56 protein-coding genes and 1 riboswitch (2 of these 57 only partly in view) are annotated in these 54,890 nt (G+C 65.6%); of the genes, 27 read left to right on the forward strand and 29 right to left on the reverse strand.

All coding sequences use genetic code 11. The annotated features are described in order from the left end of the window. Positions 1-343 carry the 3' portion of an asparaginase gene (locus ASE52_RS03365; protein ID WP_057223791.1) on the forward strand. Its footprint begins 665 nt before the window's first position, so 343 of the gene's 1,008 nt are visible here — the last part of the coding sequence; its start codon lies beyond the left edge, outside the window; its stop codon occupies positions 341-343. A gap of 71 nt (positions 344-414) precedes the next feature. Here the strand turns inward: ASE52_RS03365 and ASE52_RS03370 are convergent, their stop codons facing one another. Next, positions 415-1,041, reverse strand: a complete 627-nt coding sequence (locus tag ASE52_RS03370) for a hypothetical protein (RefSeq protein ID WP_057225159.1) — start codon at positions 1,039-1,041, stop codon at positions 415-417. Positions 1,042-1,262: 221 nt separating this feature from the next. On the opposite strand from ASE52_RS03370, the gene ASE52_RS03375 reads away from it, so the two are divergent. Then, positions 1,263-1,994 (forward strand): hypothetical protein, encoded by a 732-nt coding sequence (locus tag ASE52_RS03375; RefSeq protein WP_057223793.1) that lies wholly within the window; start codon positions 1,263-1,265, stop codon positions 1,992-1,994. 219 nt (positions 1,995-2,213) lie between these two features. Here the strand turns inward: ASE52_RS03375 and ASE52_RS03380 are convergent, their stop codons facing one another. The 5 genes from ASE52_RS03380 to ASE52_RS03400 all read right to left on the reverse strand — a co-directional run bounded on the left by ASE52_RS03380 (position 2,214) and on the right by ASE52_RS03400 (position 7,894). Further along, on the reverse strand, positions 2,214-3,488 hold the full coding sequence (locus ASE52_RS03380) for an acyl-CoA dehydrogenase family protein (RefSeq protein WP_010461224.1): 1,275 nt from the start codon (positions 3,486-3,488) through the stop codon (positions 2,214-2,216). A gap of 50 nt (positions 3,489-3,538) precedes the next feature. Next, positions 3,539-4,624, reverse strand: coding sequence for a phosphotransferase (locus ASE52_RS03385; RefSeq protein ID WP_010461225.1), 1,086 nt, complete (start codon positions 4,622-4,624; stop codon positions 3,539-3,541). A gap of 25 nt (positions 4,625-4,649) precedes the next feature. After that, the gene (locus ASE52_RS03390) at positions 4,650-5,369 is read right to left on the reverse strand and encodes a Crp/Fnr family transcriptional regulator (RefSeq protein WP_010461226.1); all 720 of its coding nucleotides are present in this window, start codon (positions 5,367-5,369) and stop codon (positions 4,650-4,652) included. Positions 5,370-5,554: 185 nt separating this feature from the next. After that, a complete protein-coding gene (locus ASE52_RS03395; protein ID WP_057223795.1) occupies positions 5,555-6,334 on the reverse strand; it encodes an enoyl-CoA hydratase in 780 nt (259 codons plus the stop codon). Between the two features lie 36 nt (positions 6,335-6,370). Next, positions 6,371-7,894 carry a 3-hydroxyacyl-CoA dehydrogenase gene (locus tag ASE52_RS03400; RefSeq protein ID WP_057223796.1) on the reverse strand — a complete coding sequence of 508 codons (1,524 nt, stop codon included), beginning with the start codon at positions 7,892-7,894 and terminating at the stop codon, positions 6,371-6,373. 71 nt (positions 7,895-7,965) lie between these two features. On the opposite strand from ASE52_RS03400, the gene ASE52_RS03405 reads away from it, so the two are divergent. Continuing rightward, complete coding sequence (locus tag ASE52_RS03405; protein ID WP_241776907.1) at positions 7,966-10,188, forward strand: hypothetical protein; 2,223 nt, start codon at positions 7,966-7,968, stop codon at positions 10,186-10,188. 43 nt (positions 10,189-10,231) lie between these two features. On the opposite strand, the gene thiE is transcribed toward ASE52_RS03405, so the two are convergent. The 4 genes from thiE to ASE52_RS03425 form a co-directional block, all read right to left on the reverse strand. Then, positions 10,232-11,134, reverse strand: a complete 903-nt coding sequence (gene thiE / locus ASE52_RS03410; RefSeq protein ID WP_057225163.1) for a thiamine phosphate synthase — start codon at positions 11,132-11,134, stop codon at positions 10,232-10,234. Beyond that, entirely contained in the window at positions 11,127-11,939 is an 813-nt protein-coding gene (locus ASE52_RS03415) for a thiazole synthase (RefSeq protein ID WP_057223798.1), read from the reverse strand. The genes thiE and ASE52_RS03415 overlap by 8 nt, the downstream gene beginning before the upstream one ends. An 83-nt stretch (positions 11,940-12,022) precedes the next feature. Continuing rightward, positions 12,023-12,220, reverse strand: coding sequence for a sulfur carrier protein ThiS (gene thiS, locus ASE52_RS03420; RefSeq protein ID WP_057223801.1), 198 nt, complete (start codon positions 12,218-12,220; stop codon positions 12,023-12,025). Beyond that, positions 12,217-13,347, reverse strand: a complete 1,131-nt coding sequence (locus ASE52_RS03425) for an FAD-dependent oxidoreductase (RefSeq protein ID WP_057223802.1) — start codon at positions 13,345-13,347, stop codon at positions 12,217-12,219. The genes thiS and ASE52_RS03425 overlap by 4 nt, the downstream gene beginning before the upstream one ends. 274 nt (positions 13,348-13,621) lie before the next feature. Between ASE52_RS03425 and thiD the strand changes: the two genes are divergently transcribed. Continuing rightward, complete coding sequence (gene thiD / locus ASE52_RS03430; RefSeq protein ID WP_057223804.1) at positions 13,622-14,485, forward strand: bifunctional hydroxymethylpyrimidine kinase/phosphomethylpyrimidine kinase; 864 nt, start codon at positions 13,622-13,624, stop codon at positions 14,483-14,485. A 68-nt stretch (positions 14,486-14,553) separates the two neighbouring features. Here thiD and ASE52_RS03435 read toward each other — a convergent pair whose 3' ends face one another. From ASE52_RS03435 to ASE52_RS03495, 13 genes are all read right to left on the reverse strand, one after another. Then, the gene (locus tag ASE52_RS03435) at positions 14,554-15,834 is read right to left on the reverse strand and encodes a cytosine permease (protein WP_057223806.1); all 1,281 of its coding nucleotides are present in this window, start codon (positions 15,832-15,834) and stop codon (positions 14,554-14,556) included. Between the two features lie 72 nt (positions 15,835-15,906). Then, positions 15,907-16,010, reverse strand: a riboswitch (TPP riboswitch). Positions 16,011-16,046: 36 nt separating this feature from the next. Then, positions 16,047-16,928, reverse strand: coding sequence for a helix-turn-helix domain-containing protein (locus ASE52_RS03440; protein WP_057223808.1), 882 nt, complete (start codon positions 16,926-16,928; stop codon positions 16,047-16,049). 12 nt (positions 16,929-16,940) lie between these two features. Then, positions 16,941-17,300, reverse strand: a complete 360-nt coding sequence (locus tag ASE52_RS03445) for a nuclear transport factor 2 family protein (protein WP_010461256.1) — start codon at positions 17,298-17,300, stop codon at positions 16,941-16,943. A 127-nt stretch (positions 17,301-17,427) separates the two neighbouring features. After that, positions 17,428-18,483 (reverse strand): NAD(P)/FAD-dependent oxidoreductase, encoded by a 1,056-nt coding sequence (locus tag ASE52_RS03450; protein ID WP_057223812.1) that lies wholly within the window; start codon positions 18,481-18,483, stop codon positions 17,428-17,430. A 124-nt stretch (positions 18,484-18,607) separates the two neighbouring features. Then, positions 18,608-18,937 (reverse strand): ferredoxin FdxA, encoded by a 330-nt coding sequence (gene fdxA / locus ASE52_RS03455; protein WP_056744243.1) that lies wholly within the window; start codon positions 18,935-18,937, stop codon positions 18,608-18,610. A gap of 114 nt (positions 18,938-19,051) precedes the next feature. Then, complete coding sequence (locus ASE52_RS03460; RefSeq protein ID WP_057223813.1) at positions 19,052-20,419, reverse strand: GTP-binding protein; 1,368 nt, start codon at positions 20,417-20,419, stop codon at positions 19,052-19,054. Continuing rightward, positions 20,419-21,381 (reverse strand): sulfate adenylyltransferase subunit CysD, encoded by a 963-nt coding sequence (gene cysD / locus ASE52_RS03465; RefSeq protein ID WP_010461263.1) that lies wholly within the window; start codon positions 21,379-21,381, stop codon positions 20,419-20,421. The genes ASE52_RS03460 and cysD overlap by 1 nt, the downstream gene beginning before the upstream one ends. Positions 21,382-21,400: 19 nt before the next feature. After that, positions 21,401-22,024, reverse strand: a complete 624-nt coding sequence (locus tag ASE52_RS03470; RefSeq protein ID WP_010461266.1) for a phosphoadenosine phosphosulfate reductase family protein — start codon at positions 22,022-22,024, stop codon at positions 21,401-21,403. Between the two features lie 40 nt (positions 22,025-22,064). After that, the gene (locus tag ASE52_RS03475) at positions 22,065-22,454 is read right to left on the reverse strand and encodes a DUF934 domain-containing protein (RefSeq protein WP_029413763.1); all 390 of its coding nucleotides are present in this window, start codon (positions 22,452-22,454) and stop codon (positions 22,065-22,067) included. A gap of 41 nt (positions 22,455-22,495) precedes the next feature. Continuing rightward, positions 22,496-24,280 carry a nitrite/sulfite reductase gene (locus ASE52_RS03480; protein WP_057223815.1) on the reverse strand — a complete coding sequence of 595 codons (1,785 nt, stop codon included), beginning with the start codon at positions 24,278-24,280 and terminating at the stop codon, positions 22,496-22,498. 11 nt (positions 24,281-24,291) lie between these two features. After that, complete coding sequence (locus tag ASE52_RS03485; protein WP_010461277.1) at positions 24,292-25,095, reverse strand: sulfite exporter TauE/SafE family protein; 804 nt, start codon at positions 25,093-25,095, stop codon at positions 24,292-24,294. A gap of 115 nt (positions 25,096-25,210) precedes the next feature. After that, entirely contained in the window at positions 25,211-27,172 is a 1,962-nt protein-coding gene (gene mnmC, locus ASE52_RS03490; RefSeq protein WP_057223817.1) for an FAD-dependent 5-carboxymethylaminomethyl-2-thiouridine(34) oxidoreductase MnmC, read from the reverse strand. Positions 27,173-27,261: 89 nt separating this feature from the next. Further along, a complete protein-coding gene (locus ASE52_RS03495; protein ID WP_010461281.1) occupies positions 27,262-27,534 on the reverse strand; it encodes an oxidative damage protection protein in 273 nt (90 codons plus the stop codon). 158 nt (positions 27,535-27,692) lie between these two features. Here ASE52_RS03495 and ASE52_RS03500 point away from each other — a divergent pair, with 158 nt between their 5' ends. From ASE52_RS03500 to ASE52_RS03550, 12 genes are all read left to right on the forward strand, one after another. Further along, complete coding sequence (locus ASE52_RS03500; RefSeq protein WP_057223819.1) at positions 27,693-28,715, forward strand: sulfate ABC transporter substrate-binding protein; 1,023 nt, start codon at positions 27,693-27,695, stop codon at positions 28,713-28,715. Positions 28,716-28,828: 113 nt separating this feature from the next. Next, on the forward strand, positions 28,829-29,419 hold the full coding sequence (gene ssuE / locus ASE52_RS03505; RefSeq protein WP_010461285.1) for an NADPH-dependent FMN reductase: 591 nt from the start codon (positions 28,829-28,831) through the stop codon (positions 29,417-29,419). Between the two features lie 172 nt (positions 29,420-29,591). Further along, positions 29,592-30,575, forward strand: coding sequence for a sulfonate ABC transporter substrate-binding protein (locus ASE52_RS03510; RefSeq protein ID WP_057223822.1), 984 nt, complete (start codon positions 29,592-29,594; stop codon positions 30,573-30,575). 24 nt (positions 30,576-30,599) lie between these two features. Continuing rightward, positions 30,600-30,740 (forward strand): hypothetical protein, encoded by a 141-nt coding sequence (locus tag ASE52_RS25995; protein ID WP_010461289.1) that lies wholly within the window; start codon positions 30,600-30,602, stop codon positions 30,738-30,740. A 40-nt stretch (positions 30,741-30,780) separates the two neighbouring features. Then, entirely contained in the window at positions 30,781-32,028 is a 1,248-nt protein-coding gene (locus ASE52_RS03515) for an FMNH2-dependent alkanesulfonate monooxygenase (RefSeq protein WP_057223823.1), read from the forward strand. Positions 32,029-32,051: 23 nt separating this feature from the next. Then, positions 32,052-32,444 (forward strand): VOC family protein, encoded by a 393-nt coding sequence (locus tag ASE52_RS03520; RefSeq protein WP_057223825.1) that lies wholly within the window; start codon positions 32,052-32,054, stop codon positions 32,442-32,444. Beyond that, the gene (ssuC, locus tag ASE52_RS03525) at positions 32,441-33,316 is read left to right on the forward strand and encodes an aliphatic sulfonate ABC transporter permease SsuC (RefSeq protein WP_057223828.1); all 876 of its coding nucleotides are present in this window, start codon (positions 32,441-32,443) and stop codon (positions 33,314-33,316) included. The genes ASE52_RS03520 and ssuC overlap by 4 nt, the downstream gene beginning before the upstream one ends. A gap of 205 nt (positions 33,317-33,521) precedes the next feature. Further along, positions 33,522-34,337, forward strand: a complete 816-nt coding sequence (locus ASE52_RS03530; RefSeq protein WP_085940264.1) for an ATP-binding cassette domain-containing protein — start codon at positions 33,522-33,524, stop codon at positions 34,335-34,337. A gap of 189 nt (positions 34,338-34,526) precedes the next feature. Further along, positions 34,527-34,742, forward strand: coding sequence for a molybdopterin-binding protein (locus tag ASE52_RS03535; protein ID WP_010461298.1), 216 nt, complete (start codon positions 34,527-34,529; stop codon positions 34,740-34,742). Between the two features lie 133 nt (positions 34,743-34,875). Beyond that, positions 34,876-35,307 carry a GNAT family N-acetyltransferase gene (locus tag ASE52_RS03540; protein WP_057223830.1) on the forward strand — a complete coding sequence of 144 codons (432 nt, stop codon included), beginning with the start codon at positions 34,876-34,878 and terminating at the stop codon, positions 35,305-35,307. A gap of 566 nt (positions 35,308-35,873) precedes the next feature. After that, complete coding sequence (locus ASE52_RS03545) at positions 35,874-36,284, forward strand: GreA/GreB family elongation factor (RefSeq protein ID WP_010461303.1); 411 nt, start codon at positions 35,874-35,876, stop codon at positions 36,282-36,284. Between the two features lie 126 nt (positions 36,285-36,410). Then, on the forward strand, positions 36,411-37,403 hold the full coding sequence (locus ASE52_RS03550; protein WP_057223833.1) for a universal stress protein: 993 nt from the start codon (positions 36,411-36,413) through the stop codon (positions 37,401-37,403). Here ASE52_RS03550 and ASE52_RS03555 read toward each other — a convergent pair. Continuing rightward, entirely contained in the window at positions 37,372-38,706 is a 1,335-nt protein-coding gene (locus ASE52_RS03555; RefSeq protein WP_057223835.1) for a PLP-dependent aminotransferase family protein, read from the reverse strand. The genes ASE52_RS03550 and ASE52_RS03555 overlap by 32 nt on opposite strands. Positions 38,707-38,839: 133 nt before the next feature. Between ASE52_RS03555 and ASE52_RS03560 the strand changes: the two genes are divergently transcribed. After that, a complete protein-coding gene (locus ASE52_RS03560) occupies positions 38,840-39,454 on the forward strand; it encodes a DJ-1/PfpI family protein (protein WP_057223837.1) in 615 nt (204 codons plus the stop codon). A gap of 101 nt (positions 39,455-39,555) precedes the next feature. On the opposite strand, the gene ASE52_RS03565 is transcribed toward ASE52_RS03560, so the two are convergent. The 3 genes from ASE52_RS03565 to ASE52_RS03575 all read right to left on the reverse strand — a co-directional run bounded on the left by ASE52_RS03565 (position 39,556) and on the right by ASE52_RS03575 (position 43,797). Beyond that, positions 39,556-41,163, reverse strand: a complete 1,608-nt coding sequence (locus tag ASE52_RS03565; protein ID WP_057223839.1) for a methyl-accepting chemotaxis protein — start codon at positions 41,161-41,163, stop codon at positions 39,556-39,558. Positions 41,164-41,420: 257 nt separating this feature from the next. After that, positions 41,421-42,785: an LLM class flavin-dependent oxidoreductase gene (locus ASE52_RS03570; RefSeq protein WP_057223841.1), complete on the reverse strand. Its 1,365-nt coding sequence runs from the start codon at positions 42,783-42,785 to the stop codon at positions 41,421-41,423. A gap of 154 nt (positions 42,786-42,939) precedes the next feature. After that, positions 42,940-43,797, reverse strand: a complete 858-nt coding sequence (locus tag ASE52_RS03575) for a TauD/TfdA family dioxygenase (RefSeq protein ID WP_057223843.1) — start codon at positions 43,795-43,797, stop codon at positions 42,940-42,942. 238 nt (positions 43,798-44,035) lie between these two features. Here ASE52_RS03575 and ASE52_RS03580 point away from each other — a divergent pair, with 238 nt between their 5' ends. From ASE52_RS03580 to ASE52_RS03610, 7 genes are all read left to right on the forward strand, one after another. After that, positions 44,036-45,139: an ABC transporter substrate-binding protein gene (locus tag ASE52_RS03580; protein ID WP_057223845.1), complete on the forward strand. Its 1,104-nt coding sequence runs from the start codon at positions 44,036-44,038 to the stop codon at positions 45,137-45,139. A 284-nt stretch (positions 45,140-45,423) separates the two neighbouring features. After that, on the forward strand, positions 45,424-46,311 hold the full coding sequence (locus ASE52_RS03585; RefSeq protein WP_241776908.1) for an ABC transporter permease: 888 nt from the start codon (positions 45,424-45,426) through the stop codon (positions 46,309-46,311). A gap of 13 nt (positions 46,312-46,324) precedes the next feature. Beyond that, on the forward strand, positions 46,325-47,128 hold the full coding sequence (locus ASE52_RS03590; RefSeq protein WP_057223850.1) for an ABC transporter permease: 804 nt from the start codon (positions 46,325-46,327) through the stop codon (positions 47,126-47,128). Positions 47,129-47,272: 144 nt separating this feature from the next. Next, complete coding sequence (locus ASE52_RS03595) at positions 47,273-48,106, forward strand: ABC transporter ATP-binding protein (protein WP_057223852.1); 834 nt, start codon at positions 47,273-47,275, stop codon at positions 48,104-48,106. A gap of 39 nt (positions 48,107-48,145) precedes the next feature. Then, positions 48,146-49,240, forward strand: coding sequence for an ABC transporter substrate-binding protein (locus ASE52_RS03600; protein ID WP_057223853.1), 1,095 nt, complete (start codon positions 48,146-48,148; stop codon positions 49,238-49,240). Beyond that, positions 49,237-50,574: a sulfatase-like hydrolase/transferase gene (locus ASE52_RS03605; protein WP_057223856.1), complete on the forward strand. Its 1,338-nt coding sequence runs from the start codon at positions 49,237-49,239 to the stop codon at positions 50,572-50,574. Before ASE52_RS03600 ends, ASE52_RS03605 begins: the two co-directional genes overlap by 4 nt. A 185-nt stretch (positions 50,575-50,759) precedes the next feature. After that, positions 50,760-51,725, forward strand: coding sequence for a CysB family HTH-type transcriptional regulator (locus tag ASE52_RS03610; RefSeq protein ID WP_050816597.1), 966 nt, complete (start codon positions 50,760-50,762; stop codon positions 51,723-51,725). Positions 51,726-51,840: 115 nt separating this feature from the next. Here ASE52_RS03610 and ASE52_RS03615 read toward each other — a convergent pair whose 3' ends face one another. Beyond that, entirely contained in the window at positions 51,841-52,137 is a 297-nt protein-coding gene (locus ASE52_RS03615; protein WP_057223858.1) for a hypothetical protein, read from the reverse strand. An 84-nt stretch (positions 52,138-52,221) separates the two neighbouring features. Between ASE52_RS03615 and ASE52_RS03620 the strand changes: the two genes are divergently transcribed. The 3 genes from ASE52_RS03620 to ASE52_RS03630 all read left to right on the forward strand — a co-directional run bounded on the left by ASE52_RS03620 (position 52,222) and on the right by ASE52_RS03630 (position 53,965). Beyond that, complete coding sequence (locus tag ASE52_RS03620; RefSeq protein WP_082606746.1) at positions 52,222-53,100, forward strand: IPTL-CTERM sorting domain-containing protein; 879 nt, start codon at positions 52,222-52,224, stop codon at positions 53,098-53,100. A gap of 255 nt (positions 53,101-53,355) precedes the next feature. Beyond that, entirely contained in the window at positions 53,356-53,604 is a 249-nt protein-coding gene (locus ASE52_RS03625) for a hypothetical protein (RefSeq protein ID WP_057223863.1), read from the forward strand. A 130-nt stretch (positions 53,605-53,734) separates the two neighbouring features. After that, positions 53,735-53,965: a hypothetical protein gene (locus tag ASE52_RS03630; RefSeq protein ID WP_057223865.1), complete on the forward strand. Its 231-nt coding sequence runs from the start codon at positions 53,735-53,737 to the stop codon at positions 53,963-53,965. Between the two features lie 84 nt (positions 53,966-54,049). Here ASE52_RS03630 and ASE52_RS03635 read toward each other — a convergent pair whose 3' ends face one another. Next, a protein-coding gene (locus tag ASE52_RS03635; RefSeq protein WP_057223867.1) for a hypothetical protein crosses the window boundary here: on the reverse strand, positions 54,050-54,890 show its 3' portion. It continues 242 nt past the right edge of the window; the window shows 841 of its 1,083 coding nt (coding positions 243-1,083); its start codon lies beyond the right edge, outside the window; its stop codon occupies positions 54,050-54,052.

The following is a 54,890-nucleotide window of genomic DNA, read 5'->3' on the forward strand; positions in this document are numbered from 1 at the left end:
GCTCGCCGATGCCATGGTCGCGCGGCCTGAGCTGGGCTCGGGCACTGGCCGGCACGACCTCGACTTCATGCAGGTGGGGCAGGGCGACTGGGTGTCCAAGACCGGCGCCGATGGCGTGCAGGTGGTGGGCAGCCGCAGCCGGGGCGAGGCCTTTGCGCTCAAGGTCATGGACGGCAGCATGGTGGCGCAGGTGGCCGCTGCCGTGGAGGTGATGGACCAGCTCGGCTGGCTTGACGCCGGGCAGCGCGAGGCGCTGGCGCCGCGCCGGTCGGGCCGCATCGCCAATGCCCGGGGCCTGGAGGTGGGTGGGCGCAGGGCGGTGTTCCGGCTGCAGCCCGCCTGAATCTGGCAGCCTGCCACCGCACCACGGCAGGCTGAATTCGGGAAAATCAAGTAAAAAATGCCTCTGGCGCTTTAAGGGTAAGCGCTGGCAGCTATAAAAATAGTAGCGAACGGCTCCGTGTCGGGCAACACGTAGATCACGCCGCGCGCCTGGCCGAACAAAGGTGCGATGAACTGGTTGTAGAACGCCTCGGGTGCGTTCACGCAGCCGTAGCTGATGCGCTTGTCCTGCGCGCCTTTGCTGGCCAAGCGCTGCTGGCGACGCTCGGCCGCATTGACGCTGCGCACCCGGTGCAGCGATACGGCTGCTTCGTAATCGATCCAGATGATGTCATCGCCTTTCAGATTGCGCCCAGGCTCGGTGACGAACCGGCCGGCGGGTGTGGTGCGTTCTTCGGGGCGGATCTGTGACAGGGGCCGCTGCCCAATGTCGGGCGCAGACCGGTCGCCCAGTGCTGCGCCCAGCAGCACTGGCGCGCTGCCCAGCCATTGCCCGCGGGCCGAGAACACATGGATGCGGGCAGCGGGCTTGTCGATCACGGCAAAAGGCAGGCCCTGGTGGTCGCCCGTTTCGGTGGCCCAGCGTACGAGCTGGCGGGCCGTGGCCGAGGCGTCCTTGGGCAATTCCGCAGCGGCCGCAGGCAAGGTCCCCTGCACACCCGCAGCCGCCATGGCGATCAGGGCAAAACGGCGGTTCATGGTCAAAAGTGGCATGTCATTCATTCAAGCGCCGTACCAGGCCCCCACCTGCCGAAACTGGCGCGCCCCAGGCCAGTGCACCCGTGGATCTGGCTTTGCCAGTCCACCGGGTGCGTCCCCCTCAGGGGGAAGGCGCCGCAGGCGACTCAGGGGGAATTTCAATTTTCGCCCAATAATGCCTGCACCCGCGACTTTTGCGAAGCCTTGCGCTTCGGCCTCCCATGTTTGACCGACTCCGCAGAGCATTCAGCACATCCGGCAATTCGGGGGCGGCCCCTGGCCGGCCCGTGACCAACCGGGACGTGGCCCGCTGGGCTGCGAACCAGCAGCTGGCCATCGTGACCCACGCCACCGAGGGGCATTTCGACCTGGGGGGCGACATCCATGGCCACCCGTGGCGGCTGGAGTGTGCGGCCCCCACCCGCGACTATGTGCAGGGTCTGGAGCTGCGCGGGCGTGCCGATGTGGGGGCCGACCCCGATGCCGCAGTGATGGTGATCAATCGTCCTTTGCAGGAAATTCTTGAAGGTACGGCCTACACCGCCATCACCGACACGCTGCAGACCGCCGTGAGCAGCAGCCTGCCCGAGGAAATGCGCTGGCTTTCCATGTACGAGGAAATGGCCTGGCCGGGCCTGCCAGCGTCCTTCCGCGAGCATTTCACGGTGGTGGCAGAGCGCATTGAGCTGGCCCAGCGCTGGATCCATGCGCCCGTGGTTTCGCAGCTGCTCAATGCCGTGGAGGGCGAAGGGGGTACCGAACGGGCGCGGTCGCCTCTGGTGTTGATGCTGGCGCGTGGCAAGGTTTACCTGCGCATGGAGCACACGCAGCGCAGCCTGGCCGAGATTGCGCATGCCAAGCAGTTGCTGCTGGTGGCAGGGCAGGCCGCCTTGCAGAACCTGCCGCCCATGTCGGTGGCAGGGCCGGACGATGTGCCGAACATTCCCCGGTAGCGTTGCAGCCAGCGCTTGCCCCAGAGAAAACGCACAACGGGGCCTGGGGCCCCGTTGTGCGTGCTGCAGTATGTTCCCGCAGGTTATGAAACTGGCACGCCCAAGGCCAGTGCACCCGTGGAACTGGCTTGGCCAGGCCACCGGGTGCGTCCTCCTCCCGCGCGTAGTGCGAGAGAGCAGGAGGGGAAGGGTCCAAAGGGCCTCAGGGGGAGCCTGAGGTCACCCACCGCGCGTCACGGGCACGCTTGCATCGCGGCCATAGGTGCCGTACTTGCCCAGCTCCCACTTGGCGATCGCGTTGCGGTGCACCTCGTCCGGGCCGTCTGCAAAGCGCAGCGTGCGTGCACCAGCGTAGGCATAGGCGAGCGGGAAGTCGTCGCTCATGCCGCCGCCGCCGTGCACCTGCATGGCCCAGTCGATCACCTGGCAGGCCATGCTCGGGGCCACGACCTTGATCATCGCAATCTCTGTCTTGGCGACCTTGTTGCCAGCCACATCCATCAGCCAAGCGGCCTTGAGCGTGAGCAGGCGCGCCATGTCGATCTTGCAGCGGGCCTCGGCAATGCGCTCCTGCGTCACGGTCTGCTGGGCCACGGTTTTGCCAAAGGCGGTGCGCGAGGATGCGCGCTTGCACATCAGCTCCAGCGCGCGTTCTGCCAGGCCGATCAGGCGCATGCAGTGGTGGATGCGCCCGGGGCCAAGGCGCCCTTGCGCGATTTCGAAGCCGCGGCCTTCGCCCAGCAGAATGTTGGAGACGGGCACGCGCACGTTCTCGAAGGTCATCTCGACATGGCCGTGGGGGGCGTCGTCATAACCAAACACGTTCAGCGGGCGGATGATGGTGATGCCCTTGGCGTCGGCGGGCACCAACACCATGCTTTGCTGCGAGTGGCGGGGTGCGTCGGGGTCGGTCTTGCCCATGGTGATGAACACGGCGCAGCGCGGGTCGGCCGCGCCGGAGATCCACCACTTGCGGCCGTTGATCACGTACTCGTCGCCATCGCGCTCGATGCGCGTCTCGATGTTGGTGGCATCGCTCGACGCCACGTCGGGTTCGGTCATGGCGAATGCGGAGCGGATCTTGCCTTCGAGCAGCGGCTTGAGCCAGCGGGCCTTGTTGGCATCGTCGCCGTAGCGCGCGATGGTCTCCATGTTGCCGGTGTCGGGCGCCGAGCAGTTGAATACCTCACTGGCCCATGGCACGCGGCCCATGATCTCGGCCAGGGGCGCGTATTCCTGGTTGGTCAGGCCCGCACCGTCGTAGCCCGACGCTGCGGCGCTGTCCACCGGCAGGAACAGGTTCCACAAGCCCGCAGCCTGGGCCTTGGGCTTGAGGTTTTCAATGGTGTCCAGGGCTGTCCAGCGCTTGCCAGCCGCCGTGTGGGCTGCCAGTTCGGCCTTGTAGTCAGCCTCGGCCGGGTAGATGTGGTCGTCCATGAACTGGAGCAGCTTGGCCTGCAGTTCCTTGGTCTTGGGGGAGTAATCAAAGTCCATGGGGGTCTCCGTCTAAAAATCAGTGGGTCGGGGCGCCGCGCGGTACCGGTTCAGCCGCGCTGCGCAAACGACCAGGCAAGCTGGGCCATGGGCCGTGCGGTGTCGCCCGATGCCTTGGCCTGGGCGCTGGATGCCGTGCCAGCCTCCACCCGCTTGGCAATGCCTTGCAGGATGGCCGCGATGCGGAACATGTTGTAGGCCAGGTAGAAGTTCCAGTCGGCGCGCAACGCCTCGGGTGTGGTGATGCCCGTGCGCTCGCAGTAGCGGCGGATGTAGCTGTCTTCGTCGGGGATACCGAGGGCGGCAAGGTCCTGTCCCGCAATGCCACGGCCCATGGCGGCCGGGATGTGCCAGCTCATGCAGTGGTAGCTGAAGTCCGCCAGCGGATGGCCCAGGGTGGACAGTTCCCAGTCGAGCACAGCGATCACGCGGGGCTCGGTGGGGTGGAACATGAGGTTGTCGAGCCGGTAGTCGCCATGCACGATGGAGACGTGGCCCTCGTCGCGCGCGCTGGCGGGCATGTTGGCGGGCAACCATTCCATGAGGCGGTCCATCTCTTCGATGGGCTGCGTGATCGAGGCCACGTATTGCTTGCTCCAGCGGCCGATCTGGCGGTCAAAGTAGTTGCCGGGTTTGCCATAGCTGGCCAGGCCCCGGTCTGCAAACTTCACGGTGTGCAGCGCGGCAATCACGCGGTTCATCTCGTTGTAGATGTCACCGCGTTCAGCTGGCGTCATGCCGGGCAGGGACTGGTCCCACAGCACGCGGCCCTGCATGCACTCCATCACGTAGAAGGCGCGGCCGATCACCGACTCGTCTTCGCACAGGACAAACATGCGGGGCACGGGCACGTCGGTGCCATACAGGCCGCTCATCACCGCGAACTCGCGCTCGATGGCGTGGGCCGATGGCAGCAGCTTGGCCACGGGGCCGGGCTTGGCCCGCATCACATAGCTTGCGCCGGGGGTGATGAGCTTGTAGGTGGGGTTGGACTGCCCACCTTTGAACATTTCCACGGTCAGAGGACCTGCAAAGCCTTCCATGTTCCGCGCAAGCCATGCGGTCAACGCTTCGATGTCAAAGGCGTGCTGATCCGAAACAGGACGGGTGCCGACGAAATGGTCAAAGTTGCTCATGGAGGAATGGGGTGGGTTCGGTCAGTCAGTTGTCGGTTTCAGCAATGCGCATCAGGGCTTCGCGGTCACGCACCACCAGGCCGCCCGGCTCGATGCGGATGGCGTCCTCGCGCTCCATGGCCTTGAGTTCCTGGTTCACGCGTTGGCGCGATGCGCCCAGCAGTTGCGCCAGTTCTTCCTGCGCCAGTTGCAGTCCGATGCGCATCTCGCTGCCGTCCGACAAGCTGGGCACGCCGTAGCTGCGCACCAAGTGCACCAATTGCTTGGCCAAGCGCGAGCGCAAGGGCAGGGTGTTGAGGTCTTCCACCAGCCCGAACAGCTGGCGAATGCGCCGTGCATGCAGTCGCAGCATGGCTTCGTACAGCTCGGTGTGCACCGCCAGGATCTTGCGGAAATCGGCCTTGGCCACACACAGGATCGTGGTGTCGCCATGCGCGTAGGCATCGTGCGTGCGCCGGTCCCCGTCGAAGATCGCCACGTCGCCGAACCAGATGCCCGGCTCCACGTACGTCAGCGTGATCTGCTTGCCCGAGATGGAGGTCGAGCTCACCCGCACCGCACCACGCGCGCACGCAATCCACTCTTCGGGCGGATCTCCGCGTGCGGCGATGAGGCCGCCGTCCTTGAAGCGTTTGACGTATGCACATCGGAGGATGTCGTGGCGTAGAGAAGGTGAAAGAGATGAAAACCAGCGACCTGAGTTGATCGCTTCACGTTCTTCGATAGTAAGAATCGGGTCGTCCATGGCCTGTCTTTTGGGTGACTAGAAACAGACCCATTGTCGCGTCAGGGACCTTCGTGCTGCGTCAGGGTTGTCACCTGCGTGTCTGCCCTGTTGGCCCCAAAGAAAACCCCCGGGCGCTGGGGGCAGCGGACCGGGGGTGAGGGTGTTTGGCGGTGGGTGCTCTCTCTGGGCACCCCGGTGCAGTGCTACTCGTAGCGGGGCACGCGTTTTTCGAGGAAGGCCGATATGCCTGCGCCGCCGTTCGCATGGTGCAGGTTATTCACGAAGTGGTCGCGCTCATGGGCCAGGTGGTGTGTGAGCTGGGCATGGGGTGCCTCGTTCAGCAGCTCCTTGATGCTCGCGAGGGCATTGGGCGCGCGCGCATTGAGCTGCTCGGCCAGCGCCAGGGCTGTCTCCAGTGCGCTGCCGGTTTCCGCAATGCGGTTGACCACACCGAGAGCGTGCAGGCGTTCTGCGCCGATGCGGTCACCACACATTAGGATCTCCGTCGCCACCTGGCGGGGCAGGGCTTGCGACAGGCTCCAGCTGGCGCCACCATCGGGTGACAGGGCCACGTTGCTGTAGGCCATCACAAACACGGCGTTGCGCGCCGCCACGATCAAATCGCAGGCCAGCGCCAGCGAAAAGCCCGCGCCGGCCGCCGCCCCTTCCACAGCCGCAATCACGGGCTTGGGGTAGGTGCGGATGGTCTCGATCCAGTTGTGCAGGCCTTCGATGCTCTGTGCCTGCACCTCCGGGGCTTCCTGGCGGTTAGCCAGCAGACGCTGCAGATTGCCGCCCGAGCAGAACATGCCATCGGCGCCCGTGATGACCACGCTGCGGATGTCGGGACTGCTTTCGGCCACACCCAGCGCCTCCACGCCCGCTGCGTACATCACAGGGTCGATGGCGTTGCGCCGCTCGGGGTTGCGAAGGGTCAGGATCAGGGTCTGGCCCTGGCTGGTGCTCTGGAGTTCTGCGGGCATGGTGGCCTTGGGTAAGGTGGCTGTTCTGCGAAGCGATCAGTCTTCTTCTACGTGGCTCAGGCTCAGGCCGATCGCACCCCGCCTGCGCAGCCAGGGGCTGGGGCGGTAGCGGGTGTCGCCATAGACCGTTTGCATGTTGAACAGCACTTCCAGAATGTTGGTGGGGCCCCAGCGGTCGCCCATGGCCAGGGGACCGAGGGGGTAGCCCAGGCCCAGGGTGACGGCGGTTTCCAGGTCCTTGGGGGAGCAGATGCCTTGCTGGCAGATGTCGCTGGCGATGTTCACGATGGTGGCCACCACGCGCTGCGTGACAAAACCACCGCTGTCGCGGATCACGCTCACGGCCTTGCCGTCGCGGGCGAACAGCGCATGCACCGCATTGCGGATGTCCACGCGGGTGGCCGGGTTGGTGGCCAGTACGCGGCGCTTGGTGGCGGCATCGTCGATCAGCATGTCGATGCCGATGGTGCGGGCGGGGTCCAGGCGCTCGACCACGGCGACGGTGGTCACGTCAAAGCCCAGCGGCGCGACCAGCGTGATGGCCTGGGGCGAGGGCGATTGGCCGGTTTCGATGGTGGCGCCCAGCTCCTTGAGCAGCTGGTACAGCTCGGCGCGACGGGCGGCGCGGGGCGAAACCCACACGGGGGGAATCTCGGTCACCACGGGCGGCGGGGCCTCTGCGGGTATTTGCGCCACACCGTCCACGTAGCGGTAGAAACCTTCCCCCACTTTCTTGCCCACCACGCCACCCGCCAGGCGCTGCGCGGTGATCACGCTGGGGCGAAAACGCGGCTCGTCGTAGTACTGGCGGTAGATGGATTCCATCACCGGGTGGGAGACATCCAGCGCCGTGAGGTCCATCAGCTCGAAAGGCCCGAGCTTGAAGCCGACCTGGTCGCGCAGGATGCGGTCGATGGTGGCGAAGTCGGCCACGCCTTCGCCCACGATGCGCAGGGCCTCTGTGCCGAAACCGCGCCCCGCGTGGTTCACGATGAAGCCGGGGGTGTCTTGTGCCTGAACGGGGGTGTGGCCCATCTCTTTGGCGTAGGCCGCCAGGGCGGTGCAAATCGCGGGGTCGGTCTTGAGGCCCGCAATGACTTCCACCACCTTCATCAAAGGCACCGGATTGAAGAAGTGAAAACCCGCCAGGCGCTGCGGGCGCTGGAGCGCCGCCCCAATCGCGGTCACGGACAGGGACGAGGTGTTGGTGGCCAGCACGGCATCGCTGCGCACCACGGACTCCAGTTCGGCAAACAGCTTCTGCTTCACATCCAGCCGTTCGACGATGGCTTCGATCACCAGGTCACACGCGGCCAGATCGGTCACTGCCTGCACCGGGTGCAGCCGCGCAGCGAGTGCCGTGGCTTGATCCGCATCAATGCGCCCTTTGGCGACCAACTTGGTCCATTGGTCTTGCAGCGCCGCCTGGGCGGCCTGGGCGGCGCCTGGGGTTGCATCGAGCAGAAAAACCTGGCTGCCGGCCTGCGCGGCGATCTGTGCAATGCCCCGACCCATGGCGCCGGTGCCCACGATTGCGATGTTGGGAAACTGAATTTTCATAGCGCCATTATGGCTCTGGCGTTGCGCGGGACTTATGTGCAAGAATGGACCGCACCAAAACAGAACTTATTGTGAAAATCCGTAACGCCATTTTTGGGACCGGTCTGTGGATGGTCGCTGCGGGCGCCTCGGCATTGTCTTTGGGCAGCAGCAGAGGCGCGGTGGTGTTGGGTGCGCCGGTGGATCTGTCGTTCGATATCCAGCCAGACCCGGGCACCGATCTGGCCTCTGCCTGCGTGACCGCCAAGCTGGTGGCAGGGGACACGGCGATTGGCGATGCGAACGTGCGGGTGGTTCCCTTGCCCGACATGCGGGGACGCTTACCGGCGGTGCGGGTGCAGGCCGCCGTTGCGGTGGACGAGCCGGTATTGATGGTCACCTTGTCGGCGGGATGTACGGGCAAGATCACACGTACCTACACATTCTTTGCCGAGCTTCCGTCCACGGTGGCTCGGTCGGCATCACCGGTCGATGTCTCGCGGCTTCCTTCCGTGGCCGGAATGGGTGTTGAAACACCTCGCCCGGCCCAGGGTTCAACCGGCCCGCGCCCCAGCGTGGCTGCGGCATCTCCTGCCGCTCCTTCTCCTTCGGGATTGCCGCCCCCGCGACCCGAAAACCGGCCTGATTCTGTGCCAGCCCCACCGGCGGCCAAGCCTGCGGCGCGCCTTGCACCCCCACGGCCCGCAGAGTCGGCCACCACACGCTCCCAGACCCCCGCCGTTGCAGCGCCGCCTGCCAAGAACAAGGCGCCAGCAGTGCCCAAGCCTGCCGACCGGGCCCGCCTTGTGATCGAGCCGCTCGATGTCTGGGTGGACCGCCCGCTGGCGCTGCGCACCTCTCCCGAACTGCTGGTCCTGCCGGCAGACCAGCCCTCGGCCCAGCGTGCCCAGGCTGCAGCGCTCTGGAAAGCACTGAACGCCCAGCCCGAGGATGCCAATCAGGACAGTGATCGGCTCAAGGCCTTGGAGGCCGATGTCGCCAACCTGCGGGCGCAGGCCGCCCGGGACCGGGCCGCCGCCGCGCAACTGCAGCAACAGCTGGAGCAGGCCGAGAGCGAGCGATTCCCCGCCACCGTGGTGTACGCGCTGGGCGGATTGCTGCTGCTGGCGCTGTTGCTGGTGGCGTGGGCTTGGGTGCGGATGCGCAGCGCCTCCGAAAAGGCGGTGCGGGCATGGCGCGATTCCGTAGCGGCGCTGGGGGGGCATGACGCCCTGGCCGAACATGGAGCTGCGCTGGGCCTGGCCCCACACCCCAGTGACGACTGGATGCCGTCTGACGAGCTTGCTGAAGTCCGGGCTCCCTCCGCTGATTCAGCCGCAGCCCCGCTGGTGACACCGTTTGTGGCCACGGCCCCATTGCCCAGTGCGCCTGCCCCCCTGAAGGCCATGGCCCCGGCAGCACCCCCTGCCACTGCACCCCGTCCTGCACTGCACATCGTCAGCCCGGAAGAGCTTTTCGACATCCAGCAACAGGCCGAGTTTTTCATTTCGGTGGGTGAACACCAGCAGGCCATCGAAGTGCTGAAGAAGCACATCGCTGAACGCGGCGCGACTTCGCCACTGGCCTATCTGGAGCTTTTGCGGCTCTACCACACGCTGAGCAGGGTGGAGGAGTTCACGCAACTGCGCACGCAGTTCATGCAATCGTTCAACGCGCAAGTGCCGGAATTTGCCAGTTTCCACCGCACGGGCCGCATGCTCTACCACTACACCGATGCGTTGGCCGACATCGAGGCCGAATGGACTTCTCCGTCGGTGCTGCAACTGCTCGAAAAGCTGCTGTTCCGGCACGACGGTGCCGGTTCGGTCGAGCCCTTTGACCTTGCGGCCTACGACGACCTGCTGTTGTTGCTCTCCATTGCACAAACCACGCCCGCGAGTGCCAGAGGGGAACCGGCACCCCGCAAGCGCACCACACCGCTGGCGGCGCCCCGGGTCGAAACGCAGGTGCAGCAAGAACCGCTTCAGAAAGTGCCGGCCAAAACAGACGCATTGCCGCAGGACTCGCGCGCGGCCAGCCTGGAGTTCGACTTTGACGGAATGCCTCCCGTTGCGGGACGTCCGCCCCAGGCCGCAGTGGTCGCAGCTCCCTCGGTGCTGGATGGCGACACGCGTGGTGCGGCGCTGGATCTGGACCTTGACCTGTCAGAGCCGCCCCATCTCACGCTCAGTGATTTGCCGGCCGTGCCGGTGACCGCCTCCCCGCCCCCGGGTCAGGCCGTGGGTTTTGGCATGGACAACGACCTGGTCGAACTGCGGCTGGAGCTGGAGCAGAAGAAGACTGGCCGCAAATAGGGCGCCAGGGCGCAGCAGCGCCTTTTCAGGGCTGGCCGTTTGTTTACGTTTTCATCTGGCGCATCAGCTGCGCAACGGTGGCTTCGGGGTCAGTCGCATTGACGATGGCGCGAACCACCGCAATCGATCCCACGCCCGTGGCCTGTACCTGGGCAAACTGCTCGGCGCCGATGCCGCCAATGGCCACCTGGGGATAGCTGCGCAGCAGGCGCGCGTAGACGCCCAGCCGGCCCACGCCCTGTGGGGCCGTGGCCATTTTCTTGAGGGTGGTAGGGAACACGGCGCCCATGGCGATGTAGCTGGGGCCTACGGCATCTGCTCGCACCATTTCCGCGTAGCCATGGGTGCTGACACCCAGGCGCAGGCCTGAAGCGCGCAGCGCTTGGAGTTCATCGGGGGCCAGGGCATCCAGATCTTCCTGGCCGAGGTGAATCCCATAGGCACCTGCCTGGATGGCCATGCGCCAATGGTCATTGATGAACAGCAGGGCGTTCGTGCCCTTGACGGCCTGCACCGCCGCGTGCACCTGCTGCGCAATCGCATGAGGATTGGCCGACTTGAAGCGAAGCTGCACCGTGGGTACACCTGCACGTGCCATGCGGCCCACCCAGTCGGCGTCGGGCAACACGGCGTACAGGCCCAACTGGCCAGGACACGGGGCGAACGCCTGGGCACGTGGCACGGGTTGCAGGCCAAAATCCTCCGGTGTGTCGGGCCATTGCTCTGGCTGGAAGGCGCCGGTGCGCAGGCTTTGGGCCAGCCAGGCCTGGGCGAGGCATTCCGCGTCGTGGGCAATGAAGCCCAGCGTGCTGCAAGCCTGCAGGGCTGCCAGGTAGGCGGGTTCCTGTCGCGCGGGCTCCGGGGCAGGCTCTGCGCCAAAGCCCGCGAAGGTGGCGGCGTGGTGCGCAAGAATGGCCTGCACCATGGCGCTGGTGTCGTCACGCATGTTGTTCATGGTGCCAAAAGGGGGTGCCGAGCACGGGCGTGCTGGGCTGGGCGGCCTCCTGCGCAGCCATGGCACCGGCCTTGCGCGCGGCACGCCCGGCATTCACGGCGTCGGCGAAGGCGCCTGCCATGGCCACCGGGTCTTGCGCGAGTGCGACTGCGGTGTTCAGCAGCACGCCGTCGTAACCCCATTCCATCACCTGGCAGGCGTGTGATGGCAGGCCCAGCCCGGCGTCCACCAGCAGCGGCACGTTCAGGCGCTCGCGCAGCGTTTGCAGTGCATAGGGGTTGACGGGGCCACGGCCTGTGCCGATGGGCGCGGCCCAGGGCATCACGGCCTGGCAGCCCACATCCACCAGGCGCTGGCACACCACCAGGTCTTCGGTGCAGTACGGCAGCACCTGAAAACCTTCCTTGATGAGGTGTTCCGCCACGCCCACCAGGTTCAGCGTGTCGGGCTGCAACGTGTAGTCGTCGCCGATCAGTTCCAGCTTGATCCAGGGGGTGTTGAACACCTCGCGCGCCATCTGTGCCGTGGTGATGGCCTCTTGCGCGCTGTGGCAGCCGGCGGTGTTGGGCAGCACGGGTACGTTGAGCTTGCGCAGAAGCTCCCAGAAGCTGCTGCCGCTTTCGGCCGGGTTGCTGCCCTGGCGGCGCAACGACGCGGTGACCATGGCGGGCTGCGCGCGCAACACGGCGGCTTCGAGCACCGCAGGGGATGGGTAGCGCGAGGTGCCCAGCAGCAGGCGGCTCGCGAACTGCTGGCCGTACAGCACCAGAGGGTCTTGGGGCGTCGAAGTGGTCATATTTTTACTATCTTTTTAATAGCTGCTCGCGCTTGATGGAAAAGCGCTAGGGGCCAATTTTTCTCAAAATTGCAAGCCAGGGGTCATCCCCCCGTGACGGGCGAGATGATTTCCACGCGGTCACCGGGCTGCAGGGCCTGCGCGGCGTAGCGGGTGTTGGGCACAAAGTGGGTGTTCACGGCCACGGCAAATGGGGGGCGGGCCGCGATGGCGGCCACGGCATCGGCCACGGTGGCACCCTCGGGCAGTTTGTGCAGGATCTGGTTGATGGAGATGTTCATGCGAAGGCGGCGACCGCGCTGGGTGGGGGCAGGGGGGCGGGCTCCAGTTCCAGCGCGAGGTCAAAACGTTGCGAAAGCTGCGATTGTCCCGCGTTCAGCACTTCCAGCGTCACGTCCAGCAGGGCGGGCGCGATCATGAAGCCGTGGCGGTACAGGCCGTTGATCTCCAGCACGCCCCGGCGCGGCTGGCGAATGGCGGGCAGGTTGTCGGGCAGCGTGGGGCGGCACTGCGTGGCCAGTTCCAGAATGCGGCCCTCTGCAAAGCCGGGGTGCACGGCGTAGGCGGCGGAGAGCAGCTCCAGCGTCGATCGCACGCTGGCGGGCGAGAGGTCGTCCGATTCGATCTCGGTCGCACCGATCACGAACAGGTGGTCCGGCTTGGGGGCGATATAGATGGGATAGCGCGGGTGCACCAGCCGGGTGGGGCGTTGCAGCGTGACATCCGGTGCGTGGATGCGCACCACCTCGCCCCGCACACCGCGCAAAGCCGGCCATTGGGCCTTGGCGCCGAGGCCACGGCAGTCCAGCACCCAGTCGGGCTGGCCGGGCGCGCCGGGCGCAAAGGCCTCGGGCGACTGGGGGGTGTGCCAGTGCATGCGCACGGACAGCCGCTGCATTTCCACCACCAGCGCCGCCAGCAGCTGCCGGTTGTCGAGCTGGCCCTCGCCGGGCAGGTACAGGCCCTGCGCAAAGCGCTGCGCCAGCGTGGGCTCCGCCTGGGCCAGCGCGGTGCCGTCGAGCTTTTGCAGGGCTGGCAACTCGGGCACCGTCTGCTGATTGGCCTCCAGCTGGCGAGTCAGCCGCTGGGCCTCGGCCGCGTCCTGCCGGTGCCACACGATGAGCGTGCCGGCCTGCTGGAAGAACACGGGCTCGGCCAGCGCCGCCAGCAGCTGTGGCCAGCGGGTGAGGGCATGGTGGCCCATGCGCACCACACCAGGCTCGGTGATGGCCGATTCGGCCAGCGGCGCCAGCATGGCCGCGGCCACGGTCGCGGCCGAATGTTCAGCGGCCGGACTGCCTGCGTCGTAGATGTCGACCCGGTGCCCCTGGCGGGCCAGCTCCACCGCAAGCAGGCGGCCCATGAGGCCCGCGCCCAGAATGGCAAAAGAAGAGGGTTGAAGTGGCATAGGTCCGTCGGTGTGTCCGTGTGTTGGCTGGCAACCATGGACAAAACGGGGCGGTGCCGCTCTTGGAAACTCCCCACGCCAGCATGACCTGGATCGGGTAGCGGGGCCACGGTGTGGGGCAGGCAGTGCCGTGCAGCGCTGCGTGCGGGCCCCAGGGTATTTCTCAGTCGCACACCAAAAGCGGTGGGACACCCCTGTTTCGTCCGGAAAAATCAATTACAGCACAACCAAAGGCAGCCCTTTTTGCGCTAGCGCATAGGCCATAATTTTTGCCATGACTTCTTTGACCCCGCCGTCCTCCACGCCGTCTATGCCTTCCACACACCGCTATGTGCGTGTGCTCTCCATCGCCGGTTCCGACAGCGGCGGCGGGGCGGGCATCCAGGCCGACCTCAAGACCTTCAGCGCGCTGGGCTGCTACGGCATGACGGCCATCACGGCCATCACGGCGCAGAACACCTGTGGCGTGACGGGCATCCACGGCATACCGCCCGAGATGCTCCGGGCCCAGATCGATGCCGTGGTGCAGGACATTGGCGTGGATGCGGTCAAGATCGGCATGCTGCATTCGCCCGAAGTGGTGCGCGTGGTGGCCGATGCCATCCGCACCTACCAGCTGCCGCATGTGGTGCTCGACCCCGTGATGGTGGCCACCAGCGGCGACCGGCTCATTGCCGCAGAAACCGTGAGCGTGCTGGTGCAGGAACTGTTTCCGCTGGCCGAGGTGATCACCCCCAACCTCGATGAGGCCGGCTGGCTGCTGGGGCGCAGCATCAAGGGCGTGGAAACGCTGGATGAAGCCGCGCAGGCGCTGTGCGCGCTGGGTGCACGCGCAGCGCTGCTCAAGGGCGGCCACCTGCCCGGAGACTGGGTGGTGGACATTTTGGCCACCCGCAACGGCGTGCGGCAGCGGCTGGAGTCAGCACGCATTGCCACGCCCAACGGGCACGGCACCGGCTGCACCTTGTCTTCGGCCGTTGCGGCCCACCTGGCGCAGGGCCTGCCCTTGCAGCAGGCGGTGGAGCGCGCACGCGCCTACATTCTGGGGGCCATCGCCGCAGGGGCCAATGTGACCACCGGCCGTGGCCACGGTCCGCTCAACCACGGCTATGCGCCTGTGGCGCAGTTGGTGCTGTAGAAATTTGTTTGTTTTTGGCCTCTAGCGCTTATCAGGTAAGCGCTAGTAGCTCACAATTCGATAGCTATTCAATGGCCCCGTGGCCGTGTGGCCCAGGCCAGCAAAAAGCTGAACGCCAGCGCCGGCAGCGCTGAACCCGCGCCCGGTACCACCTGCGGAGCCAGGTGGTAGACGGCAATCCCCACCAACCAGATCGCCACCGGGGCCGCATTCACCCGGCGTGCCGCAGCCAGCAGCGCGGGTGCGTTGGTGCCAAACGCCAGTCGGCCCAAGATCACCCCAAACAGTGGCACAAACACCGAGCTGAGCAGCAACAAAAACGGCTCCAGGCTGTGCATGGGCAGCACCAGTGCGAGGCCTGTGCATACGGCTGCCATGGCCAGGCCCCACTTGCGCACGCCCCAGCGTGGCAGCAGGCTGTGGGCCGACACCGCGCCCGAATAGGTGTCGCCATAGGCGTTATCCACCTCGTCGATCAGGATCAGCGACAGTGCGATCAGCCCGCCCTGGGCCAGCAGCAGGGCCTGCACCAGGTCCTTGCTCGGCAGGGTCAGCGCCACCAGCACGCCGAGCGTGTAGCACCACATGTTGGCCAGCGCGTAGCCCAGCCAGGTGCCGCGCAGCGCCGATCCACCATGCTTGCCGTGGCGCGCATAGTCGGCCACCAGAGGTAGCCACGAGATCGGCATGGCGATCACCAGGTCCAGCGCGGGCAGCACGCCCATGCCGCCTTCGCCCTTGCGCGTCCACAGCGCTTCAAAACCCTGGGCCTGCGCCAGCGACAAAAACTGCCACGACAGCCACAGCAGCGAAAGCACCACCAGCGGCAGCGCCACGCGTGCGATCACCTTGCGCACCAGCTGCACCATCGAGCCGCTGATGAGCAGCATCACCACGCCGCCCCACAGCAGCGTAGCCAGCACGGGCCAATGCGCGCCGGCCATGGTGCCGGACTGTTGGCCGATGGCCACCGTGGCATCGCGCATCACCACCAGCTCGAACGTGCCCCAGCCCACCAGCTGCACGATGTTCAAAATGATCGGCAGGCTGGCAAACGTGCGGCCGTACACCGCGTGCATCAGCCCGGCGCTGGCCAGGCCGCTGTCGCAGCCCAGCTTGGCCACCCAGCCCAGCAGGCCCGCGCCCACGATGGAGCCGCAGACGATGGCGATCAGCGCCTCCTGGGTGCCCAGCGCAGGCATCAGGTACGCGCCCACCTGCATGACAAGCAAACCCACGCCCAGGCTGAACCAGAGCGAGGCGTGGTCGTGCCACTGGAAGACACGGCGGTCGGGGGCAACGGGGACCAGCGCTTCGTTGGTGGAGGGCGCGGCGGGTGATGAGGACATGGATGGCTCCGTGGCAGTACAGAGCAGGGGCGGCCCGCCAGCGCGCCCCAAAGTCAATTCATTCTGGGCTGTGCCGAGGCGGACGTGCTTCCCTGCGCGAGGATGATCTCAATCAGGTTCAAAGGGACTCTCTCAGTCGGTTCCGGCAGGCCGGTTCGACACCCCTAGCGATGGCGCCCCAAAAGGAGCGCGGTCCTATTGTAGGGGGAGGGTCAGCGCTTGGCCTGGGCAATCGGGATCGCGTAGTGCATCACGGAGTCGCCGGAGGTCGGGTGGTACTGGGCACCGTAGATTTCCAGATCCGGCCCCAGGGTGTGCGACGGGCCGGCCGATAGCAGCCAGCTGGAGTAGATGTAGTTCACCGTCGCATCGACATTCTGCGCAGGGCCCCGGTGGGTGAAGCGTGCATAGGTCGATCCGGGGATTTCCAGGGCCACCATGCCCGGTGGCAGCGCACCGGGGCCGCGCACTTCGATGCATGCCAGGTAGCGCAGCTCTTCCGTGTGTGGTCCTGCTGGCGCCACGACGCCATAGCAGACCCCGGGCACGGTGTTCGCAATCTCGCCCAGCCGGGGCAGGAACTTCGCCCACAGGGGCGGCAGTTTCTGGCCCAGGTTGTTCTTTTCGGAGTCGATGCCGTAGTAGTCTGTGGGCAGCCCGACCAGCTGCATGGCGGGCTGCTGCTGAATGTCGGGTTCCAGGGAAATGTTGTGGTGAATGTGCGCGAGGTAGCTTTGGTCAAACCGGATCTTGCGCACGAACAGCGAGCGGTTGCCCATCTTGCGGTACTGCGACGGCGTGAGCCGAAAGCAATCCCTGAATGCGCGCGTGAAGCTCTCCTGTGTCTCGTACCCCGACGCCAGCGCAATGTCGAGCACGCTCAACCGTGTGTTGGTCAACTGCTCCAGCGCCCGCGAGAACCGGCGCGACCGGATATAGGTCTTGAGGGTTTCGTTGGTCAGCGCCTTGAAGATCCGCTGGAAGTGCCACTGGCTCATCGCTGCGGCCCGTGCCACCTCGGAAAGCTGGATATCGGATTCGAGATGGGCCTCGATGAAATCGATGCCCTCCTGGATTTGCCGGAGATAAAGCACAGTGGCGTCCGTTCAAGGGGTTTCAAAGAAACCGGTCATCGCAACCAGGCGATTCTGGTCGTTGTACCGGCCGTAGCTCACGCCTTCCCCGATCACCTGCCCGCTGCCATCCACCATGTTCCACTTGGCGATGCTCTGCTGGTTGTGGCTGGCGAAATAGTGGGTCACAAAATGCCCACCGGGCACTTGGCTGTGAAAGTTGTCCATGTAGGCCGTCAATTGGTCCCAGCCCTGGGCGGTGGCCAGCGGGTCGTTGTAGGTGCAGGCGGGGTCGAGGGACTGGGTAAAAAGGGCTGTGCGGTCCGCGGCCGAGTCGGTCTTCCACGACGCGGTGTAGGTGTCCCAGATGGATTGAAGGGGTTGTTGGCTCACGGTGTGCTCCTGATGGGTGAATGGAGACGCCATCGTGCCGGGCGCTTGTGCGCCTTTTTGACATTTTGTGCTTATTTGTGCGCCGGGCCGGCTTGGCAAGCAGCGATGGTGCCCTGGCCCGCCGGGGCTACGCGCTGACGGACGGCGCCGATCCCGGTGCCACACCCAGCAACTGGTGCAGCCGTGGGCTGGTGGTGGTGTATTGCAGCGCCACCTTGTCGCCCTTGAGCGCCTCGGCGGCGCCAAAGGCGGCCAGAGTGGCCTCGTGGAAGCCGCACAGGATGAGCTTGCGTTTGCCGGGGTAGGTGTTGATGTCGCCCACGGCATAGATGCCGCGCACGCTGGTGCGGAAGGCCTCGGTGTCCACCAGCAGCTGTTTGCGGTCCATGGCCAAACCCCAGTCCGCAATGGGCCCAAGGCGGGGCGAGATGCCCAGCACGGCCACCAGCAGGTCCAGCGCCAGGGCGCGGGTGCTGCCATCGGCGTCCACCACCTGCAAGGCGGTTAGCTGGTCACCAGCGGTTTCGATACCGGTGATCTGCGCGGCCTCGACGTGGATGCGGCCCGCATCGCGCAGTTGCTGCAGGCGCTGCAGCAGGGCATCCGGGGCCTGGAACACATCGCGGCGGTGCAGCAGGCTGACGCGGGCGGCCTGGCCGTGTTCGGCCAGTTCCACGGCGCGGGCCACCGCAGGCTCGTCGCCGCCGTGCACCACCACATGGCGCCCGGCCACGTTGGCCGTGGAGGGCAGGCTCTGGTAGTGGACCTGTGTGCCCACAAAGCGCTCGATGCCGTCCACCTTGAGCGTGCGCGGCACAAAGGCGCCCACGCCGGCGGCAATGAACACGCTGCGGGCCAGAAGCTGCGCACCTTGCGAGGTTTCGACCAGCAGGCGCCCATCGGCGTGCACGGTGAGTGCGGACACCAGCGTGTTCAGGTGCCACTGGGTCTTGAACGGTGCAATCTGCTGAAGCAGCAAACCGGCCAGCTCGCTCCCGGTGCACACGGGGATGCCCGGGATGTCGTAGATGGGTTTGTCGCCGTACAGCTCGACGCACTGGCCGCCCGCATGGGGCAGGGCATCGATCAGGTTGGCGGTGATGCCTTGCAGGCCCAGCTGGAAGACCTGGAACAGGCCCACGGGACCCGCGCCGATGACGACGGCGTCGGTTTCTTGAATCATGCTCAAGCCACGCGCGCAGCGCCCGAAACTGGCGCTGCCAAAGACCTGTGCCACCGTGGAACTGGCTTTGCCAGGCCACTGGTGGCGTCCCCCTTGGGGGATGGTGCGAAGCGACTCAGGGGGGTCACTTGACTAGTTCGTTGACCTTGCCCGGCTTGCCGTTCCACTCGTCGGCGTCTGGCAGCGCGGGCTTGCGCTTGGTGATGCTCTTCCAGCCGTCGGCAAAGGACAGATCGGCGTTGAGCTTGATGAAGGCGATCTGGTCGGCCGGCAGGTCTTCTTCGGCAAAAATGGCGTTGGCCGGGCATTCGGGGATGCACACGGCGCAGTCGATGCATTCGTCAGGATCGATGACGAGCATGTTCGGGCCTTCGCGGAAGCAGTCCACGGGGCACACGTCCACACAATCGGTGTACTTGCACTTGATGCAGTTTTCGGAGACGACGTGGGTCATGACAGGAGTTGTGTGGGTCGGTGAAAACCCTCAATTTTAGAAGCTTTCACCGACCATTGGTTACAAGGTCCCTCACCCGGATGGGGTGACTGGGGTTTGGGGCACTGATCTAGATCAGTTGACCAGCACGGCACCGGCCGTTTTGTGGCTGGCGGTGTCCACCAGGATCAGCGATCCGAGCACGCGGGCTTTGCCGAAGGCCGCTGCGGGAATCGCCTCTTGCAGCAGCAGGTCCACATGGCCGATGGCATTGGGGTCGAGCTGGGTGGCGGCTTCTTCGGCCAGCGTGTTGATGTTGAGCTTGTGCACCACGGCTTTCACCTTGGCCTTGACCCAACGGTGGCCGTGCAGCGCCCAGTACACGCGGCCTGCGACCAGGGGTTCGTCGTCCATCCAGGCGATGGTGGTGCGCAGCTCGCGGCTGGCGGGCCAGGCGGGCACGCTGGCTGGCGTGTCAAAGTCGTCTTCGGCGGGGGCGGCGACAGCAGGCGCCGCCAGAATCCAGTCGCCGCGCGAGACATCCACCTCGCGGTCCAGGATGAATCCCGCGCTGGTGCCTGCGGGCACATCCGTGGGGCGGCGTGCATGGTCCAGCACCTGGGCCACGGTGGCCAGCTGGCCGCTGGGGAAGATCTGCACGGGCGTGCCAGGCGCTACGTTGCCCGAAGCCACACGGCCCCAGAACACGCGGCGGCCTTGGCTGGTGTCGGCCGATGAGGATGACGACTTTTCGACCCACTGCACGGGGAAGGCCAGGGGCAGGCCCGTATCGGCCGGGGTGTTGGGCAACTGCTCCAGCACCTGCAGCAGCGTGGGGCCTTCGTAGCCGCACCAGCCCGCGTGGGCGTCCACCACATTCCAGCCCTTGAGGGCGGAGACCGGCACCGTGGCGCGCACGGTGATGCCAGCCGCCTGGGCGAAGGACTGCAGTGCGCCCTGGATGTGTTTCCAGGCCAGCACGGGGTCTTCCACCGCGTCGAGCTTGTTCACGGCAAACACCAGCGAGTGCACGCGCAGCAAATGGGCCAGCAGGCTGTGGCGGCGGGTCTGCGGCAGCAAGGCCAGGTCGGCATTCTTCCAGTCGAGCTTGGTGGCATCGACCAGCACCACGGCGGCGTCGGCGCTGCTGGCGGCGGTGACCATGTTGCGTGTGTACTGCTCGTGGCCGGGGGCGTCGCCGATGATGAACTTGCGCTCTTCGGTGGCGAAGTAGCGGTAGGCCACGTCGATGGTGATGCCTTGCTCGCGCTCTGCGCTGAGGCCGTCGGTCAGCAGTGCCAGGTCGGTCTCGCCCTGGCGCTGTACGCCGGCAAGGTGGTCCTGCAGCACGGCCTTGCTGTCCACCAGCAGGCGGCCGATCAGCGTGCTCTTGCCATCGTCCACCGAGCCACAGGTAATGAACTTGAGGGCGGAAATATGGTTATTTTTGCCGCTAGCGCTTGTCTGGATTGCGCTGGAAGCTATCGAATTCATAGTGGTCATCAGAAGTACCCGTCTTTCTTGCGCTTTTCCATCGAGGCATCGCTGGTCTTGTCGTCCATGCGCGTCGCCCCGCGCTCGCTCACGTCGGCGGCCAGGGTCTCGATCACGATCTCGGCTGGGGTGGCCGCCGTGCTCTCCACCGGCGCGGTGCAGGTGATGTCGCCCACGGTGCGAAAGCGCACGTCGCGCGTCTCCACCACGTCGCCGTCGCGCGGCGGTGTCAGTTCGGTCACGGGCATCAGCAGGCCCTTGCGGTCCACCACCTGGCGCTTGTGCGTGTAGTAAATGCTGGGCAGGCCGATCTGTTCTCGGTCGATGTACTGCCACACGTCCAGTTCGGTCCAGTTGCTGATCGGGAACACGCGGAAGTGTTCGTTCGGCTGCAGGCGGGTGTTGAACAAGGTCCACAGTTCAGGCCGCTGGGCCTTGGGCTGCCATTGGCCAAAGCTGTCGCGGTGCGAAAAGATGCGCTCCTTGGCGCGGGCCTTCTCTTCGTCGCGGCGCGCGCCGCCGATCAGGGCGTCAAAGCGGAATTCCTCGATCGCTTCGAGCAGCGTGACCGACTGGTGCACGTTGCGGCTCTCGCCCGGGTGGGCCAGGCGCACCGTGCCGCGTGCCATGGAATCTTCGACGCTGCGCACGATGAGCTCGGCGCCCAGTTCCTGCGCACGGAAGTCGCGGAAGTCCGTCACTTCCTTGAAGTTGTGGCCCGTGTCGATCATGAGCAGCGGGTAGGGAATGCCACCGCCGCTGGCCTTGGTGCCAAAGGCCTTTTCGGCGCATTTGAGCATGACGAGCGAATCCTTGCCGCCCGAAAACAGCAAGGCGGGGCGCTCAAAGGCGGCGGCCACTTCGCGCAGGATGAAGATGGTTTCTTCTTCCAGAGCATCCAGGTGCGAGTTGTTGAGGTGATAGCTCATGTTGTTGTTCTGCAGCTGTGCTGCATCGGTGCGGGCGTTCATGGTCGGATCTGCGGCGGAGTCAGTGGGCAAGATGCAGCCCACACTCGCGGTTGTCTTCGCCCTTGGTCGGGTCCACGTAGTCGAAGTTGTTGGGCAGGCCGTGCTTGACGCAGTATTCGTGCAGGTCCTTGGACGACCAGTGCAGCAGCGGTGCCACCTTGATCAGGCCATCAGGGTTGATGCTGACCGGGTCCATCTGCGCGCGCACGGCGGTGTCGGTGGCACGCAGTGCGGTGAACCACACCTTGGGGGCTGTCTCGCGCAGGGCACGGGCAAAGGGTTCCAGCTTCACTTCTTCGGTGAAGAAGGCGTGGCGTGGGTCGTCCAGGGCTGGTGTTGCGCCTTCTACCGCTTCGCGGTGTGCGCGTGAGCGGCGTGGCAGGTAAATCTGCAGCTTCAGGCCCAGTTGCTTCGTCACTTCGTCGGCAAAGCGGTAGGTGGCCTCAGTGTTGTAGCCATTGTCCATCCAGACCACCGGCACATCAGGGTTCACCTGCGTGACCATGTGCAGGATCACCGCTTCGAAGGGGCGGAAATTGGTGGTGACGATGGATCGCTCGCCCAGGCCCAGCGCCCAGGCTACCAGGCCGGGGGCGTTGCGGCCGAGTTCGGCGTTGACGAGTGTGAGGTCGAATTGGCTCATGGTGTGGGGTTCTAGGGTATACGTGGGCTCAGGGCTGCACTCAAGCAGCAGCCCGGCTGACAAACAGCGGCTGGGGGTTCACGGCATCGCCCTGGTAAAAGCCCGGGAACAGCGCAAACTGGCGCTGCGCATCGGCAGCGTCCACGCCCTCGGCCAGCACGGCGCTGCTGAAACCCGTGCGCTGCATCTGCACCAACTGGTCGATCAGCACGTCGCCCGTGGCGCGGATTTCGCCCTGAAAGCCACGGCGGCGGCGCAGCAGGAAGGCTTGGCTGAAGGCGCGGCCATCGGTGAAGTTGGGGAAGTGCAGGTCCACACGTTCCACACCATCGAGCGGCAGGGCCATGGCGTCGGCATCGTTGGGCAGGGCCACGGTGCGGGCGTCACCCTCTGCGGGCGGCTGGTGGTCTTGGGCGGCGAGTAGTTTCAACATCATGTCTGTGGGGCTGTGCGGTACGGCGCTGTGCGGGCTCAGGCGGCAGCGGTTTCTGGTTCTTTGTGGCGCGCTTGCTTGGCGGCTTCCTTGAACGGGTCCAGGCCTGTGCGGCGCACGGCCGACTGGAAGGTTTCGCCTGGTTCGCGCAGGTCTCGGTACGTGCCGAGCACGGCCTCGATCACGTCGGGCACTTCGGCGGCAGAGAACGAGGGGCCAATCACCTTGCCGGCCACGGCCGCGCCCGACAGGTCAGAACCGTCGGAGCCGCCCAGCGTGACCTGGTACCACTCCTTGCCGTCCTTGTCGACGCCCAGGATGCCGATGTGGCCGCTGTGGTGGTGGCCGCAGCTGTTGATGCAGCCGCTGATGTGCAGGTCGATCTCCCCGATGTCATCGAGCTCGTCCAGGTCCTGGTAGCGCTGGGTGATGGCCTCTGCGATGGGCAGCGAGCGGGCGTTGGCCAGCGCGCAGAAGTCGCCGCCGGGGCAGGCGATCATGTCGGTGAGCAGCTGCACGTTGGCGCTGGCCAGACCCAGGGCCTTGGCTTCTTGCCACAGGTCAAACAGGCGGCTGGCGTGTACCCAGGGCAGCAGCACGTTCTGGTCGTGTGTCACGCGGGCTTCGCCGGCGGAGTATTTGTCCACCAGGTCGGCCAGGGCGATCAGCTGCTCGCTGGTGGCATCGCCGGGCGACTGGCCCGGGCGCTTGAACGACAGCGTGACGGCGCGCAGCTGCTGATTTTGGTGGGCGTGCACGTTGCGTTTGAGCCAGCGGCCAAACATCACATGCTCGGCAGCCTGGGCGTCCAGTGAGGCCTGCAGGGCAGCGGGGGGCACGTCGGCAATGTCGGCCAGCTTGGGGGTCACAAAGCAGGCGGCCACGCGGTCGAACTCGGCCTGTGGGATGGTGTGTGGGCCACCGTCGATCTCCACGATCTGGCGGTACTCTTCTTCCACGTCGTCGATGTACTGCTGGCCCTCGGCCTTGACCAGGATCTTGATGCGTGCCTTGTATTTGTTGTCGCGGCGGCCGTGCTCGTTGTACACGCGCACGATGGCCTCGATGTAGTTCATGACCTGGTTCCAGGGCAGAAACTCGCGGATCACTGTGCCGATCACGGGCGTGCGGCCCATGCCACCGCCCACGAACACCTTGAAGCCGATCTCGCCAGCGTCGTTCTTGAGCACGTGCAGGCCCACGTCGTGCCAGCCCGTGGCAGCGCGGTCGTCCTTGGCGCCGCTGATGGCGATCTTGAACTTGCGCGGCAAAAACGCGAACTCGGGGTGCAGCGTGGTCCACTGGCGGATGATTTCCGCATAGGGGCGCGGGTCCACGATCTCGTCCACGGCGATGCCAGCCAGCGCGTCGGTGGTGGTGTTGCGGATGCAGTTGCCACTGGTCTGGATGCCGTGCAGCTGAACGCTGGCCAGCAGGTCCATCACGTCCGCGCTTTTGGACAGCGGAATCCAGTTGAACTGCACATTGGTGCGGGTGGTGAAGTGGGCGCAGTTCTTGGGCAGGAAGGTGGTACCCAGCTTGCCCTGGCCTTCCATGGCGGCCTTGAAGACGGCCGCTTCGGGTTCGTCGTATTCGCGGGCGATCTGGGCCAGCACGCGCAGCTGGCGGCTGGCGATTTCGCCATAGGGCACGGCCACGCGCAGCATGGGCGCATAGCGCTGCACATACCAGCCGTTTTGCAGGCGCAGCGGGCGGAAGTTGTCTTCCGACAGCTTGCCGGTCTGCCAGCGCGTGAGCTGGTCACGGAACTGCCGTGCGCGCTGCTGCACAAATTGTTGGTCGAATTCGGTGTATTGGTACATCGTGGAGCCACTCAGATCAGAATCAGTTTGAAGCCTGCCCAGGCCAGCAGGATGGACAAGGCGGAGCGAATCAGGCGCTCGGGCGTGCGGGTCACCAGGCGCGAGCCCAGCCAGATGCCCGGCAGTGAGCCAGCCAGTAATTGTGCAAGCAAAGGCCAATCAACCGAGCCCAGCGAAGCGTGTCCCAGACCAGCCACGAGGGTCAATGGCACGGCGTAGGCGATGTCGGCGCCAATGATGCGCGGCAGGGGCAGCATGGGGTAGACCAGCAGCAGCACGGTGACGCCAATGGCGCCCGCACCCACCGAGGTAAAGGTGACCAGCGTGCCGATCACGGCGCCCATCAGGATGGGCAGACTCCAGTGGCGGGGGCGTGTGGGGTCGCCAGCGTGGTTTTTGCGGGCTGCGGCTTCGGCCGCCTGGCGCTGTGCAGAAAACGCAACCACCTTGTAGAGCGTGGCCGCCGCCGTCAGCAGCAGGGCAAAGCCCAGGGTGGTGGTCATGACACGCTGGGCGATGCCGCTCGCGGGGCCCATCACCTTGAGGGCCCACAACGCCAGCAGCGCGGCCGGAATGCTGCCCGCGCAAAGCTGGCCCACCACTTTCCAGGGCACCAGGCGCTGGCGGGCCAGGCTCACGGTGCCGCCCATCTTGGTGAAGGCCGCAAACAGCAGGTCGGTGCCCACGGCCATGTGGGGCTTGACGCCAAAGAAGAAAATCAGGATCGGCGTCATCAGCGAGCCGCCGCCCACACCCGTCAGGCCTACGATCAGCCCGACAGCAAAGCCCGCAAAAACAAACGCCAATTCATGCATGGGTGCGAATGTAGGGGACGGGCTTATGGATGCAAACTATTGTTTTGCTCTGCCAATATGCTCAATTTCTTATAAGCAAGTGTTGGCGTGGGTTTTTAAAGGGTTTTGGTACGGGCTACAGGCGCTCGGTGCCCAGCGCCCTGGCCAGCCTTGCGTCCAGCGGCAAGGGTTCGCTTTGCAGGCGGGCGGCCAGCAGTTCGCCGCACAACAGGGCCAGGGTCAGCCCCCGCGCACCCATGGCGGTGTTGACCCAAAGCCCCCGAAGGTCCGTGGCGTCCACGGGGCCGACGATGGGCAGGCGATCCGGCGCGGTACAACGCACGGCGGCCCAGGACTGCACGGCAGGGGCTGCCGCAGGCCCCTCTTCAGGGTCTGATGCCGCGAGGGGGGTGGAGAGCGCCCGGGCAAATGCGGGTTCCAGCTCCGGGGCTATCCCGGGCAGCAGGCCCTGCAGCTTGGCCCAGTTGGTGGCGTGGGCCGCCTGGACATCGGCGGCGGTGGGGGGCAGGGCCTCGACGTCGCGTTCAAAAGTGGAGCCCATTACCCAGCCGTGGTGGCCTATGAGGTTGTCTTCCAGCGGAAATCGAGGGACCAGGTTGCCGTTGCCATTGGCCGGAAACGGCAGCAGTGGCGCCGCAGGGTCCGTATGCACGCCCCAGGACACCTGCCCCCGCACCGGCTGCAAAAGCCAGCGGTGGTTGAGCAGCGGGAGGCTGCCCGCGCCCGCCGCGATGACCACGGTGGGCGCCTCGGCCAGCACCTGGCCCTGGGCGTCCAGCGCCTGCCAGATGGAGGTCGCTGGGCTGCCGTCGGCGGCAGGGCGCTCGGTGCGCCGCAACTGCGCCACCTGGCAGCCGCCTTGCCAGCGTATGCCGGGCTGCGCCAGCAAGGCCCTGGCCAAACGCGCAGGGCGAACCCAGCCCGCCTGGTGGTGCCAGCAGGCCGTGGCATCGGTGGGCAATTGGGCCTTCGCCAGCGTGGCAGGTGATGCAGGCTCGCTCCAGGCCGCGCCCGGCCCGTCTGCCCAGCCGGGGGGCAGGCCGGGTGTGCCATCGGTGCGGTGCTCCAGCACACCGCAATGGGCCCAGTCCACGCCCTCGCTCAGCAGCCAGCGGGCCTGCTCCAGCGTGGTGCGGATGCCGCTGCGCGACAAGCGCGAGAGCACGCTGTCATCCGGCGATACATGCGGCGCAAACACCCCAGCGGGCAGGGCCGATGCACCTGCCGCAGGCTCGGCGGCCTGATCCAGCACCATGACCTGCCAGCCGCGCCGCGCCAGGCTGGCGGCGGTGGCCGCGCCCGCAATGCCGCCGCCGATCACGATGCAGGGGCCGGGCAGGGCGGGGTCGGCCGTGGCCACAGGCTGGCGCGTGGTCCGCGGTTCCCAGCGCGGGTTGTAGGTGGCGTGCAGGTTGTCGCGCTTGGGCGGCACACCGGGCACACGGGTCACTTCAAAGCCACATTGGGCCAGGGCATCGCGCACAGCGCGTGCGATGGTCCAGGTGGCGAGTTGTGTACCGCGACGGCAACAGCGCGCTACGGCCTTCAGGGTGTGCAGGTCCCAGTTTTCGGGGTTCCGTTGGGGGCTGAAGCCGTCGAGGTAGATGGAATCCACCGTCAGGTTCTGCTGGCGCAGCATGGCCTGGGTGTCGCCCACATACAGGGTGAGCAGCACCCGGCCGTCATCAAAACGCAGGCGGTGCACGCCCGGCAGCAGGCCCCACCATTGCTGGTGCAGTGCTTCTGCCAACGGGGCCAGCTCAGGGTGGACTGAGGTGGCACGCAGCAGATCGGCTGCACTCACGGGCCAGGCTTCTGTCGATACGAAGTGCAGCAGCGTGGGCCGCGCGGGGTCGGCCCGCCACGCGGCCCAGGTCACCAGGAAGTTCAGGCCAAAGCCAAACCCTGTCTCCAGAATGCGCCATTGCGGCTGCCCCGCCCAGGCCTCGGGCAGGCCACAGCCGTTCAGAAACACCCGGCGGGCCTGGTCCAGGCCGCCGTTTTCGCTGTGGTAGCGGTCGCCGAAGCGGGGGCTGTAGGGGGTGCCGTCCGGCAGCCACTCGATGGGTTCAGTCATGAGAACGGCAAAAGGCCGGCGTGGCGCCGGCCTGTTGGAAAGAGAAGGCGGTTTTTACCGCGAACCGCTCCGGGGTGTGTTGCGCTGCGTCACGCACTGGGCGGGACGTATCCCGCCGCGGCGTCTGCGCCGCCGCCGAAGAAATGGTTTTCCATCTGCCGGGCCAAGTACTGGCGGGCGCGGGCGTCGGCCAGGTTCAGGCGGTTTTCATTGACCAGCATGGTCTGGTGCTTGAGCCAGCCCGCCCAGGCTTCCTTGCTCACGCTTTCCCAGATGCGCTTGCCCAGTTCGCCAGGGTAGGGGGGGAAGTCGAGGCCTTCGGCTTCCTTGCCGAGCTTGATGCATTGAACGGTGCGTGCCATGGGGTGTTTCCTTGTATGGAGCGAGCAAACAGGGGTTGCTCAGATGTTTTGGATATAAAGAACTGAAATCTCAGTAGTTCCAGTTTTGAAGAGGGCCTTCCAGAATGCGTTTCATCGGTGTTTTGCACCGAAATACATTCCCAAAAAAGAGGCCTCCAATGAACTTTCGCCGCGACTTTATCAAGTTTCCCTTCGCTGCCGCCCTGGTGGGCAGTTTGGCCCTGACGGCATTGCCGTCGTTTGCACAGTCTGTGACGCTGCTCAATGTGTCGTACGACCCCACCCGCGAGTTGTATGTGGAGTTCAACCAGGCTTTCTCCAAGCACTGGAAGGCCAAGACCGGCCAGGACGTGACCATCAAGCAAAGCCATGGCGGCTCGGGCAAGCAGGCGCGCTCCATCATTGACGGGCTGGATGCCGACGTGGCCACCCTGGCGCTGGCTGGCGACACCGACGCGCTGCATGCCAACGGCGGCTGGATCCCGAAGGACTGGCAAAAGCGCCTGCCGCACAACAGTTCACCCTACACCTCCACCATCGTGCTGGTGGTGCGCCAGGGCAACCCCAAGGGCATCAAGGACTGGGACGACCTCATCAAGCCCGGCATCAGCGTGATCACGCCCAACCCCAAGACCTCGGGCGGCGCCCGCTGGAACTACCTGGCCGCCTGGGAATTCGCCAAGCGCAAGCTGGGCAGCGATGCCAAGGCCAAGGACTTCGTGGCCAAGCTGTACGGCAATGTGCCGGTCCTCGACACGGGCGCGCGTGGCTCCACCATCACCTTTGCCCAGCGCAACCAGGGTGATGTGCTCATCGCCTGGGAAAACGAGGCCTACCTGCTCGAAAAGGAATTCGGCGCCAAGTTCGACGTGATCGCCCCCTCAATCTCCATCCTGGCCGAGCCCGCCGTGACCGTGGTGGACAAGAACGTGGACAAGAAGGGCACGCGCGCCGTGGCCGAGGCCTACCTGCAGTACCTCTACACCGAAGAGGGCCAGGACATCGCCGGCAAACACTTCTACCGCCCGGCCGTGTCTGACAAAGCCAAGGCCAAGTACGCCAAGCAGTTCCCCAAGCTGAACCTGTTCACCATCAACGATGCGTTTGGTGGCTGGGACAAGGCGGCCAAGGACCACTTTGCGGACAACGCCAGCTTCGACCAGATCTACACGAAGAAGTAAGTTCACCCCGAAGCGGCCTTCGGCCGCCTCCCCTCAAGGGGCGCCACCGCTGGACCGGCAGAGCCGGATCCAGGGTGGCGCTGGTCTGGCCACGCCCTCTGGAATCTTCTCTTATGTCCGCTCTTCTCATTGCCGGCAGCCCTTCAGAACGTTCACGTTCTGCCGCCTTGCTCGATGCCGTGGCCCAGCGCCTGTCGGTGCGGGGTGCGCTGGTGGACCGCGTCCACATCCGCGACCTCTCGCCCCAGGCGTTGCTGCTGGCCGATTTTGGCCACCCCACGGTGGTGGGGGCTATCGACCAGGTGGCCCAGGCCCGCGTGCTGGTGGTGGCCACGCCGGTCTACAAGGCGGCTTACAGCGGCGTGCTCAAGGTGTTCTTGGACCTGTTGCCCCAAACGGCACTCAAGGGCAAGGTCGTGCTGCCCCTGGCCACGGGCGGCAGCCCGCACCACATGCTGGCACTGGACTATGCCCTGCGCCCGGTGCTGCAGTCGCTCGGCGCCAAAAGCATCCTGCCGGGCATCTATGCCACCGATGCCCAGGTCACGCTGACGCCCGAAGGCTCCTACCATCTGAACGACGACATTGCCACCCGGCTGGACGAGGCCGTCAATGTGCTCGTGACCGAAACCCTGCGGCCATCGCCCGCCCAGGCCACACGGTTTGCGCCCGTGCATTTCTCCCAGGTGCGATGTAGCGTCTGACGCCAGCTCGGCGCTGCGGCAGGCCCGCAGTGCCAGCGCCACCTTCCTTCCCCTTCTTTCACCTTTTTTGATTTTTGCTGCGCCGGGTGCGCGGGCAGGGCGGCGTGCCGCCTGCTGCAAGCCCGGCTCCGGCGCCCACCCTTTGTTGTGCATCGCACTCGGAATTCGCACCATGAATGAACTGACCCGTTTTTCCCTTCAGCGCCGCCACCTGCTCGCCACGGTCGCGGCCACCGCAGCCACCGCCGCAGTAGCTACGGCCCCCCAGGCCTGGGCCCAGGCCCCCGCCGCTTCCCGCGTGCTGCGTGTGGGCCACCAAAAGGGTTGGCTCTCCATCCTCAAGGGTCGTGGCACGCTCGAAAAGCGCCTGGCCCCGCTGGGGGTGAAGGTCACCTGGACCGAGTTCAACGCAGGCCCGGTGCAGCTCGAAGCGCTCAACGTGGGCTCCATCGACTTTGGCGATGTGGGCGAGGCGCCCCCCATCTTTGCCCAGGCCGCCGGTGCGCCGCTGGTCTACGCCGGTGCCACCGTGCCGCGCCCCGCGCTGGAGGCGGTGATCGTGCCAAACGGTTCGCCCATCCGCAGCGTGGCCGACCTCAAGGGCAAGCGCGTGGCCTACAACAAGGGCTCCAACGTGCAGTACTTCCTGGTCAAGCTGCTCGAGAAGAATGGCCTGAAGTACGGCGACGTGCAGTCCGTCTTTCTGGCGCCGGCCGATGCGCGGGCTGCGTTTGAAAAGGGTGCAGTCGATGCCTGGATCATCTGGGACCCCTTCCTGGCCGCCGCCCAGAAAACCCTGGACGCCCGCCTGCTGGCCGACGCCACGGGGGTGGTCAACAACCGCGCGTACTACTTCACCTCGCGCGACTTCGCGACCAAGAACACCGACGTGCTGCGCATTGCGATCGAAGAGGTCAATGCGATTGACACCTGGGCGTCCAAGAACAAGACGGCTGCCGCCGCCGAATTGTCCGCCGTGCTGGGGCTGGACAAGTCCATCACCGAGCTCTACCTCAACCGCGCGAAGTTTGGAACCGCCCCGGTCACCCGCGAGATCCTGGCCGAGCAGCAACAGATCGCAGACACCTTCTTCGACCTGAAGCTGATCCCCAAAAAGCTCAACCTGCTGCACGCCGCGCCCGTCGATCTGCTGTAACCCCCACCGTTCAAGGAGCCTGCCATGCCCGCGCCCATGCCCTTTCCGTTGCATGCACAGCTGCAGCGCGTTCTGTGTGTGACGGCCGCCGCCTGGGGGCTGAACACGCAGCAACGCCGTGTGGTGCACCGTGCCCCGCAGTTCGGCTTTGCCATTTCGTATTGAACGCACTGAACGTACCGAACGCACTGAAAAGACCTGCTCCATGCAAATCTTCTGGTTCATCCCCACCCACGGCGACAGCCGTTACCTCGGCACCGCCAAGGGCGCACGCCAGCTCAGCCACGACTACCTCCAGCAGGTGGCCGTGGCGGCCGACAGCCTGGGCTACGAAGGCGTGCTGATCCCCACCGGCCGCTCCTGCGAAGACCCCTGGGTCGTTGCATCCAGCCTGATCGCGGTCACGAAGAAGCTCAAGTTCCTGGTCGCCGTGCGCCCCGGCCTGCACCAGCCCGCGCTGGCCGCGCGCATGGCGGCCACGTTCGACCGGCTGTCGGGCGGGCGCCTGCTGATCAACCTGGTGACGGGCGGCGACCAGACGGAGCTGGAGGGTGACGGCGTTTTTCTGGACCATGCCACCCGCTACGAGCAGTCGGCCGAGTTCATCCGCATCTGGCGCGAGATCCTGGCGCGCAGCCACGACGGACAGACCTTTGACTACGAAGGCAAGCACCTGTCCGTGAAGGGCGCCAAGCTGCTGTTCCCGCCGCTGCAGCACCCGCATCCGCCCGTGTATTTCGGCGGGTCATCCGATGCTGCCCATGACCTAGCCGCCGAGCAGGTCGAGACCTACCTCACCTGGGGCGAGCCCCCCGCCGAAGTGGCGAAAAAGGTGGCCGACGTGCGCGCAAGGGCTGCGAAAAAAGGCCGCACCGTGAAGTTCGGCATCCGCCTGCACGTCATCGTGCGCGAAACCGACGACCAAGCCTGGGCCGCCGCCGAAGAACTCATCAGCCATGTCGATGACGACACCGTGGTGCGTGCGCAGGCCGTGTTCTCGCGCATGGATTCCGAAGGCCAGCGCCGCATGGCCGCATTGCACAACAAGGCAAGAAACAAGGCCCCCACGCTCGGCACTGACGTGTCCTCGCTGCCCCCCGAGGGGGGCCAATCGCCTAGGGGCGGCCCGTCGGCGATTGGGCGCAGCCGCAAGGACCTCGAAATCAGCCCCAACCTGTGGGCGGGCGTGGGCCTGGTGCGCGGTGGCGCGGGCACCGCGCTGGTGGGCGACCCGCAGACGGTGGCCGCACGCATCGAGGAGTACGCAGCCCTGGGCCTGGACACCTTCGTGCTCTCGGGCTACCCGCACCTCGAAGAGGCCTATCGCTTCGCCGAGCTGGTGTTTCCGCTGCTGCCGCTGAAGCTGCGCGACCAGCTGGCTGGCGGCAATCCGCTGGGCCCGTTTGGCGAGACCGTGGCCAACGACTTTGTGCCGCGCGCGTCGCAAAGCTGAAACCGCCCCCAAAGGAGCCTGCCATGAGCATCCAGTCCATCAACCACGTGCAGCTCGCCTTCCCGGCCGGGGCCGAGGCGCCGATCCGGCGCTTCTACGCCAGCCTGCTGGGCCTGCCCGAAGTGCGTCTGAAGGCCGGCAACACCCTGCGTTTTGCCGCCGGCACGCAGCGCATCGACCTGGTGCCCACCGAGCACTGGCAGCCCGCCCCTGCGGTGTCGCACCTGGCCTTTGAGGTGCAGGACCTGCCCGCGCTGCGCCACCGCCTGCTGCAGGCCGAGCTGGCGCTGGTGGAAAACCGCGCGCTGCCCGGGTACCTGCGCTTTTACGTCAAGGACCCGGCGGGCAACCAGCTGGAGTTCCTGGAGCCCGACCACGAATACGACAACGAACAAGAACGCGAGAGCACCCCATGACACAGACACAGACCCAGACGGTGCGAGAGCTGCAGATTTCGCCCGTGGCGGACTCCGTAGACCTGCCGATCGAGGGGCCGTTGCTGCCCGCTCCCTTGGCCCGCTTTCTGGCCAACGTCGCGCAGCGCCTGCTGCCCTGGGCCGTGCCCGTGGGCCTCATCGTGCTGTGGCAGATCGCATCGTCGCAAGGCTGGCTGTCCAGCCGCGTGCTGCCGGCCCCGCTCGAAGTGGTCAAGGCCGCCTGGACCCTGACCGAATCCGGCGAGCTGTGGACCCACGTCAAGGTCAGCGCGGGCCGCGCGCTGGCCGGGCTGGCCATCGGGGGCGGCCTGGGGCTGCTGCTGGGCCTGCTCACCGGCTCGGTCAAGCTGTTTGAAACGCTGCTCGACTCCACCATCCAGATGGTGCGCAACATCCCTGCGCTGGCGCTCATTCCGCTGGTGATCCTGTGGTTCGGCATCGACGAATCGGCCAAGCTGTTCCTCATCAGCGTGTCGGTGTTCTTCCCGATCTACCTCAACACCTTCCACGGCATCCGCAATGTGGACCCGGGCCTCATCGAGATGGGCCGCACCTACGGTCTGGGCCGCTGGCAGCTGTACCGGCAGATCATCCTGCCCGGTGCGCTCTCCAGCATCCTGGTGGGGCTGCGCTTCTCGCTGGGCCTGATGTGGGTGATCCTGATCGTGGCCGAAACCATCTCGGCGCAGGCCGGCATTGGCTACCTCACCATGAACGCCCGCGAGTTCCTGCAGACCGACATCGTGCTCGTGGGCATCCTGCTGTACGCGCTGCTGGGCAAGCTGGCCGACGTGTTTGCCAAGGGGCTGGAGCGGTACTGGCTGCGGTGGCATCCCGGGTATCAGGCATGAACATCCCCCTGAGCGGCTGTGCCGCTTCCCCCTTCTCTCTACGCGCTGCGCGCTGCGCGCTACGGGAAGGGGGACGACGCCAGCGCGGCGGGGTGGCCCTTGCGCGGCCTCCCTGGCATTGGGCCCCGCCGAGCGCAGTCATTGCGCCCAGGTACTCACTTTTTTATAGCTACTAGCGCTTTATGGACATGCGCAGGAGGCCATTTTGACTAGAAATATTACCCCGCCATCGCAGCCACAAGGCGTCCGCCTGGAAGTGCGTGGCGTGGACAAACGCTACGGCACGCGCGACGTGCTCAAGAAGACCGAGCTGGTCATCGAGCCTGGCCAGTTCGTCGCCATCGTGGGGCGCAGCGGCTGCGGCAAGAGCACGCTGCTGCGTCTGGTGGCGGGGCTCGAATCCGTCTCGGGCGGTGCGATCCGCCTCGACGGCCAGGACGTTGCGGGCCTGAGCAGCGACACCCGCATCATGTTCCAGGACTCGCGCCTGCTGCCCTGGAAACGTGTGGTGGACAACGTGGCACTGGGCCTGCCACCCGGGCAACGCGGCGCGGCCGCCGACGTGCTGGCCCGCGTGGGCCTGGGCGACCGGCTGGGCGAATGGCCCGCGCGCCTGTCCGGCGGCCAGCGCCAGCGTGTGGCCCTGGCCCGCGCCCTGGTGCACAACCCGCGCCTGCTGCTGCTCGACGAACCGCTGGGCGCGCTGGATGCGTTGACCCGCATCGAGATGCACCGCCTCATCGAAGGCCTGTGGCGCAGCAGCGGCTTCACCGCGCTGCTGGTCACCCACGACGTGCAAGAGGCCGTGGCCCTGGCCGACCGCGTGATCCTGATCGAAGACGGCCAGATCGCGCTGGACCAGCGCATCGACCTGCCTCGCCCGCGCTCACACGGCGACGCCGCGTTTGCCGCCATCGAAAAACGCATCCTCGACCGCGTGCTGCAAAAGCCCGATGGGGAGCCTGCGCACGAGGTGCCCTGGCCCGGTGTGCCCGCGCATGGTTTGCGCTGGGCGGTGTGATGGATTACGCCCTGAGCCGCTTCGCGCCTTCCCCCAAAAGGGGGGGCGCCACCGGTGGCCTGGCAAAGCCAGTTCCACGGTGGCGCTGGCCTGGAGCACGCCAGTGTCGGGCGCCGTGTTAGTGGTGTAGCACCGAGGTGTAGCGCCTTTTTTGTTTCTTTTTTCAACGGACTTATCAAGGAGAACCCCATGTCCATTCAAGCCATCAACGTACGCAACCAGTTCAAGGGCAAAGTGCGCGAAATCATTCGCGGCGATGTTGTCTCCGAGGTCGATGTCGAAACGCCCTGGGGCGTTGTCACCTCGGTCATCACCACCCGCTCGGTGGACGACCTGGGCCTGGTCGTCGGCTCCGACGTGGTCGCGCTGGTCAAGTCCACGGAGGTATCGATTGCCAAGCTGTGAGGCAGCCGTGGGACAGAAAATTTGAATGAAATAGGGCTCCAGCGCTTGGTGGGTAAGCGCTGGTAGCTATAAAAACGAGAGTTTTCCTGAGACGCGCTTGCATTTGGTAGACGCTATGCGCTAAAGCACCTACATGATGCTGCGTATCACTACGAACAAGTCGGAACTCGATGTCTCGCTGATTCACGAGTTCCTCAGTAAGCACTCCAGTTGGGCCCGGGGGATTCCTCGCCCTCTTGTTCAGCGGGCGATTGACAATTCCCTTTGCTTCGGCGGTTTCGTTGGCGACAGGCAAGTGGCGTTTGCGCGAGTTGTCTCTGATTTCGCCACCTTCGCAAACCTCTTGGATGTTTTCGTCTTGCCTGGCCACAGAGGGAACGGATACAGCAAGGCCATCCTGGATGCCGTCTTGGCGGACCTGCACTTGCAAGATCTTCGGCGCTTCACTCTGGCGACGGGTGACGCACATGGTCTGTATGCGCAATTCGGCTTCACACCTCCGCTGAAGCCGCAGTCTCTGATGGAGCGGTATTTCCCGAGCATCTACCACGGCAATACGCAATAACCGGGTTTTCTGGCTCTGGAAAGGACCTAGCACACCGTGTCGCGATCCTCCTGGCCGGGAAGCTGCGACCGTGGTCCGCGAGGCCTGCTGTCGACATAGGCAACACAACAGGCAACCATCAGCTGCGCGGCGAGGCACTGTCGCAGCACGATGCTCTCCATGACACGGCACACCCGTTGGAAATATGATTCGAATAAACCCCCAGCGCTTGTTGGGTAGTCGCTAGCAGCTATCAAAAAATGAGTGTTCTGCGCCTGCTATCTGGCAAGAATCCTGGGGCCATTCAGCCAAAAACCGCCTGCGCGGCTTAGACTCAGCCGCATGACGATCCTCCTTCTTTGCACTTTTGCCGCCTTGGCTGCGCTGCTCCACGCAGCGGCTGTCGCGCGAGCGGTGGCAAAGAAAAATGCGCGTCGTCAGCTGACGCCAGCACATTCCTAAGCCCGGCGGCACCCTCTCTCCCCATCCTCTTTCAGCGCAACCATCCACCGCCGGGCACCAGCCTCGCGCGGTAGCGGCCTTTTTTGTCCCCACGGGGCGGCAGCCGCATTTGATGGAGTGCTTTCATGCATGAAGTTGTTGTTGTCGTTCATGGCGAGCGCACGCTCACAGAACTTGATTTTTCCCGTCTGACGAGGCTTGCGGGCCAGCGGCAGCCGCCCATTCTTGCGGACCTCCTTGCGAACGCCGAAGTGACCAGTTCCCGCGCTGTGCGGTCTGACGTGGTCACCATGTATTCCCGTGTGGAACTGGTGGACGTGCACACCCACCGGCGCCAGGTGCTCACGGTTTGCTATCCGCAGGATGCAGAACCCGCAGCGGGCTTTATCTCGGTGCTGTCGCCGGTGGGCATCAGCCTGCTGGGCCTGAGGGTGGGGGATGTTGCCAAGTGGCACACGCCGCATGGCGAAGAGTGCGCGGCCGTGGTTGAGAGCATCCAGTTCCAGCCCGAGGCCACGGGCGACTACGTCACCTAGTCCTTTCCGCAAGCCTGCGGCCCGCCCCTGGCCGCGCCCCACCCATCACTGCCATCCAGCCCGGCGCCGTCTCGCAGCGGCGTTGCGGGACAGGTGCGCGCTGTTCAATCAGAAAGACGTTCAACCATGACCCCTCGCTCCATCCTCGCCGTCACCGATTTTTCCCAGCAGGGAGGCCACGCGCTTGCGCGCGCAGCGCTGCTCTGCGCCGAGCACCGTGCTCCATTGACGCTGGTCTATCTGGCCCACCCCGGTGAAGTCCCCCTGCCGGACACTGCCGTGCGGCTGTCGCACCACGCGCTGCAGCTTCGGCAGCGCCACGACATTCACGTCCATGCGGCAGCGCGCATTGACTCCACGGTTGCGGATGTCGCCCGCGAGGCAGCGGGTGCTGACCTGGTGGTGTGGGGCACGGCACCGGTGCGTGGGCTGCGCGCCTGGTTCGGCACACATCCGGCCATCCAGATGCTGCGCACTTGCCAGCGCCCCGTGATCGTCGTGCGCAATCCCGCAGACCAGCCCTGTCGAAGCTTGATGGTGGCGGTGGACTTCTCTCAGGTGTCGCACCGTCTGGTGGAGCTGGGCTTGGCGTTGCATCCGTCCGCACGGGTGGAGCTGTTCCACGCCATCAGCACTGCCAACGAAGGCAAGCTGCGGTATGCCGAAGTGTCTGAACGCGCCATCCAGATCTACCAGGAGCAATGCCGGCGCCACGCGCAAGACAGGATGTTCACGCTGACCGATTCTTACGACGCACGGCGCAATCGGCTCTCGTCTTCCATCGGGCGGGGCGACCCTGCGCGGCAGGTTCTGGTGGCGCAGCAGAACACGGCAGCCGATCTGATCGTGGTGGGCAAGCACCCGGCTTCCGCGTTGTCAGACCTGATGTTCGAGAGCGTTGCGCAACGCATCCTGCGCGATGCACGCACGGACGTGCTGGTGGTGCCGCACGGTTTTCAGCCCGCGTCCCGTGGTTCTGCCGTGAAGCGCCTTGCCACCGATCTGCCCGTGCGCCGCGTGAAGGCGGGCGCGCCGCGCCCGCCGAGCCATCCCAACCCGGCCGCGCACCGGGAACCTCTGCACCTGTTCACGAACAGTCCTGCACCACCACTTCCTTGACCACGGCCAGTGCCCGGGGCAGGTCTTCGAGGGCCACCGATCCCAGCGCGATGCGCAGCGCGTGGGGCACATGGGTGGTGGTGGCAAACCCCTCGGCGGTAGACACCGACACCCCGCGTTCTGCCAGGGTGGCGGCGATGCGGTCGGCCCGTTGGTCGTCGCCCAGCGGCAGCCAGACGAAGTACGAGTGCGGGTGCCGCACCAGCCGCAGCCCCGCCAGCGCCCGGGTGGCAATGGCCTGGCGCTGCGCGGTGTCTGCGCGTTTGCCGGCCTCCAGCCGGGCCACGGTGCCGTCTTCGATCCAGCTGCAGGCGATGGCGGTGATGACCCCGGCCGTGTTCCAGGCGGTGGCGCGCACGGCGCGCTCGATGGGGGCGATCAGCTCCCGCGATGTGGCCACAAAGCCAAATCGCAAGCCCGTGGCCACGTTCTTGGACAGGCTGGAGAGGTACACCGTGCGCTCGGGCGCCAGCGCCGCGATGGGGGGCGGCGCCTCGGGCGCGAGGTAGGCGTAGGGTGCGTCTTCGATCACCAGCAGGTCATGCGTCCGGGCCATGGCCACCAGGCGTTTGCGTGCGCGGGCACCCATCACGCAGCCCAGCGGGTTGTGCAGGGTGGGCATGGTGTAGATGGCGCGCACGGGCCGGGTTTCGCACAGGCGCTGCAGGGCGTCCAGGTCGGTGCCGGCAGGGCCGACCGGCACTGGGGCCAGGTCCAGCCGCAGGCGTTCTGCCAAAACCCGAAAGCCGGGGTAGGTGAGGGCATCCACCGCCACTACGTCGCCGGGGTTGAGCAGGCCCATGGCCGCCACGGCCATGCCGTGCTGCGCGCCGTTGACGATGAGCACCTGCTCGCCCGTCACCTGCAATTGGCGTGCCTTCAGGTGCCCGGCCACGATGGCGCGTTCGTGCGGCCGGCCGCCATAGGGGTGGTAGTGCAGCAGCGATTCCAGGTCGCCCGATGCGGCCAGCTTGCGCAGCGCGTCCCGCAGCAGGTCTGCCTGGCCCGGCACGCTGGGGTTGTTGAAGGACAGGTCGGTGGCGCTGGGCGCGGGTGTGGTGAGGTCGGCGTCGGCACCGCGCGGGGAGGCCGGGTCGCGCACAAAGGTGCCGCGCCCGGTTTCTCCCACCACCAGGCCGATGGCCTCCAGCTCGGCATACACGCGGCTTGCCGTGGCCAGCGCAAGGCCGTGCCGCTGGGCCAGCGCGCGGTGGGTGGGCAGGCGGGTGCCCGGCCGCAGCTGCCCTGCGCGGATGTCTGACGCCAATGCATCCATCACCTGTTTGTACCGAACCTGGCCCATGGCGTTGTGCCCCTGCGTTGAAACGTATCTATGACAATTTTTTGATTGTATTGAATGCCACCGGTAGGATGCATTTCGCCATTCCGTGCTTCATTCACTCTTCTTTCCTCTACTGAACAGGAACACCACCGCCATGCGCATCGCCATCCTGACCTTCGACGGTTTCAACGAACTCGACTCCCTGATTGCCCTCGGTCTGCTCAACCGGGTGAAGAAACCGGGGTGGGAGGTGTCGCTGTGCTGCCCCACAGCCCGGGTGTGTTCCATGAACGGTGTGACGGTGGAGGCCCAGTCGCTGCTGCCGTATGCGCGTTCGGCCGATGCCGTGCTGGTGGGCAGCGGTATGAAGACCCGCGAGGTGGTGCAGGACACCGCGCTGATGGCGCAGCTCGACTTCGACCCGGCGCGCCAGCTGCTGGGCGCCCAGTGTTCGGGGGCTTTGATCCTGGCCAGGCTAGGCTTGCTCGACGGCGTGCCGTCCTGCACCGACCTGACGACCAAGCCCTGGGTCCAGGAGGCCGGCATCACTGTGCTGAACCAGCCCTTTGTGGCCCGGGGCAATGTGGCCACGGCGGGCGGTTGCCTGTCGGCGCAGTACCTGGCAGCCTGGCTGATTGCGAGGCTGGAAGGGCCCGAGGCTGCCCGCGAAGTCATCCACTACTTTGCCCCGGTGGGCGAGAAGGAGGAGTACGTCGCCCGCGCCATGGGCCACATCGAAAACCAAGTCCCCATCGCCAGCCTGGCGTAGGCTGGCCGCAGGCGGCGCCGGTCACGGGCCGCAGGTCTGCCCACACCGCAGGAAAAGTGCAGGGCGGCAACGGGCTGCTGGTGGGACGCTGCCGGTAGACGTTATCGGTACGCGGAGCTCAGGGCCAAGGCCGGGGTGTGACCGCGAAGGCCACCGCCGCCCCCATGGCCCGGCAGTGTGAATACCGCTACGGCGTTCACCAGATCCTGTGCCTGGGTGCGCATGTTGTTGGCGGCGGCGGCCATCTCTTCGACCAGCGCCGCGTTTTGCTGGGTGGCCTGGTCGATCTGGCTGACCGCCTCGCCGATCTGGGTGACGCCGGTGCTTTGTTCGCTGCTGGCGGCGGTGATCTCGCCCACGATGCCGGTGACGCTGCGGATGGCATTGACCACCTCGGTCATGGTGGCGCCGGCTTTGTCAACCTGTGCAGTGCCACGCGCCACACGCTCCACGCTGGTGGAGATCAAGAGCTTGATTTCCTTGGCCGCGTCGGCCGAACGGCCGGCCAGGTTGCGCACCTCGCTGGCCACCACGGCAAAGCCCCGGCCTTGCTCGCCTGCGCGGGCGGCTTCCACGGCCGCGTTCAGCGCCAGGATGTTCGTCTGGAAGGCAATGCCATCGATCACGCCAATGATGTCGGCGATTTTCTGGGAGCTTTCGTTGATGCCCTTCATCGTCTCCACCACCTCGGCCACCATGGCGCCGCCTTCGGCCGCCACCGTGCTGGCGTTCAAGGCCAGCCGGTTGGCCTGAACGGCGTGGTCTGCGTTTTGCCGCACCGTGCTGCTCAATTGTTCGGTGGATGCGGCGGTCTCCTGCAGCGCGCTGGCCTGGTGTTCGGTGCGGCTGCTCAGGTCCAGATTGCCCTGGGCGATCTCGGTGCTGGCGTTGGCCACGCTGTCGGAGGTCTGGCGCACGCTGGCCACCACGGTGGACAGGCTGGCCTGCATCGCCGCCAGGGCCTGCATCACGGCCGCCACCTCGTCCTTGCCGCTGGTGTCGATGGGCTGGCTCAGGTCGCCACGGGCCACTGCATCGGCCACCTGTCCGGCCCGCTGCAGCGGCCGGGTGATGCCACGCACCAGGGCCGCGCCAAAGAGTGCAGCAAACAGCACCCCGAGGGCGATCGAACCGATGACGATCCAGCGAATGGTGCCAAACCGTTGCGCGGCGTCGTCGTATTCGTCCCGGGCTTCCTTTTGGGTCAGGGCCAGCAGCGCGCCGATATCGGTGCTGATGGGGTCGTACAGGTCGTCGAACTTGCGCACCACCAACACCCGCGCCGTGGCCACGTCTGCGTCCTTCAGCGCTGCCAGTGCAGGGGCCAGCCCCTCCTTCATGATCTTCTGGCGTTGCTCGCCGATGGCCTTGATGTACTTCTGGCGCTCGGGGCTCATGGCGGTTGCCAGCAAAGCCTCCCAGGCCTGTTCGCTCTTGCCGATGTTGGCCTCTGCCTCCTCAATGGCCTTGGCCACTTTCTCTGGCGCAGGCGACAGCAGCGCGTTGGATACCAACTGCCGGTTGCGTGTGGTCAGGTAGCGAAAGTCGGCCACCGCCCGCTGGGCCTGCATGCGGTTCTGGTACATCGACTCCATGGCGGCGTTGGCCCTGGCGATGCCGAACAGGCCGATGGCCCCCAATGCCACGAGCAAGGCAGAGAGCACGCCCACCAGCACCAGCAACCTCGTAAATATCTTGAAATTTCTCATGCACGGTCCCTCTTGCCGTTCGTGTAAGTGAATGTTCAGAATACCGTGCGAGGCGCCCCCGATTTGCCCGAAACAGGGCCAAAACCGGTGGAGTTCAGGGTAAATCGGGGTACGTTTTTTGGGTGTGCGCGATTGCCATTTCGGCATCCCTGCGCTGCCCCGTAGCCGTGGCGCGGGGGCTTCGCACCCAGAAAAAGACCCGCACGTGGCGGGTCTTTTTCTTGCGGACTCGGGCTCCTGCAATGGGCGCCTGCGGCCTACGCCGCCTTGGCCAGCGGCGTTGCGTACCGGCTCGCGGGCCGTGCCAGCCCCAGGTTTTCGCGCAGCGTTTTGCCTTCGTACTCCGTGCGGAACAGGCCGCGCCGCTGCAGCTCGGGCACCACCAGCTCGACAAACTCGTTGAGCGACTGGGGCAGCACCGGCGGCATCACGTTGAAGCCGTCGGCTGCGCCGTTTTCAAACCATTCCTGCATGCGGTCGGCAATGGTCTCGGGCGTGCCCACCACCACCCAGTGGCCGCGCGCACCGGCCAGGTATTCATAGAGCTGGCGCACGGTGTATTTCTCGCGCCGGGCCAGTTCCAGCACCACGTGGGCGCGGCTGTTGATGCCCTTGGGCGGCTCGGGGATGTGCGGCGGCGGGGCATCCAGGTTCCACTTCGACAGGTCTTCGCCAGGCCAGAAGGGCGTCAGCGTGGCCAGGCCCACGCTGGGGTGAATCAGCGCCTGCAGCTCGGCCCACTTGGCCTGGGCTTCTTCGTCGGTGCGGCCAATCACGGGGGAGATGCCGGGCAGCACCAGCAGCTCTTCGGGCTGTCGGCCGTATTTGGCCATGCGGCCTTTCACGTCCTTGTAGAAGGCCTGCGCTTCGGCAAGGCTGGTCCAGGCGGTAAAGATGGCTTCGGCCGTGGCGGCGGCCAGTTCCTTGCCGTCCCCGGACGAGCCAGCCTGCACGATGACGGGATGGCCCTGCGCCGAGCGTTCGATGTTCAGCGGCCCCTGCACCTTGAGGTGCTTGCCCACATGGTTCAGTGCGTGCAGCTTGTCCGGGTCGAAGTAGATGCCTGAGGCCTGGTCGCGCACCAGGGCGTCGTCGTCAAAGCTGTCCCACAGGCCCTTGACCACGTCCACAAACTCGTGGGCGCGCTCGTAGCGCGTGGCGGGGTCGGGGTGGGTGTCGAGGCCAAAGTTGCCGTAGACATTTTCGGCGCTGGTCGTCACCACGTTCCAGGCGGCGCGGCCCTTGCTGATGTGGTCGAGTGATGCAAACTTGCGCGCCAGCAGGTACGGGTCTTCGTAGGTGGTGGACGCGGTAGCCACAAAGCCGATGTGCTTGGTGACGGCCGACAGTGCGGCCCACAGCGTGACGGGCTCGAAGTGCGAAATGCGGCCCTGGCGGCTGAAGGACTCGCGGTCGCCCTTGTGCCACACGCCGGGGCTGTCGGCCACGAACACCTGGTCGAACAGGCCGCGCTCTGCTGTTTGCGCCACCTCGATGTAGTGGTCGATGTTCACGCCCGAATCGGCCTGCGAGCCGGGGTGGCGCCAAGCGGCGACGTGGTGGCCCGTGGCCATGATGAAGGCGCCGAGGCGCAGTTTTCTGGAGGGTTGGTGTTGGGTCATGGAGCTGTCCAAATGTGTGTGAAGCGCATGCGAGCGTTGAAACCGGCGCGGCCCAGGCCAGTGCACCCGTGGAACCGGCTTCGCCGGGCCTCCGGGTGCATCCCCCCTTGGGGGGATGGCGCCGAAGGCGACTCAGGGGGGCTATCTCTTGGGGTTACTCCGTGATAGTGATGCGATGCAGCTTGCGGTGCTGCTGGAAGAAGTCGCCCACCGCGTAGTGCTGGGTGGAGCGGTTGTCCCACACGGCCAGCGTGCCCTCTTGCCAGCGCAGGCGGGCCTGAAATTCGGGCACCTGGGGCAGGGCGAACAGCTGGGTCAGCAGGGTGTCGCTCTGCACGCGCGACAGGCCCTTGATGTGGCTGGTGAAGGTGGAGTTCACATACAGGATCTTCTTGCCCGTGATGGGGTGCACGCGCACCACCGGGTGCTCCACCGGCGGGTATTTGGCACGTGCTTCGCGCAGTTGGTCGCCGGTGGCGTCCTTGGCCAGCAGGTATTCCGTCCAGCCGCTGATCTCCCAGGTGTGCACGGCCGTCAGGGTCTCCAGGTAGGCCTGGAACGCGGGCGGCAGGCTGGCGTAGGCGGCGGTGAGGCTGGCCCACAGCGTGTCGCCGCCGCTGGCGGGAATCACCTGCGCGTAGAGGCTGGTGCCCAGCGGTGGCTGCTCGCGCCAGGTGATGTCGGCATGCCAGTTGCTCGATGCCTTGGGGCGCTCGGCCGTGCTCTCCACGATCTCGATCTCGGGGTGGTTCTCCAGCCGGGGGAAGAACGCCTTGACTTCGGCCACGTTGCCAAAGCTGCGGGTGAAGTCCACCTGCTGCTGCGGCGTGATGTGCTGGTTGCGGAAGAACAGCACCTCGTGCAGGGCCAGGGCCTGGCGCAGCTCGGCCTGCGTGGTGGCATCGAGCGGCTGGCGCAGGTCCAGGTCGTGGACCACGGCGCCGATGGTGGGGGTGTAGGGCTCGACCGCGAAGCGGGTGAAGGTGGGGTGCAAGTCGTTGAGGTTGGACATGGTGCTGCTTTCTGAAACGAGGGTGGATGAAAGAGAACGCCCATGGGATTGGGACAGTGCACGCGCAGCGCATCAACGAAGCAGTTCGTATATGCATAGTCGGAAATCCGCGCGCTGCAGCGGTGCACCGCGCCTGGCAATGCGCAAATTTGCATATCTGTTTTTGGTCGTTGGTTGCGGTGCCTGGCCTGCCTAGAGTGGCTGTCGATTCATGACAACAGGCACGAAAGGTCAACACATGAGAAAACCGCGATGGAACGCAGTGCTGCGCAGGGCCGCAGCGGCAGCGGTCGCCGCCACGGCACTGGGGCTTTGGCTGGGCAGTGCCGCCGCGCAGGCACCCGAGCCACTGAAGGTGATCCGCATCGGCGTTGCCACTGGTGGCGTGGGCAGCGACCCGGTGCGGCACGGCGGTACCTCGGCCGCGCTGGCCTATACCGATGGAGGGCTGGAGGAGGAGTTCAGGAAAGACGGGGTGAAGGTGCAGTGGACCTTCTTCAAGGGCGCGGGCCCCGCCGTGAACGAAGCCCTGGTCAACAAGCAGCTTGACTTTGCCTGGCAGGGCGACTTGCCCTCCATCGTGCACCGCGCCAGCGACGTGAAGACCAAGATCATCCTGGGCAGCGGGGTGCGCGGGGGCCTGTACCTGGCAGTGCCGCCGGATTCGACCATCCGGCGCCTGGAAGACCTCAAGGGGCGCAAGGTGGCGGTGTTCAAAGGCACCAACCTGCACCTCGCCGCCGTGCGCGCCCTGGCCGACAAGGGCCTGAGCGAGCGCGATGTGAAATTGGTCAACCTGGACTTCCCCAGCGCGGATGCCGCACTCATCGCCAAGGATGTCGACGCGGCCTTTGGCTACGTGGGCCTGTTCCGGCTGCGTGACCAGGGCCTGGCCAAGGTGGTCTGGTCGGCGTCGGAAGACTCCTTCAAGTACACGCGCCAGACCGCACTGCTGGTGAGCGATGACTTTGCCGCCCGCCACCCCCAGGTGGTCGCACGGGTGGTGAAGACCGTGGTGCAGTACGCACACAAATATTCCGACGAGAACCGCCGCGCCGAGCTGTTTGCGCTGTGGGGCAAGGCCGAATACCCCGAGAAGGTCTGGCGCGAGGATTTCATCGGCCAGCCCTTGCGGGTGCGCTTGTCGCCCTTGCTCGACCCGTTCTTGGTGGCGCGCTACAAGGATGCGGCAGATGAGGCCCACAAGCTCAAGCTCATCCGCAAGAAGCCCGAGATCGACAGCTGGTTTGACCGCCGCTACCTGGATGCCGCGCTCAAAGAATTGAAGCTTGAAGGTTACTGGCCCGTGTACGGCAGCAACGGAGAGCTGGCCGCACTTTGATCGATTTTCTTGGAGTGGGATGGGCGTGGGAGAGGCCCTTTGACAACCCGCCCGCACGGTGTGCGCGGCGGGTTCTTTTCTTCCCGGCGCGCCAGGCCCTGGACGCTGGCTACATAACGCCCGGGCCGCAGCTCATGCCGCAAACATCTTTGTCATTGCATATAAGCATTAACTATTTATTTTTATAACAAACTTCTTTTACATTCTTTTTTGTTGTTAAGGCGTGTGTGTCTTTGTCTGCACCCCAGAGTGGAAGTGCAAGGGGCGCACGGGCAAGAAAGGACATGTTCGCAATGACGATCCAGGCGTGGAATGCCGCCCCACAGGGCGGTGGGGCAGGGGGGGCGCCGCAGCTGGCTTCAGGCAAGCGCCCGGCGCAGCCTCAGGCGCTGGCCGAGGCTCGGCAGAGCGCCAACGGGCGATGGCGCTGGTTGTGGGCCTGGCCCTTCCCGCTGGCGCTGCTGGCCTTGTGGCAGTTGTCGGCCGTTTGGGGCTGGGTGCCCGAGCAGGTGCTGCCGTCACCGGCCGCCGTGTTCAAGGTATTTGGCGAACTGCTGGCCAGCGGCGAGCTGTGGGACCACCTCACCATCAGCATGGTCCGCGTGTTTGCGGGCTTTGGCATTGGCCTGGCCCTGGGCCTGTTGCTGGGCAGTGCCATGGGCCTCTCGCCCACGTTCCGTGACTATGTCTTCCCGCTGTTCAAGGCTTTCAGCCAGGTGCCGGTAATCGGCTGGCTGCCGCTGCTGATCCTGGTGGTGGGCATTGACGAGGGGCTGAAGTTTTTGCTGATTGCCAAGGCGGCCTTGGTGCCGGTGGCCATCAACACCTGCCAGGGCATTCAGAACGTGCCCAACCGGCTGGTGGAGGTGGCGCGTGTGTATGGTTTCACGCGCTGGCAGATGCTGCGCAAGGTGGTGTTCCCTGCGGCCACGGCGCCCATCTGGAACGGCGTGCGCTACGGCCTCACCCATGCATGGCTGGCGCTGGTGGTGGTGGAGCTGCTCGCGTCCTCCGAGGGCATTGGTTTCCTCATCGTCTATGGCCGCCAGCTTTTTCAGCTCGACGTGGTGCTGGCCGCCGTGCTGGCCGTGGGCATCGTGGGTTTTGTGATCGACAAGCTGCTGGCGACCTCCGAGGCGTGGCTGCTGCGCTGGCGCAAGCCGGGGCTGTGAGCGGGGTATGCACATGTCTTCTGTGAACGTGCCGTTGAATGTTTTTCAAAGGGTGCCCCGGCGCCTGCGAGGCTGGGTGTTGCCCACGCTGATCCTGGCGGTGTGGTGGGTAGCGGTGGAGTGGGGTGGTTCGACCTCGCCCTTGCTGGTGTCGCCGCTGGCCGTGTGGCAGCGCGGCATGGGCCAGGTGGCCAGTGTTGAGCTGTGGGTTGCGCTGTCGGCCAGCCTGTGGCGCATGGCCTGGGGGTTTGTGATCGGATCCAGCATCGGGCTGGCGGTGGGGGCGCTGCTGGGCTGGTCGCGCTGGGCCGAGCGGTTGGTAGGCCCAACTTTTCACACGCTCAAGCAGATCTCGCTGTTTGCGTGGATTCCGATGCTGTCGATGTGGTTTGGCCTGGGCGACGCGGCCAAGATCGCCTTTGTCGCGATGGCCGCGTTTTTCCCGGTAGTGCTCAACACCTTCGAGGGCCTGCGCAGTGTGCCGCGCGAATACCTGGAGGTGGCCCGCGTGTACGAATTCAGCGTGTGGCAGACGCTGCGCCGTGTGGTGGCGCCAGCGGCCGCGCCCTCGCTGTTCACGGGCATCCAGCTGTCGCTCATCTACACCTGGCTGGCCACGCTGGGGGCGGAATACCTGCTGGCCTCGGGCAAGGGTATTGGCAACACGCTGATCGACGGGCGCGAGCACTTCTGGATGGACCTGGTGCTGTTTGGCGTGGTGGTGGTGGGCCTGGTGGGCTTTGCGCTGAACTGGCTGCTGGCCGCGCTGGAGAAGCGCCTGCTGGCGTGGCGCGACCGCACCGTGGCGCAGTACTAGTGCCCCCTGAGGCGCTGCGCGCCATCCCCCTCAGGGGGACGCCCCCAGGGGCCTGGCGAAGCCAGTTCCCCGGCGGCACTGGCCTCGGCCGCGCCAGTCTCGACCAATAGCTAAGAACAACGTCATTCGAATAGGAAATACACCATGGCACACGCCGGCACCCTGGCCATCCGCGGCCTGAACAAGCAGTACGAGGTCAAGGGCGAAGCCCTGCCCGTGCTGCAGGACATTCACCTCACCATCGAACCCGGCGAGTTCGTGAGCATCGTGGGCTCCAGCGGCTGCGGCAAGTCCACGCTGCTGCGCCTGGTCATCGGTCTGGAGGGCGACTACCAGGGCGAGATCCTGCTGGGTGGCCAGCGTATTGTGGGCACCAGCCTCAACCGGGGCATCGTGTTCCAGGAGCACCGGCTGTTCCCCTGGCTCACGGTCGAGAAGAACGTGGCGCTGGGCCTGCTCAACTCCAGCCTGACCGAAGGCCAGCAGCGCGCCACGGTGCGCGAGCACATCGAACTGGTGGGCCTGCAAGGCTTTGAAACGGCCTACCCGCACCAGTTGTCCGGCGGCATGTCCCAGCGCGTGGCCATTGCGCGGGCGCTGGTCAACCGGCCTGACATCCTGCTGCTGGACGAGCCCTTTGGTGCGCTCGACGCGATGACCCGCGCCCACCTGCAGCAGGAGCTGCACCGCATCTGGCAACAAGAAGGCATCACCATGATCCTGGTGACCCACGACGTGGAAGAGGCCGTGTACCTGGGCAACAAGGTGGTGGTCATGGAGCCGCGCCCCGGCCGCATCCGCCGCATCGTGCCGGTGAACTTGCCACATCCGCGTGAGCGCACGTCGTTTGCCTTCACTACCGCCAAGGACGGCGTGCTCAAAGAGTTTTCAGCCCATCCCGCCGCCGACCTGGCAGAGCCACCGCTCAAGCGCGGCGAGCAGATTGCTCCCGCCTCGCAGTGGCAGTTTGCCGTCTGAACGCATCTTTTCTAACCCCCTTTTGTTCCAGAGTTTTTCATGACGCAACAACCCACAGGATTTTTCTCCACCCGCCGATCCCTCCTGCTCACTGGCGCAGCCGCGCTCGCAGCGCCCATGGTGCTGCGTGCACAGACGCCGGCCAAGGTCGTGCGCATCGGTTCGCCCGACCTGGGGACGGCCAACAAGCCTTCGCCTGGCAGCAGCGCGCTGGCGGTGGCGCATGCCAACCGGTGGCTCGAAGAAGAGTTCGCCAAGGACGGCATCACGGTGGACTGGAAGTTCTTCCGGGGGGCGGGCCCGGCTGTGGCCGAGGCCCTGTCGGCCAAGCAGCTGGACGTGGTGTTCCTGGGCGATCTGGCCTCGGTCATTGGCCGCTCCCGCGGCCTGCCCACACGCTACCTGCTGCCCACGGGGCGCGGCTCCAACAGCTATCTGGCCACCGCGCCGGGCGTGAAGATCAGTTCGGTGGCCGAGCTCAAGGGGCGCAAGGTGTCGGTGCTCAAGGGCACGGCCTACCAGCGGCCCTTTGACAACCTGCTGGCCACGGCCGGGCTCACCGAAAAGGACGTCAAGCTCATCAACCTGGACTGGCCCAGTTCCAAGGCCGCCGTGGTGGCGGGCGAGATCGACGCGACCTTTGGCGGCTCCGACCTGTTCTTGCTGCGCGACAAGGGCGTGAACATCCCGTTGAGCACCAAGGGGCGTGGGCCTGCGTTCACCATCAACGCGGGTGTGCTGGCCACGCAGGACTTCATCACCGGCAGCCCACAGCTGGCGCAGCGCCTGGTGCACCAGGTGGTGCGCAGTGCCCATTGGGCCTCCCAGGAGTCCCACCGCGAGGCCTACATCAAGCTGGTGGTGGACCACAGCGGCGCCCCTGAGATCGGCGTGCGTGCCGAGTTCGAGGGCGAGCAGTTGGCCAGCCGGTTCTCGCCGCTCATCGACGAGGCGCTGGTGGCAGGCTACCAGGGCGTGGTGGACGATGGCCTCAAGCTCAACCTCATCCGCCAGGGCTTTGATGTGAACGCCTGGTTCGAGCCGCGTTTTGCGCAACAGGCGCTGCGCGACCTGAAGCTGGAGCGCCATTGGTCTGCGCAGGACGCACAAGGCAAAACCAAGGGGGCGGCATGACCAACAAGCCCGTGCAACCACCCAACATCGTCTTTATCCTGGCCGACGACCTGGGCTGGGCGGACCTGAGCGTGTACGGCCAGGCCGACTTCAGCACGCCGCACCTGGATGCGCTGGCGGGCGAGGGCGTGCGCTTCACGCAGGCCTATGCCAACTCGGCCGTGTGCTCGGCCACGCGGTTCGCGCTCATCACCGGGCGCTACCAGTACCGGCTGCGCGGCGGGCTGGAGGAACCCCTGGTGCGCAAGGCCCATGTGCACGGCCTGCCGCCCGAGCACCCCACGCTGCCCTCGCTGCTGCGCGATGCGGGCTACGACACCGCGCTGATCGGCAAATGGCACCTGGGCAGCCTGCCCACGTTCGGCCCGCTCAAGAGCGGCTACAACCGATTTTTTGGCAACTACGGCGGTGCCATCGACTACTTCACGCACAAGCCCGGCGTGGGCGAAGCCGTGCCGCGCGATTTGTACGAAGGCGAAGTGCCGGTGGAGCGTGTGGGCTACTACACGCAGCTGCTGGCCGACGAGGCATCCAGCTGGCTGCGCAGCCGCGACACCCAAAATCCGTTCTTCCTGTCGCTGCACTTCACCGCGCCGCACTGGCCCTGGGTGGGGCCGGAGGATGAGGAAATTTCGCTGGGCCTGAAAGACCTCTTTCACTACGACGGCGGCAACCTGCAGACCTACGCCAGGATGGTGCGGTCGCTCGATGGCGCCGTGGGCCAAGTGCTGCACGCGCTGCAGGAGCAGGGCCTGGCAGACAACACCATCGTGGTGTTCACCAGCGACAACGGTGGCGAGCGATTTTCCAAAACCTGGCCTTTTACTGGCCAGAAGACCGAGCTGCTCGAAGGCGGCATCCGTGTGCCCACGCTGCTGCGCTGGCCCGCACGCATTGCGCCGCAGGTGAGCGACCAGGTCACCGCCACCATGGACTGGTTGCCCACACTGCTGGCGGCGGCTGGCGTGGCGCCCGACGCCGACTACCCATCCGACGGCGAGAACATCCTGCCCGTGCTGGAGGGCCATGCCCGTGTGCACCCGCGCACCTTGTTCTGGCGCTACAAGTCGCAACGCCAGCGCGCGGTGCGCGAGGGCCGTTTCAAGTACCTCAAGATCAACGACAACGAGTTCCTGTTCGACGTGGAGGACGACACGCTGGAGCGCGCCAACCTGCGCCACAAGCACCCCGAGGTGTTCGAGCGCCTGCGCACGGTGTGGGAACAGTGGAACGCGCAGTTCCTGCCGATCACCGACGAGGTCGTCACCCACGGCCTGTCGCCGGACATCCAGGCCGACCGCTATGCCCCCGACCTGAGCCAGCGGGGGATGTGAACATTCCTACCTGCAAAAAATCAATAAAAATTGGCCCTGGCGCTTGATGGGTAAGCGCTAGTAGCTATTAAAAATATAGTGTTTGACGTGCTGCAAATGACGGGTGTGCCCTCGGGCCGCCATCCGCACCCACCCTCACCGGGCGCTGCAGTGGCGGTCACCTTCTTTCTCTCTGACGGGCTTCTATGAACTTTCAGCAACTGCGCTCCGTGCGCGAAGCCGTGCGGCGCGGCTTTAACCTGACCGAAGTGGCCCACATGCTGCACACCTCGCAACCTGGCGTCAGCCGCCAGATCCGCGAACTGGAAGAAGAACTGGGCGTGGAGATTTTTGTGCGTGCGGGCAAGCGCCTGACGGGCCTCACGCCACCCGGCGAGGCGCTGCTGCCCACGGTGGAGCGCCTGCTGCTGGAGGCCGACAACCTCAAGCGCGCGGGCCAGGATTTCAGCGACAGCGCCACAGGCCGGCTGTCGGTGGCGGCCACACACTCGCAGGCGCGTTATGCGCTGCCCCAGGTGGTGCGCGACTTCCGGGCGCTGTTTCCGCAGGTGTCGCTGCACCTGCACCAGGGCTCCCCGCGCCAGGTGGCCGAGATGCTGCTCAGCGGCGAGGCTGACATCGGCGTGGCCACCGAGGCACTGGCGGGTTATGACGCACTGGTCACGCTGCCATGCTACCGCTGGACCCACAGCATCGTCGTGCCCCCGGGCCACCCTCTGCTGGAGCTGGAGGGACCGGTGACGCTGGAGCAGCTGGCGCAGTACCCCATCATCACCTATGAGCTGGGCTACACGGGCCGCGCGCACATCGACGAGGCCTTTGCCCGCGAGGGCATCGCCCCCGACATCGTGCTCACCGCCATGGATGCCGACGTGATCAAGACCTATGTGGAGCTGGACATGGGCGTGGGCATCGTCGCTTCGATTGCCGTGGACGCCGAGCGCGACCGCCACCTGCGTCTGATCGACGCGGGCCACCTGTTCGAGGTCAACCTGACCCGCCTGGGCCTGCGCCGTGGCGCCTGGCTGCGTGGCTACGCTTACCACTTCATCGAAAGTTTTGTGCCCACGTTGACGCGGGAGGCGGTGGAGAAAGCGGTGCAGCAGGGCGGCTATCGCTCTGCAGATGCGGAGGAGGGCAGGGGTATTTAGGGGACCTGTTCCCCGGCGGCTACGGTGCACCTAGGGCTGCCCTGCCCGAGAGGATGTGGCACAGACGGGGACCGGTCTCCCCGCAGGCCCTATTCAAGGGAACGGGTTCCGGGGGCTATTTCTTGGCGGGCGTGCTTGTTGCGCCCTGGTTTGCATCAATCTCTCGCAGCATCTCGTTGGATTTGTCCAGTGCCTGTGCCGTCTCACTGAGCTGTTGTTCGATCTCCGCCGTCCGTTCGACTGCGGCCTGCAGATCGCCCTCAGCAGCCTTGGGCTGCACTTTGGTGGACAGCACGGCATGAACCACTTCCAATTCGCTTGCAGCAGCTTTGATCTGCTCGGCCGCTTCGACGTTCTGACTCAGGACATCAGAGATGGCAGCGTCCTTTGATTGCATGGTTTTGGTCGCCATAGGTAGGATTTAGAGTAAGACAAACTGGGCTCGAACATCCCCCGGGAGAAGCACTTCACCGGGTGACTGCCTACATGCTGGTCAATGGCGTTGGACGGAATGGGGAAACGCGTTCTTCAACGGGTGCGCCCGGCATGTTTTGCGGTGCACCCTGTTGCCATTCTCGTCGAAGACCGCCAGACCCCACAAGGCGGCCTTGCGGCTGACGCTGGTGCACAGCCTTTGGGACGCTGGGTTGACCATGCGCAGGGTGTTGGAAACGGTCGCGCAGTGGGCGCATACGCTCATAGTCTTGAGCGGCAAAGTTTGATGCGTGAAATCCATGACAGCGTGTTACAAACGTGCGCAAAAGGGATGGAAATGAAAATCTTCAAGGCTTTGGCCGCTGCTTTGCTGCTGGCTTGCTGCAACGCGCATGCTGTCTACACGATCTATATCTATGAGAGCGGCGGTAACGTCGTGGCAAGTGGAGCAGGGACACTCGATACGACGTCGCTGGGAGCGCTGGGGGCTTTGTCCGTGACCCCATTGGTCATTCCCGTCAGCGCGATATTGCGCGTGGGAACGCCCGGGGCATCCATCCAGGCATTTGGTCCGCTGAACGGGCCCGCATCTTTTGGCCCGGGCGGTCTGACAAATGCAGATGGGGGTAGCGGCGACATGGTGGGGCTTTTTGGCGCGCTGGCATTGTTTGTGCCCCAGGCCTATGTTGCAGGTGATCCACTCAGTTCGTCAGCCAGCTGGTCTGCCGCCACCCTTGCAACCCTGGGCTTGACCCCTGGCGACTACACCTGGACGTGGGGCAGCGGGCCGTCCTCCGACTCGTACACCCTGCGGGTCGGGGTTGCACCGCCAGGGGTGATCGTCGCATCCATTCCCACCCTGTCTGAATGGGCTGCGGTGGTGATGTCTGCACTCTTGGCGATTGGCGGTATCTGTGCCCTTCGGCGGCGACGGCCCTAGACGCGACGCACCGGCTTGCCGCCATGCCCACGCTGGCGCAAAGGGCCATGATGCTGGTGTTGGGGGCTGCCGGCAATCTCAGGCTCCAGCACGCCCTACCGCGTTGCATATTTCGCGCCACCAGCAACTTGCCGATGTAGGACCACGCCCATATCCACGGCCATGAAATAAGCGCATGCTGGGCAAAGCATCGATGACCACTGGAGCTGGGTCTCTTCGCCCCCGGTTTTAGCAACTCCAGAACCAAGGTCAGCTATGTGTATCAAGATCACCGTTGCGCAAACGGTGCCGGATGACGCATTCACGCGCATCGTGGCATTGACGCAGTTCCTTCAGAAAACCGACCCCAACTTCGAAGACCAGCAGTTTGGAATTGCTCGTGGTGAGGTGGCAGATGTGGTCGTCATCGACCCGGAGGACAAGATTCGTGAAAAGCTTCTGCATCTATTGGTGGTAGAGGCGATAACGGCCGACACGGATTCGGTCATGGGCTCGCTAAGCTAACAAGGCGGCAATGCCCGAGGACTCCATAAAACGCTGAGTCGCCCCGCGCCCTGGCGGGCGCAAGCTTGCAGCTATTGACCACAAAAAAGTCCTCCGTGCTCCATCGAGCGCTTTGTTTGTTGAGGACCCCATGAGTATCACCATCACTGTCGATCACACCGTTTCTGAGGACGATTTCGAAGAAGTCGAGACTCTGGCGAGGCACTTGCAAGGCAGCGACTACAACTTCAGTGGCCGGGCAATTTGGGTCATACGTGGCTCCCTGACAGACGTCACAGATAGCCAGGATCCATTGCGGGGGGCGCTGCTGATGCTGATGGTGGACGGCTTGTTGAAACGCTTGCGCATCCCGTCCAAATAGAGGAAAGGGGCGCTTGTCCCCAACGTGCTCATTCCGCAGCCTTCGCCCCCTGGCCACGCGCCGCCAGGGATGGCCACAACTTCGTCACACAGCTGGTTGTGGGCGGTGGCGCATATGCCAGAGCACTGCGGCCCCGACCACCGTGGCAGCAAACAAGCCAATGGCTACGGCGTTGAGCAGAGCACCGGTGGCCCGCCACGCAGGGTCGTACAGACCCATGCCCAACCGCACGATCAGTGAAAGATGCAGGGCCGCCAGCGGCACATAGAACAGTGAGCCGAATTGAAGCTTGATGCGGGCAATGGCGGGGAGGATGACCGGAGCGTGCCCCATCATCATGCTCACGATAAACCCCAGCCCCAGCGCGTGCAGTGCGGCATCCCGCAGCGGAAGGCCCAGCGCTGTGCCCGTCCAGGCCAACCCGGCAACCGCCAGCCAAACGTAGCCGCCCAGCAAGCACACGGCCATGAAACGCGCCAAGCCCTGGGTCAGCACGGTGCGGCGTGCAATGTCAAAAATGCCAAGCCACAGGGCCAGGAAAAACAACGAAAAACCGTAGAGCACCCCGCCCGCCCGCGGCGAGAACGCTGACAGCGCTGCACCCACAGCCATCGCACCCAGGAGCAGCCCCAGCGAGAGCTGTGCACCCGGGCGTCGGCGCATTAACCGTGTCATTTCCAGTCGCTCGGCGGCAATCGTCATCACCAGAAAGGCAAACCACCACGGCACGCTGGACGCGTCCCCCGGCCGGCGCAGGAACAACAAGCTACCCGTGAGCCAAGCGAGGGCGCCAGCGAGCAGCAAGATGGTATGGGCCGCACGCTGACGATGAACCACCACCACATTGACCCCCACGAAAAACACTGCGGCCACAGCGAGCAGCCAGGCACCCGCAGTCGTCTGGCCGGCCAGCAGGCACAGTCCA

The organism is Acidovorax sp. Root275, assembly GCF_001428965.1.
Classification (GTDB): Bacteria; Pseudomonadota; Gammaproteobacteria; order Burkholderiales; family Burkholderiaceae_C; genus Acidovorax; species Acidovorax radicis.

Bases quoted from the DNA above. Each gene is read 5' to 3' on its own strand.
- ASE52_RS03370 (WP_057225159.1), bottom strand. From the start codon at position 1,041: ATGAACCGCCGTTTTGCCCTGATCGCCATGGCGGCTGCGGGTGTGCAG.
- ASE52_RS03375 (WP_057223793.1), top strand. From the start codon at position 1,263: ATGTTTGACCGACTCCGCAGAGCATTCAGCACATCCGGCAATTCGGGG.
- ASE52_RS03380 (WP_010461224.1), bottom strand. From the start codon at position 3,488: ATGGACTTTGATTACTCCCCCAAGACCAAGGAACTGCAGGCCAAGCTG.
- ASE52_RS03385 (WP_010461225.1), bottom strand. From the start codon at position 4,624: ATGAGCAACTTTGACCATTTCGTCGGCACCCGTCCTGTTTCGGATCAG.
- ASE52_RS03390 (WP_010461226.1), bottom strand. From the start codon at position 5,369: ATGGACGACCCGATTCTTACTATCGAAGAACGTGAAGCGATCAACTCA.
- ASE52_RS03395 (WP_057223795.1), bottom strand. From the start codon at position 6,334: ATGCCCGCAGAACTCCAGAGCACCAGCCAGGGCCAGACCCTGATCCTG.
- ASE52_RS03400 (WP_057223796.1), bottom strand. From the start codon at position 7,894: ATGAAAATTCAGTTTCCCAACATCGCAATCGTGGGCACCGGCGCCATG.
- thiE (WP_057225163.1), bottom strand. From the start codon at position 11,134: ATGCGTGACGACACCAGCGCCATGGTGCAGGCCATTCTTGCGCACCAC.
- ASE52_RS03415 (WP_057223798.1), bottom strand. From the start codon at position 11,939: ATGACCACTTCGACGCCCCAAGACCCTCTGGTGCTGTACGGCCAGCAG.
- thiS (WP_057223801.1), bottom strand. From the start codon at position 12,220: ATGAACATCTCCATCAACCAGATCCTGCACAAACTGCCCGAGGGTGCC.
- ASE52_RS03425 (WP_057223802.1), bottom strand. From the start codon at position 13,347: ATGCCACTTCAACCCTCTTCTTTTGCCATTCTGGGCGCGGGCCTCATG.
- thiD (WP_057223804.1), top strand. From the start codon at position 13,622: ATGACTTCTTTGACCCCGCCGTCCTCCACGCCGTCTATGCCTTCCACA.
- ASE52_RS03435 (WP_057223806.1), bottom strand. From the start codon at position 15,834: ATGTCCTCATCACCCGCCGCGCCCTCCACCAACGAAGCGCTGGTCCCC.
- ASE52_RS03450 (WP_057223812.1), bottom strand. From the start codon at position 18,483: ATGATTCAAGAAACCGACGCCGTCGTCATCGGCGCGGGTCCCGTGGGC.
- fdxA (WP_056744243.1), bottom strand. From the start codon at position 18,937: ATGACCCACGTCGTCTCCGAAAACTGCATCAAGTGCAAGTACACCGAT.
- ASE52_RS03460 (WP_057223813.1), bottom strand. From the start codon at position 20,419: ATGACCACTATGAATTCGATAGCTTCCAGCGCAATCCAGACAAGCGCT.
- cysD (WP_010461263.1), bottom strand. From the start codon at position 21,381: ATGAACGCCCGCACCGATGCAGCACAGCTGCAGAACAACAACATGAGC.
- ASE52_RS03470 (WP_010461266.1), bottom strand. From the start codon at position 22,024: ATGAGCCAATTCGACCTCACACTCGTCAACGCCGAACTCGGCCGCAAC.
- ASE52_RS03480 (WP_057223815.1), bottom strand. From the start codon at position 24,280: ATGTACCAATACACCGAATTCGACCAACAATTTGTGCAGCAGCGCGCA.
- ASE52_RS03485 (WP_010461277.1), bottom strand. From the start codon at position 25,095: ATGCATGAATTGGCGTTTGTTTTTGCGGGCTTTGCTGTCGGGCTGATC.
- mnmC (WP_057223817.1), bottom strand. From the start codon at position 27,172: ATGACTGAACCCATCGAGTGGCTGCCGGACGGCACCCCCTACAGCCCC.
- ASE52_RS03495 (WP_010461281.1), bottom strand. From the start codon at position 27,534: ATGGCACGCACCGTTCAATGCATCAAGCTCGGCAAGGAAGCCGAAGGC.
- ASE52_RS03500 (WP_057223819.1), top strand. From the start codon at position 27,693: ATGAACTTTCGCCGCGACTTTATCAAGTTTCCCTTCGCTGCCGCCCTG.
- ssuE (WP_010461285.1), top strand. From the start codon at position 28,829: ATGTCCGCTCTTCTCATTGCCGGCAGCCCTTCAGAACGTTCACGTTCT.
- ASE52_RS03510 (WP_057223822.1), top strand. From the start codon at position 29,592: ATGAATGAACTGACCCGTTTTTCCCTTCAGCGCCGCCACCTGCTCGCC.
- ASE52_RS25995 (WP_010461289.1), top strand. From the start codon at position 30,600: ATGCCCGCGCCCATGCCCTTTCCGTTGCATGCACAGCTGCAGCGCGTT.
- ASE52_RS03515 (WP_057223823.1), top strand. From the start codon at position 30,781: ATGCAAATCTTCTGGTTCATCCCCACCCACGGCGACAGCCGTTACCTC.
- ASE52_RS03520 (WP_057223825.1), top strand. From the start codon at position 32,052: ATGAGCATCCAGTCCATCAACCACGTGCAGCTCGCCTTCCCGGCCGGG.
- ssuC (WP_057223828.1), top strand. From the start codon at position 32,441: ATGACACAGACACAGACCCAGACGGTGCGAGAGCTGCAGATTTCGCCC.
- ASE52_RS03535 (WP_010461298.1), top strand. From the start codon at position 34,527: ATGTCCATTCAAGCCATCAACGTACGCAACCAGTTCAAGGGCAAAGTG.
- ASE52_RS03540 (WP_057223830.1), top strand. From the start codon at position 34,876: ATGATGCTGCGTATCACTACGAACAAGTCGGAACTCGATGTCTCGCTG.
- ASE52_RS03545 (WP_010461303.1), top strand. From the start codon at position 35,874: ATGCATGAAGTTGTTGTTGTCGTTCATGGCGAGCGCACGCTCACAGAA.
- ASE52_RS03550 (WP_057223833.1), top strand. From the start codon at position 36,411: ATGACCCCTCGCTCCATCCTCGCCGTCACCGATTTTTCCCAGCAGGGA.
- ASE52_RS03555 (WP_057223835.1), bottom strand. From the start codon at position 38,706: ATGGGCCAGGTTCGGTACAAACAGGTGATGGATGCATTGGCGTCAGAC.
- ASE52_RS03560 (WP_057223837.1), top strand. From the start codon at position 38,840: ATGCGCATCGCCATCCTGACCTTCGACGGTTTCAACGAACTCGACTCC.
- ASE52_RS03565 (WP_057223839.1), bottom strand. From the start codon at position 41,163: ATGAGAAATTTCAAGATATTTACGAGGTTGCTGGTGCTGGTGGGCGTG.
- ASE52_RS03570 (WP_057223841.1), bottom strand. From the start codon at position 42,785: ATGACCCAACACCAACCCTCCAGAAAACTGCGCCTCGGCGCCTTCATC.
- ASE52_RS03575 (WP_057223843.1), bottom strand. From the start codon at position 43,797: ATGTCCAACCTCAACGACTTGCACCCCACCTTCACCCGCTTCGCGGTC.
- ASE52_RS03580 (WP_057223845.1), top strand. From the start codon at position 44,036: ATGAGAAAACCGCGATGGAACGCAGTGCTGCGCAGGGCCGCAGCGGCA.
- ASE52_RS03585 (WP_241776908.1), top strand. From the start codon at position 45,424: ATGTTCGCAATGACGATCCAGGCGTGGAATGCCGCCCCACAGGGCGGT.
- ASE52_RS03590 (WP_057223850.1), top strand. From the start codon at position 46,325: ATGTCTTCTGTGAACGTGCCGTTGAATGTTTTTCAAAGGGTGCCCCGG.
- ASE52_RS03595 (WP_057223852.1), top strand. From the start codon at position 47,273: ATGGCACACGCCGGCACCCTGGCCATCCGCGGCCTGAACAAGCAGTAC.
- ASE52_RS03600 (WP_057223853.1), top strand. From the start codon at position 48,146: ATGACGCAACAACCCACAGGATTTTTCTCCACCCGCCGATCCCTCCTG.
- ASE52_RS03605 (WP_057223856.1), top strand. From the start codon at position 49,237: ATGACCAACAAGCCCGTGCAACCACCCAACATCGTCTTTATCCTGGCC.
- ASE52_RS03610 (WP_050816597.1), top strand. From the start codon at position 50,760: ATGAACTTTCAGCAACTGCGCTCCGTGCGCGAAGCCGTGCGGCGCGGC.
- ASE52_RS03615 (WP_057223858.1), bottom strand. From the start codon at position 52,137: ATGGCGACCAAAACCATGCAATCAAAGGACGCTGCCATCTCTGATGTC.
- ASE52_RS03620 (WP_082606746.1), top strand. From the start codon at position 52,222: ATGGCGTTGGACGGAATGGGGAAACGCGTTCTTCAACGGGTGCGCCCG.
- ASE52_RS03625 (WP_057223863.1), top strand. From the start codon at position 53,356: ATGTGTATCAAGATCACCGTTGCGCAAACGGTGCCGGATGACGCATTC.
- ASE52_RS03630 (WP_057223865.1), top strand. From the start codon at position 53,735: ATGAGTATCACCATCACTGTCGATCACACCGTTTCTGAGGACGATTTC.